This is a genomic window from Actinomadura sp. NPDC049753 (assembly GCF_040674655.1).
GTDB classification, from domain to species: domain Bacteria; phylum Actinomycetota; class Actinomycetes; order Streptosporangiales; family Streptosporangiaceae; genus Spirillospora; species Spirillospora verrucosospora.
In genome coordinates this window covers 1-57,047 of sequence record NZ_JBFARL010000030.1, presented here as the reverse complement: position 1 = coordinate 57,047, position 57,047 = coordinate 1, and the positions used below count along the sequence as shown (strand labels likewise).

General features: G+C 72.3%; 49 protein-coding genes and 1 riboswitch. Of the genes, 21 read left to right on the top strand and 28 right to left on the bottom strand.

Features of this window, described 5'->3' with window-relative positions:
- Positions 1–93: 93 nt before the first annotated feature.
- Positions 94–1,245, bottom strand: a complete 1,152-nt coding sequence (locus tag AB0K37_RS11430; protein WP_363978389.1) for an epoxide hydrolase family protein — start codon at positions 1,243–1,245, stop codon at positions 94–96.
- A 62-nt stretch (positions 1,246–1,307) separates the two neighbouring features.
- Between AB0K37_RS11430 and AB0K37_RS11425 the strand changes: the two genes are divergently transcribed.
- The gene (locus tag AB0K37_RS11425; protein WP_363978386.1) at positions 1,308–2,378 is read left to right on the top strand and encodes a WYL domain-containing protein; all 1,071 of its coding nucleotides are present in this window, start codon (positions 1,308–1,310) and stop codon (positions 2,376–2,378) included.
- A gap of 82 nt (positions 2,379–2,460) precedes the next feature.
- Here AB0K37_RS11425 and msrA read toward each other — a convergent pair whose 3' ends face one another.
- Entirely contained in the window at positions 2,461–2,970 is a 510-nt protein-coding gene (msrA, locus tag AB0K37_RS11420; RefSeq protein WP_363978383.1) for a peptide-methionine (S)-S-oxide reductase MsrA, read from the bottom strand.
- A 73-nt stretch (positions 2,971–3,043) separates the two neighbouring features.
- A complete protein-coding gene (locus AB0K37_RS11415; RefSeq protein ID WP_363978381.1) occupies positions 3,044–3,787 on the bottom strand; it encodes an NAD(P)H-binding protein in 744 nt (247 codons plus the stop codon).
- Between the two features lie 96 nt (positions 3,788–3,883).
- Between AB0K37_RS11415 and AB0K37_RS11410 the strand changes: the two genes are divergently transcribed.
- From AB0K37_RS11410 to AB0K37_RS11400, 3 genes are read left to right on the top strand one after another with little or no spacing between them, the layout of a single operon-like run.
- Positions 3,884–4,357 carry an Rrf2 family transcriptional regulator gene (locus AB0K37_RS11410; RefSeq protein ID WP_363978378.1) on the top strand — a complete coding sequence of 158 codons (474 nt, stop codon included), beginning with the start codon at positions 3,884–3,886 and terminating at the stop codon, positions 4,355–4,357.
- 60 nt (positions 4,358–4,417) lie between these two features.
- Positions 4,418–5,707, top strand: coding sequence for a VWA domain-containing protein (locus AB0K37_RS11405; RefSeq protein ID WP_363978375.1), 1,290 nt, complete (start codon positions 4,418–4,420; stop codon positions 5,705–5,707).
- A gap of 2 nt (positions 5,708–5,709) precedes the next feature.
- Complete coding sequence (locus AB0K37_RS11400) at positions 5,710–6,513, top strand: hypothetical protein (RefSeq protein WP_363978372.1); 804 nt, start codon at positions 5,710–5,712, stop codon at positions 6,511–6,513.
- Between the two features lie 50 nt (positions 6,514–6,563).
- Here the strand turns inward: AB0K37_RS11400 and AB0K37_RS11395 are convergent, their stop codons facing one another.
- Complete coding sequence (locus AB0K37_RS11395; RefSeq protein WP_363978369.1) at positions 6,564–6,707, bottom strand: hypothetical protein; 144 nt, start codon at positions 6,705–6,707, stop codon at positions 6,564–6,566.
- A gap of 130 nt (positions 6,708–6,837) precedes the next feature.
- On the opposite strand from AB0K37_RS11395, the gene AB0K37_RS11390 reads away from it, so the two are divergent.
- The 4 genes from AB0K37_RS11390 to AB0K37_RS11375 all read left to right on the top strand — a co-directional run bounded on the left by AB0K37_RS11390 (position 6,838) and on the right by AB0K37_RS11375 (position 9,797).
- Entirely contained in the window at positions 6,838–7,359 is a 522-nt protein-coding gene (locus AB0K37_RS11390) for a zinc-binding dehydrogenase (RefSeq protein WP_363978366.1), read from the top strand.
- A 138-nt stretch (positions 7,360–7,497) separates the two neighbouring features.
- Entirely contained in the window at positions 7,498–8,184 is a 687-nt protein-coding gene (locus tag AB0K37_RS11385; RefSeq protein ID WP_363978363.1) for an alpha/beta fold hydrolase, read from the top strand.
- Positions 8,185–8,215: 31 nt separating this feature from the next.
- Entirely contained in the window at positions 8,216–9,148 is a 933-nt protein-coding gene (locus AB0K37_RS11380; RefSeq protein ID WP_363978360.1) for an LLM class flavin-dependent oxidoreductase, read from the top strand.
- Between the two features lie 10 nt (positions 9,149–9,158).
- Positions 9,159–9,797: a helix-turn-helix domain-containing protein gene (locus AB0K37_RS11375; RefSeq protein ID WP_363978357.1), complete on the top strand. Its 639-nt coding sequence runs from the start codon at positions 9,159–9,161 to the stop codon at positions 9,795–9,797.
- A gap of 22 nt (positions 9,798–9,819) precedes the next feature.
- On the opposite strand, the gene AB0K37_RS11370 is transcribed toward AB0K37_RS11375, so the two are convergent.
- The 7 genes from AB0K37_RS11370 to blaOXA form a co-directional block, all read right to left on the bottom strand.
- A complete protein-coding gene (locus AB0K37_RS11370) occupies positions 9,820–11,055 on the bottom strand; it encodes an epoxide hydrolase (protein ID WP_363978354.1) in 1,236 nt (411 codons plus the stop codon).
- Between the two features lie 42 nt (positions 11,056–11,097).
- Positions 11,098–14,070, bottom strand: a complete 2,973-nt coding sequence (locus AB0K37_RS11365; RefSeq protein WP_363978351.1) for an AAA family ATPase — start codon at positions 14,068–14,070, stop codon at positions 11,098–11,100.
- A 171-nt stretch (positions 14,071–14,241) separates the two neighbouring features.
- Positions 14,242–15,018, bottom strand: a complete 777-nt coding sequence (locus AB0K37_RS11360; RefSeq protein ID WP_363978348.1) for a MerR family transcriptional regulator — start codon at positions 15,016–15,018, stop codon at positions 14,242–14,244.
- A gap of 12 nt (positions 15,019–15,030) precedes the next feature.
- On the bottom strand, positions 15,031–15,894 hold the full coding sequence (locus AB0K37_RS11355; RefSeq protein ID WP_363978345.1) for an alpha/beta hydrolase: 864 nt from the start codon (positions 15,892–15,894) through the stop codon (positions 15,031–15,033).
- A gap of 60 nt (positions 15,895–15,954) precedes the next feature.
- A complete protein-coding gene (locus AB0K37_RS11350; protein WP_363978342.1) occupies positions 15,955–16,485 on the bottom strand; it encodes an isoprenylcysteine carboxylmethyltransferase family protein in 531 nt (176 codons plus the stop codon).
- Positions 16,486–16,489: 4 nt separating this feature from the next.
- Complete coding sequence (locus AB0K37_RS11345) at positions 16,490–17,551, bottom strand: 3-oxoacyl-[acyl-carrier-protein] synthase III C-terminal domain-containing protein (protein ID WP_363978340.1); 1,062 nt, start codon at positions 17,549–17,551, stop codon at positions 16,490–16,492.
- Positions 17,552–17,654: 103 nt separating this feature from the next.
- Entirely contained in the window at positions 17,655–18,542 is an 888-nt protein-coding gene (blaOXA, locus tag AB0K37_RS11340) for a class D beta-lactamase (protein ID WP_363978337.1), read from the bottom strand.
- 557 nt (positions 18,543–19,099) lie between these two features.
- On the opposite strand from blaOXA, the gene AB0K37_RS11335 reads away from it, so the two are divergent.
- The 5 genes from AB0K37_RS11335 to AB0K37_RS11315 all read left to right on the top strand — a co-directional run bounded on the left by AB0K37_RS11335 (position 19,100) and on the right by AB0K37_RS11315 (position 25,363).
- Positions 19,100–19,948 carry a hypothetical protein gene (locus AB0K37_RS11335; protein ID WP_363978334.1) on the top strand — a complete coding sequence of 283 codons (849 nt, stop codon included), beginning with the start codon at positions 19,100–19,102 and terminating at the stop codon, positions 19,946–19,948.
- Between the two features lie 299 nt (positions 19,949–20,247).
- The gene (locus AB0K37_RS11330; RefSeq protein WP_363978331.1) at positions 20,248–21,363 is read left to right on the top strand and encodes a glycoside hydrolase family 25 protein; all 1,116 of its coding nucleotides are present in this window, start codon (positions 20,248–20,250) and stop codon (positions 21,361–21,363) included.
- 83 nt (positions 21,364–21,446) lie between these two features.
- Positions 21,447–21,608: a hypothetical protein gene (locus AB0K37_RS11325; protein ID WP_363978328.1), complete on the top strand. Its 162-nt coding sequence runs from the start codon at positions 21,447–21,449 to the stop codon at positions 21,606–21,608.
- A complete protein-coding gene (locus AB0K37_RS11320; RefSeq protein WP_363978325.1) occupies positions 21,605–22,321 on the top strand; it encodes a CHAP domain-containing protein in 717 nt (238 codons plus the stop codon). The genes AB0K37_RS11325 and AB0K37_RS11320 overlap by 4 nt, the downstream gene beginning before the upstream one ends.
- 141 nt (positions 22,322–22,462) lie before the next feature.
- Positions 22,463–25,363: a hypothetical protein gene (locus AB0K37_RS11315; protein ID WP_363978322.1), complete on the top strand. Its 2,901-nt coding sequence runs from the start codon at positions 22,463–22,465 to the stop codon at positions 25,361–25,363.
- Between the two features lie 36 nt (positions 25,364–25,399).
- Here AB0K37_RS11315 and AB0K37_RS11310 read toward each other — a convergent pair whose 3' ends face one another.
- From AB0K37_RS11310 to AB0K37_RS11290, 5 genes are all read right to left on the bottom strand, one after another.
- Entirely contained in the window at positions 25,400–26,965 is a 1,566-nt protein-coding gene (locus AB0K37_RS11310) for an MFS transporter (RefSeq protein ID WP_363978319.1), read from the bottom strand.
- Between the two features lie 23 nt (positions 26,966–26,988).
- Positions 26,989–28,296: an MBL fold metallo-hydrolase gene (locus AB0K37_RS11305; protein WP_363978316.1), complete on the bottom strand. Its 1,308-nt coding sequence runs from the start codon at positions 28,294–28,296 to the stop codon at positions 26,989–26,991.
- A gap of 27 nt (positions 28,297–28,323) precedes the next feature.
- Positions 28,324–29,142, bottom strand: coding sequence for an NAD(P)H-binding protein (locus tag AB0K37_RS11300; protein WP_363978313.1), 819 nt, complete (start codon positions 29,140–29,142; stop codon positions 28,324–28,326).
- Positions 29,139–30,026: an alpha/beta fold hydrolase gene (locus AB0K37_RS11295; RefSeq protein ID WP_363978310.1), complete on the bottom strand. Its 888-nt coding sequence runs from the start codon at positions 30,024–30,026 to the stop codon at positions 29,139–29,141. Before AB0K37_RS11295 ends, AB0K37_RS11300 begins: the two co-directional genes overlap by 4 nt.
- An 85-nt stretch (positions 30,027–30,111) precedes the next feature.
- Positions 30,112–30,606 (bottom strand): nuclear transport factor 2 family protein, encoded by a 495-nt coding sequence (locus tag AB0K37_RS11290; protein ID WP_363978307.1) that lies wholly within the window; start codon positions 30,604–30,606, stop codon positions 30,112–30,114.
- 216 nt (positions 30,607–30,822) lie between these two features.
- Between AB0K37_RS11290 and AB0K37_RS11285 the strand changes: the two genes are divergently transcribed.
- Positions 30,823–31,740 carry a LysR family transcriptional regulator gene (locus AB0K37_RS11285; RefSeq protein ID WP_363978305.1) on the top strand — a complete coding sequence of 306 codons (918 nt, stop codon included), beginning with the start codon at positions 30,823–30,825 and terminating at the stop codon, positions 31,738–31,740.
- 41 nt (positions 31,741–31,781) lie between these two features.
- Here AB0K37_RS11285 and AB0K37_RS11280 read toward each other — a convergent pair whose 3' ends face one another.
- From AB0K37_RS11280 to AB0K37_RS11250, 7 genes are all read right to left on the bottom strand, one after another.
- A complete protein-coding gene (locus AB0K37_RS11280) occupies positions 31,782–32,372 on the bottom strand; it encodes a TetR/AcrR family transcriptional regulator (protein ID WP_363978302.1) in 591 nt (196 codons plus the stop codon).
- An 85-nt stretch (positions 32,373–32,457) separates the two neighbouring features.
- Complete coding sequence (locus tag AB0K37_RS11275) at positions 32,458–34,605, bottom strand: hypothetical protein (RefSeq protein WP_363978300.1); 2,148 nt, start codon at positions 34,603–34,605, stop codon at positions 32,458–32,460.
- A 1-nt stretch (position 34,606) separates the two neighbouring features.
- A complete protein-coding gene (locus AB0K37_RS11270; protein WP_363978297.1) occupies positions 34,607–36,922 on the bottom strand; it encodes an AAA family ATPase in 2,316 nt (771 codons plus the stop codon).
- A 40-nt stretch (positions 36,923–36,962) separates the two neighbouring features.
- Positions 36,963–38,504: a hypothetical protein gene (locus AB0K37_RS11265; RefSeq protein ID WP_363978294.1), complete on the bottom strand. Its 1,542-nt coding sequence runs from the start codon at positions 38,502–38,504 to the stop codon at positions 36,963–36,965.
- Entirely contained in the window at positions 38,482–41,955 is a 3,474-nt protein-coding gene (locus tag AB0K37_RS11260; protein ID WP_363978292.1) for an AAA domain-containing protein, read from the bottom strand. Before AB0K37_RS11260 ends, AB0K37_RS11265 begins: the two co-directional genes overlap by 23 nt.
- The gene (locus AB0K37_RS11255; protein WP_363978289.1) at positions 41,952–43,301 is read right to left on the bottom strand and encodes a hypothetical protein; all 1,350 of its coding nucleotides are present in this window, start codon (positions 43,299–43,301) and stop codon (positions 41,952–41,954) included. Before AB0K37_RS11255 ends, AB0K37_RS11260 begins: the two co-directional genes overlap by 4 nt.
- Positions 43,302–43,323: 22 nt before the next feature.
- Positions 43,324–44,001, bottom strand: a complete 678-nt coding sequence (locus tag AB0K37_RS11250) for a VWA domain-containing protein (RefSeq protein WP_363978286.1) — start codon at positions 43,999–44,001, stop codon at positions 43,324–43,326.
- 258 nt (positions 44,002–44,259) lie between these two features.
- Between AB0K37_RS11250 and AB0K37_RS11245 the strand changes: the two genes are divergently transcribed.
- The 5 genes from AB0K37_RS11245 to AB0K37_RS11225 all read left to right on the top strand — a co-directional run bounded on the left by AB0K37_RS11245 (position 44,260) and on the right by AB0K37_RS11225 (position 50,493).
- A complete protein-coding gene (locus AB0K37_RS11245) occupies positions 44,260–46,668 on the top strand; it encodes a molybdopterin-dependent oxidoreductase (protein ID WP_363978283.1) in 2,409 nt (802 codons plus the stop codon).
- Positions 46,665–47,150: a hypothetical protein gene (locus tag AB0K37_RS11240; protein WP_363978281.1), complete on the top strand. Its 486-nt coding sequence runs from the start codon at positions 46,665–46,667 to the stop codon at positions 47,148–47,150. The genes AB0K37_RS11245 and AB0K37_RS11240 overlap by 4 nt, the downstream gene beginning before the upstream one ends.
- An 87-nt stretch (positions 47,151–47,237) precedes the next feature.
- Positions 47,238–48,185, top strand: coding sequence for a LysR family transcriptional regulator (locus AB0K37_RS11235; protein WP_363978278.1), 948 nt, complete (start codon positions 47,238–47,240; stop codon positions 48,183–48,185).
- Positions 48,186–48,227: 42 nt separating this feature from the next.
- A complete protein-coding gene (locus AB0K37_RS11230; RefSeq protein ID WP_363978275.1) occupies positions 48,228–48,770 on the top strand; it encodes a DapH/DapD/GlmU-related protein in 543 nt (180 codons plus the stop codon).
- A 307-nt stretch (positions 48,771–49,077) separates the two neighbouring features.
- Positions 49,078–50,493 carry an NAD(P)/FAD-dependent oxidoreductase gene (locus AB0K37_RS11225; protein ID WP_363978272.1) on the top strand — a complete coding sequence of 472 codons (1,416 nt, stop codon included), beginning with the start codon at positions 49,078–49,080 and terminating at the stop codon, positions 50,491–50,493.
- On the opposite strand, the gene AB0K37_RS11220 is transcribed toward AB0K37_RS11225, so the two are convergent.
- Both AB0K37_RS11220 and AB0K37_RS11215 read right to left on the bottom strand, forming a co-directional pair.
- On the bottom strand, positions 50,481–51,176 hold the full coding sequence (locus AB0K37_RS11220; protein WP_363978269.1) for an ABC transporter ATP-binding protein: 696 nt from the start codon (positions 51,174–51,176) through the stop codon (positions 50,481–50,483). The genes AB0K37_RS11225 and AB0K37_RS11220 overlap by 13 nt on opposite strands.
- The gene (locus AB0K37_RS11215; RefSeq protein WP_363978267.1) at positions 51,173–52,228 is read right to left on the bottom strand and encodes an FtsX-like permease family protein; all 1,056 of its coding nucleotides are present in this window, start codon (positions 52,226–52,228) and stop codon (positions 51,173–51,175) included. The genes AB0K37_RS11220 and AB0K37_RS11215 overlap by 4 nt, the downstream gene beginning before the upstream one ends.
- A 170-nt stretch (positions 52,229–52,398) precedes the next feature.
- On the opposite strand from AB0K37_RS11215, the gene AB0K37_RS11210 reads away from it, so the two are divergent.
- Together AB0K37_RS11210 and AB0K37_RS11205 are read left to right on the top strand one after the other, a co-directional pair.
- Positions 52,399–53,604 (top strand): sensor histidine kinase, encoded by a 1,206-nt coding sequence (locus AB0K37_RS11210; RefSeq protein ID WP_363978264.1) that lies wholly within the window; start codon positions 52,399–52,401, stop codon positions 53,602–53,604.
- Entirely contained in the window at positions 53,601–54,239 is a 639-nt protein-coding gene (locus AB0K37_RS11205) for a response regulator transcription factor (RefSeq protein ID WP_363978261.1), read from the top strand. The genes AB0K37_RS11210 and AB0K37_RS11205 overlap by 4 nt, the downstream gene beginning before the upstream one ends.
- 108 nt (positions 54,240–54,347) lie before the next feature.
- Here AB0K37_RS11205 and AB0K37_RS11200 read toward each other — a convergent pair whose 3' ends face one another.
- The 3 genes from AB0K37_RS11200 to AB0K37_RS11190 form a co-directional block, all read right to left on the bottom strand.
- Positions 54,348–55,007: a DUF305 domain-containing protein gene (locus AB0K37_RS11200; RefSeq protein WP_363978258.1), complete on the bottom strand. Its 660-nt coding sequence runs from the start codon at positions 55,005–55,007 to the stop codon at positions 54,348–54,350.
- 76 nt (positions 55,008–55,083) lie between these two features.
- Positions 55,084–55,575, bottom strand: a complete 492-nt coding sequence (locus AB0K37_RS11195) for a DUF6153 family protein (RefSeq protein WP_363978255.1) — start codon at positions 55,573–55,575, stop codon at positions 55,084–55,086.
- Between the two features lie 71 nt (positions 55,576–55,646).
- Positions 55,647–56,705: an NlpC/P60 family protein gene (locus AB0K37_RS11190; RefSeq protein WP_363978252.1), complete on the bottom strand. Its 1,059-nt coding sequence runs from the start codon at positions 56,703–56,705 to the stop codon at positions 55,647–55,649.
- Between the two features lie 3 nt (positions 56,706–56,708).
- Positions 56,709–56,853, bottom strand: a riboswitch (cyclic di-AMP (ydaO/yuaA leader).
- Positions 56,854–57,047 lie beyond the last annotated feature (194 nt).

Sequence of the window (57,047 nt, the reverse complement as noted above, 5' to 3'; positions counted from 1 at the left end):
CGAATCAGCCCAGGTCGTCAAGAGACGGCAGCAGCGGCGACAGGATCGACCCGCCGTCAGCGGGCAGTGCCCGCTCCCGCCGCGGCCGGAGGTTCAGCCCTTTCGTAGCGCCGCGAAGAAGGTGCGCAGGTCGGCGGTCACCGCTTCGGGGACCTCCAGGGAGGCGAAGTGGCCGCCGGTGGGGAACTCGCTCCAGTGCACGATGTTGGTGTTGTCGCGTTCGGCGAGCGAGCGGATGGTCTGGAAGTCGTCGGCGAAGACCGCGACGCCGGTCGGCGCGGTGTTGATGGCCGGTTCGGCGCCGGAGTGCGCCTCGGCGTAGTGGTAGCGGCCCGCGGTGGCCTGGGTGTTGGTGAGCCAGTACAGCGTGACCTGGGTGAGGATCTGGTCGCGGGTCACCAGGCTCGTGCCGTTGCCGAAGGAGTTGAACAGCTCGCTCCAGGCCAGCTGGCCGACGGGCGAGTCCGCGATGCCGACCGCGACGGTCTGCGGCCGTGAGGCGTTGATCGCGTTGTAGCCGCCGACCGACTGGAACCACTGCATGTGCTCCAGCGCCGCGTACTCCTTGGGCCCGAAGCCGGCGAACTCGTCCGGGTCGCCCGAGGGGAAGGAGAACAGCTGCAGGACGTGCATGCCGAGGTATCCGGGCGGCTTCAGCAGCCCGAGCTCCCGGGAGATCATGGTGCCGGCGTCGCTGCCGTGCGAGCCGTAGGTCTCGTAGCCGAGCCGGCGCATGAGGGCGTCCAGGGTGCGGGCGACCCGCGCCATCGTCCAGTCCCCGCCGGACAGCGGGGTGCTGAAGCCGAAGCCGGGGATCGAGGGGACGACCACGGAGAACGCGTCCTCGGCCCGTCCGCCGTGCGCGACGGGGTCGGTGAGCGGGCCGATCATGTCGAGGAAGTCCACGAACGAGCCGGGGTAGGTGTGGATGAGCAGCAGGGGGGTGGCGTCCGGCTCGGCGGAGGGGACGTGGATGAAGTGGACCTCCTGGCCGTCGATCTCGGTGAGGTAGTGCGGGAACTCGTTCATCCGCGCCTCCTGCTCCCGCCAGTCGAACCCGTCGCGCCAGTACTCGACGGTCTCCCGCAGGTAGCTGTTCGGCGTGCCGAGGTCCCAGTTGTCGACCGCGGCGGGGCGGGGCAGCCGGGTGTTGGCCAGCCGCAGGGCGAGGTCGTCGAGCTCGGCCTGCGGGATCTCCACGCGGAAGGGGCGGATCTCGGCGGAAGCGGTCTTCGTCGTCGTCATGGCTTCACAGTAGAACCCATATAGGAAGACTTGATTCCTAGTGGTGCGGCATCATGCAGATCATGCTGGAAACTTCCGCGAGACTCCTCGCCCTGCTCTCCCTTCTGCAGTCACGACCGTCCTGGCCGGGCTCCGAGCTGGCCGAACGTCTCGGCGTGAGCGGCCGCACGATCCGCAACGACATCGGGCGGCTGCGCGAGCTCGGCTATCCCGTGGACGCCACCCGCGGCACGACCGGCTCCTACAGCCTCGGCGCCGGCACGAAGCTGCCGCCGCTGCTGCTGGACGACGAGGAGGCCGTCGCCATCGCGATCGGGCTGCGCGCCGGAACCGGCATCAGCGGCATCCAGGAGAGCAGTGCCCGCGCCCTGGCCAAGCTTGAGCAGGTGCTGCCGCACCGGCTGCGCCGCCAGGTCGCGGCGATCCACGAGTCCACCTCCCATGGACCCCAGAACACCGGCTCCAACGTCGAGGACCCCGAGGTCGACGCGGCGGTCCTGGCGCAGATCGCGACGGCCGTCCGCGACCACGAATGGTTCCGCTTCGACTACACCACCGGGCCCGACGACCGGGCGGGCGAACTGCCCTCGGGCACGGCGGCGACGTCGGGGCCCAAGCTCGTGGAGCCCTACCGGCTCGTCAGCTGGACGCGCCGCTGGTACCTGGTCGGACGCGATCCGCAGGCCGGCACCTGGGCGACGTTCCGGGTCGACTGGATCACCCCGCGCATGCCCACCCGCCGCGTGTTCACCCCCACCCCCTTGCCGGGACTCGACTACACCAGCTTCGTCCTGCGCGACGTCGCCTCGACGGGCTGGAAGGTGCACGCCCGGATCACCGTGTTCGCCCCCGCGCAGGAGGTGCTCTCGCGCATCAACGCCGCCGTCGGCGTGGTCGAGTCGGTCAGCGACGAGAAGTGCGTGCTCGTGACGGGGGCCGACAGCCTTGAGACCATCGCGGTGTACATCGGCATGCTCGGACTCGACTTCGAGGTCACCGGACCGCCCGGCCTCGTCGACCACCTCGCGGTCCTGGGCGAACGCTACCTACGCTCGATCGGCCGGATGAACAGGAGCCGCGAGAACGAGGGCGGCGGTGATGCGAGCTCGGTTCAGCGAGGTGAGCCGCCGTAGGACAGGTCGAGGCATCATCTGACCTGTGGCGTCACATCCGCGCCGGGACGGCGCGCGCGGATGCCCGCGCCGTCCCAGGGCATCAGGCCTCGGCGGTGCGCTTGGGGAGTTTCCAGCCGGGGCGGGGGAAGTGGCAGGTGTAGCCGTTCGGGTACTTCTGCAGGTAGTCCTGGTGCTCCGGCTCGGCTTCCCAGAAATCGCCCGCGGGTGTCACCTCGGTGACGACCTTGCCCGGCCACAGGCCGGAGGCGTCGACGTCGGCGATGGTGTCCTCGGCGACCGTCCGCTGCTCGTCCGAGGTGTAGAAGATAGCGGAGCGGTAGCTCGTGCCGATGTCGTTGCCCTGCCGGTTCACGGTCGTGGGGTCGTGGATCTGGAAGAAGAACTCCAGCAGCGCCCGGAAGTCGGTCCGGTCGGGGTCGTAGACGACCTCGATGGTCTCGGCGTGGGACCCGTGGTCGCGGTAGGTGGCGTTGGGGACGTCGCCGCCGCTGTAGCCGACCCGCGTGGAGACCACTCCGGGCTGCCGGCGGAAAAGCTCTTCCATGCCCCAGAAACAGCCGCCCGCGAGCAGTGCCCTCTCGGTTGCCATGTTCTCTTCCCCCTCGTGTCCTTCGTCGCTGACTACAGCGGGCGGCGCGGGAGCGTTATTCCTTGGACCGCCCCTACCGCTGCTCGGCGAGCCACTGGTCGAACGTGGTCGGCATGATGCGGGCGTCCGGGCCGGGCAGCAGCACGTTGCCCGCCGTCTCCGGGCTGAATATTCCCGACCACGTCGGCACGAGCTTCACCGTGCGGCCGCGCGCCTGGTCGGTGCGCCGGGCCATGTCGACCAGGTCCTGCGGTTCGGGCCCGGCGACGTCGCGGTAACGCCCCTGCGGCCGGCCCGTCGCGATCTCGGCGAGCACGGCCGCCACGTCCGCGGGCGCGATCGGCTGCACCAGCAGCGGCGCGATCGTGGCGACGCCGTCCCGCTCGGTCCAGCTCGCCACCATCGCGGCGAAGTCGTGGAACTGCGTGGCCGGGACGATCGTCCACGGCACCGGACCGGCGGCCACCAGGCGCTCCTGCTCTCGCTTGCCGGCGTAGTGCGCGTTGCCCTCGATGCGGTCGACCCCCACGATCGACAGCAGCACGTGGTGGCCGACGCCGGCCCGCTCCTCGGCGGCGAGCAGGTTCCGCGTGACGGCGCCGAAGTAGGCCACCGTCTCGGCCGGGTCGGCCGCGGTGCTGTTGGTGGCGTCGACGACCGCGTCGACGCCGGCCAGCACGTCGTCGAGCCCCTCGCCGGTCGTCAGGTCCACGCCGAGCGAGCGGCTGATGCCCACCACCTCGTGGCCGTCCCGCTGGAGAGCGGCGGCGGTGAGGGTTCCGATGTTCCCGGTCGCGCCGGCGACGGCGATCCGCATGGTGTCCTCCCATGTCCTGGCGGTCCTTGTCCTGGCGGTCGAGCGGAGACTATCACGGATAAAATAGATCCACGATATCTGCGATAAGCTTTCGGGGTGAAACTGCCTGTTAGCACCGAATGGGTCCTGCACTGCGCGACCACGCTGGCCCAGCTGGATCCGGGAGTCAGCGCGTCGACGGCTCAGCTGGCGCAGTACTACGACCTTCCGGCGCCCTATCTCGCCAAGCAGCTGAAGGCCCTCGTCAAGGCCGGCCTGCTCACCGCGACCGCGGGCCCGCGCGGAGGGTTCCGCCTCGCGCGGCCAGGCTCCGAGATCACGCTCCTGCAGATCGTCGAGGCCGTCGACGGCACGTCCTCGCCGTACGAGTGCCGCGAGATCCGCCGGCAGGGCCGGGGGGCGCTGCCGGCCGCCGAGTGCCGGAGCACCTGCGTCCTCGCCGCGAAGATGGCGGACGCGCACCAGGCCTGGCGGGACAGCCTCTCCGGCGTCACCCTGGCCGACGTCCTCGACACCCTCCCGCCGTCGGCGCCCGCCCGCACCCGAGCGCGCCTGGCGGAGATCACATAGCCCGGAGGAGGCTTTTCGATCTTCGCCTCGGGGGGCTCCGGGCGTCATTAGGATCCCCTGGTGCTCTTCAAACGATCTTTCGCGGGCGGCGGTCTGCTCGCCCTGCTCGCCCCCCTGGCACTGGTCGGCGCACCCCCCGTCTCCGCCGATGACGGCGAGCCCGCGGAGCCGCCCAAGGTCGAGCTGGTGCTCGACGTCAGCGGCTCCATGCGCGCCCGCGACATCGACGGGCTCAGCCGGATGGCGGTCGCCCAGCACTCCTTCGGCGCGGTGGTCGACTCCCTCCCCGAAGGGACGCAACTCGGCATCCGCGTGCTCGGCGCGCGGTACCGGTTCCCCGGCAGCTCCAAGGCCGTCGGATGCACCGACACCCAGCAGCTCTCCCCGGTCGGCCCGGTGGACAAGGCGCGGGCGAAGGCGGCGATCGCGACGCTGCGCCCCACCGGCTGGACGCCGATCGGGCTCGCGCTCCGCGCGGCGACCCGGGACCTCGGCACCGGGGAGACGACGCGAAGGATCATCCTCATCACCGACGGCGAGGACACCTGCTCGCCCCCCGACCCCTGCGAGGTGGCCCGGCAGCTCGCCTCCCAGGGCACGCACCTCGTCGTCGACACCCTCGGGCTGACCCTCAGCGACAAGGTCCGGCAGCAGCTCACCTGCATCGCCGACGCGACCGGCGGGACCTACACCGCCGTCCAGCACCAGGAGGAGCTGACCGGCCGCCTCAACCAGCTCGTCCAGCGCGCCAGGACCACCTACAAGAGAACTCCGGAGAAGGTCTCCGGGACCGCCGGATGCGCCGACGCGCCCACGCTCGCGCCCGGCGTGTACACCGACCGGGAGCGGTTCAGCGAGCACCGCTGGTACCGGGTGTCGGTGGCTCCGGGCCAGGAGCTGCGCGCCTCCGTCAGCGTCTCGCTCGACCGGACCCTGAACCCCGACCACGGCGTTCTGCTGCGCGCGGTGTCCGGGGCCGGGCAGGAACTCGTCCGCGGCACGGACGCGGGCAGCGGACGCACCGACGTGCAGTCCACCGGCCTGCGCTGGTCGGACCAGCGGACCGGGGCGGACGCCTCCGCCTCGCCGTCGCCGGACGGCGGTTCCGGCGGCACGCCGGTCTGCCTGGTGGTGAGCAACTCCTTCTCCGCCCCGGCCTCGGTGCGGACGGCGCCCGGCATGCCGCTGGAGCTGACCGTCGACCTCGTGCCGTCCTCGGACACCCCGGGCGAACCGGACCTCGGCCGCGGCTGGCTGCTGCTGATCGTGCTCGCCGGGACGGGCCTGGTCGCCGGCCTGGCCACCGGTTGGCTCGCCCGGTGGCGGGTGGCCGTCTGGAAGGAGAACTGACCATGCGCGCCTCCCTCCTCCTCGCGTCCGCGGCCGCCTGCGCCGTCCTGCCGGCGACCGCCGTGCCGGCCGCGGCTGACCCCTCCCCGAGCCCGCGACCGACGATCGGCACCGCGGGAACGTCCTTCCTGACCGCGACCACCGTGGAACCCGGGCAGCCGGTCCGCGTGCCCGCCTCGACCGGCGACTACCTGTACTGGTCGTTCGCCGCCGCGGCCGGGCAGACCGAGCGGATCGCGGTGACGGTCGCGCTGCCCCCCGCGGCGAGCCGCCACGGCGCCGCGACGTACACCATCGACGTCTTCGACGGGCTGCGCCGCCGCCAGGCGTGCACGGCCGGTCCGCAGAACGCGACGGCGGCGGCCGGGGCCGGGGCCGTCAGGCTCCGCTGCACGCTGCGGCGGGTCCGGGCGTGGGCCGAGCCGTGGTCCGACGACCCGCTGCCCGGCACCTACTACCTGCGGCTCGCGGCGAGCGGCCTGCCCGAGCAGGACCTCGGCCTGCCGATCCGGGCCGACGTGCGGATCAGCGCGAGGGACGGGGACGCCCGGCCCGCGGGCGCGAAGCTGAAGGCGCCGCTGTCCCCGGCCGTCGACCCCGGGACCACGCTCGCCCCGGGCGCCGCGCCGTCGGCGGGCCCCGTGGACTCGGCGCCGAAACCGGCGGAGCGGGTCAAGGGCTGGTTCTCGTGGCCGTCCAGCCGGTGGTGGTGGACGATCGGCGGCGGCGTCCTCGCCGCCGTCATGGCCGTCGCGGGCTACAGCCTGACCCGGCATCCGCGCCGCTGGTTCTCTACCCCGCGCTGACCACCCCGCCCTCGGCGGCAGGGAGCTCACAGCGGCCAGGGGCTCGCCGTTCAGAGGACGTCGGAGCTGATCTCGTGCAGCTTTCCGTCCGGCCCCAGGCGGAGGCGCCGAGGCGGGCCCATCCTCGGTGGCGCGGCCAGCGCTGACGGGATGTCGCCGTCCGTGAACGCCAGCAGCGCCGTGTTCGCTCCCATGCCGCTCCTCAGGTGTGTGCAGGTGGGCGCCCTCGATGAGCGAGGACTCCACGGACCGGGGCCGCCACCTCCTATTTACATACATGCGGTATGTATGTACATTCCTGAGTGATCTTCCAGAGGAGCGCGCATGCGGGCGACACAGCAGTCGGCGTGGGGAGGCACCGGGACCATGGCGCTGGTCGAGGTGGCGGAACCAGTGCCGGTCTTCGGCGAGGTGCTCGTCAGGGTCATGGCGGCCGGGGTCAATCCGGTGGACGTCTACACGCGCCGCGGGCGGGCGTACAACCAGGTGCTCGATCTGCCGTTCGTCAACGGCTGGGACGTCGCCGGGGAGGAGATGTTCGGGGGCCGTGCGGGGCTGGAGGCGCTGGAATGCCTGCGGCCGGGCGGCGTCCTGGTCAGCGGCCAGGCGGCCTGGACCCCGGGGCTGCACGAGCGCGCCGCCGACCTCGGCGTGCGCGCCGTGGACTACCTCGTCGACCCCGACGGGGCGGGGCTCGGCGCACTGGCGGAACTCGTCGCCGACGGGCGTCTCAAGGTGCACGTCGACGCGGTGTTCCCGCTGGCGGAGGCGGCCGCGGCACACGACCGCGTCGCCGAAGGCCACACCACCGGAAAGGTCGTGCTCGCCGTCGGCGAGCACGCGTGAGAGGAGGGAGACGGGGATGCCCGACGAGCAGATGACGCCGACCGAGGTCGTCCGAGCCTACGCACGGGCGAAGAGCCGCGCCGACATCCCGGCGGCGAGGTTCGCCGCTTGGCGCGAGCGTACGGAAGGGGCGGCGCGATGACGACGTACGTGCTGGTTCATGGTGCCTGGCACGGCGGCTGGTGCTGGCGCCACGTGGCCGCGCGGTTGCGGGAGGCCGGGCATGAGGTCCACACCCCGACGCTGACCGGTCTCGGTGAGCGCGCCCACCTGGCGGGCCCCGGGATCGGCCTGCGGACGCACGCGGACGACCTCCTGGGCCTGCTGAGGTACGAGGATCTCCGGGACGTCGTGCTCGTCGGGCACAGCTACGCCGGTTTCGTCGTCCGCGAGGCCGCCGACCGCATGCCGGACCGCGTCGCCCGCATCACCATGGTCGACGCCTGGGCGGGCCGGGACGGTGAGTCGCTGGACGACCTCGCCCCCGCCTTCTTCCGCGACTGGGTCGAAGGGGTCACCGTCGACGGCCTGGTCCCGCCCGGCCCCGCGGCCGCCGTCGGCGTGACGGAACCGGACCAGGTCGCGTGGCTGGAGTCCAGGCTGACGCCCCACCCGCGGCGGACGTTCTCCGAGCCGGCCCGGTTGTCCGGGGCCGTCGACGCGATCCCGTGCCGCGCGGTGCTCTGCACGCCCGACGGCCCCATGCCGTTCGCCCGGCTCGCCGACGAGCACGGCTGGGCGGCCACGGTCCTGGACGTCGGCCACGACGCCATGGTCACCGCGCCGCGCGCCCTGGCGGACGTCCTCCTGGACGAGATCCCGTGAAGCGGGGCGCCTACCTGGAGCGGGGTGCCGCGTGGCCGAGGTGAAGATCGGTTATCTGCTGCCGACCCGCGACCGGGCCGCGGGCGGTGACGACGACCTCGGCCGGCTGATCGAGCAGGCCCGGCACGCCGACGCCCTCGGGTTCGACTCCGTCTGGACCGGGGACAGCCCCCTCACCCGGCCCCGCGCCGATCCCCTGCTCCTGCTGTCCGCCGTCGCCGTCGCCGCACCGCGGCTCACGCTCGGCACCGCGATGATGCTGCCCGCGCTGCGGCATCCGATCCTGGTGGCGCACCAGCTCGCCACGCTGGACCGGCTCACCGGCGGGCGGCTGATCGTCGGGATGGGCGCCGGCTTCCCCACCGCCGGCACCGAGGCGCAGTTCGACGCGCTCGGCGTGCCCTTCCTGACCCGCTTCAGCCGCCTGGAGGAGTCGATCGAGGTGATGCGGCGGTTGTGGAGCGGCAAGGACGTGTCGTTCACCGGCCGGCACTTCGACTTCCGCGGGGCCACCCTCGCGCCCGCTCCGGCCCGTCCGGGAGGGCCGCCGATCTGGCTGGCGGGAAGCGGCGAACGGTCCCTGCGGCGGGTGGCCCGCCTGGGCGACGGCTGGTTGCCCTACCCGCCCGACGTCGCCGACTACGCGCGCGAGCGGGCTGCCGTCCACCGGCTGGCGGCCCGTCCGGTCACCGCCGCCCTGTACGCGACGCTCTGCCTCGACGACGATCCACAGCAGGCGCGCGTGCTCCTGCGCGAGAGCATCGAGCGCTACTACAACGCACCGTTGGAGCGGGTGGAGAAGATCCAGGCCATGTTCGCCGGGCCTCCGGTGGACGCCGCCGCCTGGCTGAACCGCTACATCGGGGCGGGAGCCCGGCACGTCGTCATCCGCCTGGCGGCCGGCGACCACCATGCGGAGCTGGAGCGGTTCGCCTCCCGTGTCCTGCCGCTGCTCGACGTGTGAGGATACGCGGGTGGCAACGAACACCAGTGCGCGCCGGAGCCAGCAGGAACGCACCCGGGCGACCACGGGCGCCCTGGTCGCGGCGGCTCGCGAGCTCTTCGTCGACGACGGCTTCTCCGCCACCTCCCTGGACGCGATCTGCGCCAGGGCCAAGGTGACGCGCGGCGCTTTCTACCACCATTTCAGCAACAAGGAGCACATCTTCCGCGAGGTCTACGCGGCCGAGCAGAAGAAGCTCGCCGTGACCGTCCGGCAGGCGTTCCGTGCCGAGCGGGATCCGTGGGACGGGATGTTCGCGGGCTGCCGCGCCATGCTGGAGGCGTCGCTGGAACCCGCCGTCCGCCGGATCACCCTGGTCGAGGCGCCGGGTGCGCTCGGCTGGTCCGCCATGCGCGACATCCAGGCGGGGTGCAAGGACCAGATGCGGCGCGGGCTGGCCATCGCGGTCGAGGCCGGGTGCATCTCCGAACGGCCGCTGGATCCCGCCACCTCGCTGCTGTACGGCGGGATCTGCGAGAGCGCCCTGGACATCGCGCGCGCCACGGACCAGCACGCCGCGGTGGAAGGTTCGCTGGCGGAGCTCCGCCGGGTGCTCGCCGGCGTCGCCGGCCGTTCGGCCGCGGGCTGCGCCCACAAGGAGGCTTCCTGAGCCTGGACGCAGCCCGGGTCGTTCAGGGCCTGCGGCCGTGGAAGGTGCGGCGCAGGTCGCTCACCCAGGCGTCGGGGTTCTCCCAAGGGATGAAGTGGCCGCCGTGGTCGTGGGCGTTGACGTTGACGTGGTTGAACCAGGCGCTCTGCGGGCCCGTCTTGAACGCTCGGACCCGCTCTTCGGCGGTGTGGACGCCGGGCGGGTTCTCGTACGTGACGAAGGTGAGGCCGACCGGGGCCTGCACGACCGGCGTGCGGTCGTGGGAGGGGGTCCAGGGGTAGCGGTTGGCGTTGGCGTAGTACCGCATCGACGTGGCGATGGAGTTGTTCACCCAGTAGATCGTGGCGTGGGTGAGCAGGTCGTCCTTGGTGAAGACGGACTCGACGTCACCGCCGCTGTCGCTCCAGGCGTTCCAGCGCTCCAGCAGCCAGGCGAGCAGTCCGGCGGGCGAGTCGCTCAGGCCGTGGGCCAGGGTGGCGCCGTCGAGCATGTGCACGGTGAGGTGGGACGCCGAGCGGCGGTCCATCTCGATGATGCGGGCGCGGACCTCGGCGGGCTGGTCGTCGGTGAGGGGCCGGTTCCGGGCGAAGTCCCAGGCGCGGGGGCCGTTGAAGAAGTCGAGCGGCAGCCCGGAGCCGATGTGGATGCCGTACAGCTCGTCGGCGTACTTGTGGCCGAGCTGGCTGGTGACGATCCCGCCGATGTCGCAGCCCCCGGCCGCGTACTTCTCGTACCCCAGAATCTCCGTCATCAGCGTGTGCCAGAGGTCGGAGACCTTCCAGAAGTTGACGTCCGGAAAGCCGGTGAGCGGGCCGGGGAAACCGAAGCCGGGCAGGGACGGCACGATGACGTCGAACGCGTCGCCGGGGTCGCCGCCGAACGCGGCCGGGTCGGCGAGCGGGTCGATCACCTTCGACCAGTGCCAGAACGTCCACGGCCAGCCGTGGGTGAGGATCAGCGGGATCGGACGGGGGCCGCGGCCCGGCTTGCGCATGAAGTGCACCGGTACACCGGAGACGCTCACCTGGTAGTGCTCGTAGGCGTTGATGGCGGCCTCGGCCTTGCGCCAGTCGTAGCCGTCCCGCCAGTAGGCGACCAGCCCGCGGAGGTAGCCGTCCGGGACGCCGTAGGACCAGTCCTCGTTCCCCTCGTCCAGCGGCGGACGGGTCAATGCGAGACGAGCGCGCAAGTCGTCGAGGGCCTCGTCGGGCACATGGATCGCCGTCGGTTCCAAAGGGAAGGCGTTCGAGGTGGTCATAGCGAGCTGTCCCCTTCCTCGCCGTCGAGAATCCTCGGAGGACTAGGTGATGTCTTCGGGGAGGAGGGTGGCGAGTTGTTCGGTGGTGAGTTCGATGCCGCTGTTGGCGAGTTGTTCGGTGCGGCGGGCGTGGGCGGTGATGGCGGACCGGACCAGCTTGTCGACTTCGCGGCCGTTGCCTTCACGGAACCGGTCCCGGTTCGCGGTCAGATAACCGGTCAGGGCCTCGCGAGTGGCATCAGGAACGCGGTAGTCGGCTGCTTCGGCCTTCTTGACGAAGATGGACGCCAGACCCTCGACGGGGTAGGGCTGGAAGGTCAGCGTGCGCGCGAACCGGGACGCCAGACCCGGGTTGGTGGCCAGGAACCCCTGCATCTCGTCGGTGTACCCGGCCGCGATCACGATGACCTCGTCGCGGTGGTCCTCCATCAACTTGACCAGGGTGTCGATGGCCTCCTGCCCGAAATCGTGCCCCGACCCGCCCGGCCGCGACAACGTGTAGGCCTCGTCGATGAACAGCACCCCGCCCCGGGCGCGCTCGAACACCTCGGTGGTCTTGTGCGCGGTGTGCCCCACGTACTGCCCGACCAGATCGACGCGCGCCGCCTCCACCACCTGCCCCTGCGCCAGCACCCCAAGAGCCGTCAGCAACTCCCCGTACAGGCGCGCCACGGTCGTCTTGCCCGTGCCCGGCGGACCGGCGAAGATCAGATGCCCGGTAAACGGCTCGGCCTCCAGCCCCGCAGCCCGGCGCCGCCGCGCCGAGGCAAGCAGGTCCAGCAAGTCCTTGATCTCCCGTTTGACCTCCTCCAGCCCCGTCATCGCCGAAAGCCGCGCCAGCACCTCGGTGACCTGCCCGGCGTCGCGGGCCTCCCCGAACCGCGCCGCCAGCCCCGCGTCTACATCCAGATCCTCGGCGACCAGCAGGCTCAGCTCCTCGCCGGACGGGAGCTCCTCCAGATCAGCCAGGCGCTGCGCCTGCCGCTCCACCGCGGCCTCGAACACCTGCCGCGCCGCCCGCCCGTTCCCGAACGTCGCGTCGCGGCGCTGCCCCGCGAAATGCGCCAGGATCGCCGCACGCGCGTCATCGGCCAGCCGATACCCGTCCCGCGCCGCGTTGGACTCGACGATCTGGACGAGTTCGGCCGGGCTGTAGTTCTCGAACTCCACCGTCCGGGAGAACCGCGACTTCAACCCCGGATTGGCGGCCAGGAAGTCGCGCATCTCCGCCGAGTACCCCGCCGCGATCACCACGACCTCGTCGCGATGGTCCTCCATCAACTTGACCAGGGTGTCGATGGCCTCCTGCCCGAAATCGGTCCCCGTCGCCTTCCGCGACAACGTGTAGGCCTCATCGATGAACAACACCCCACCCCGGGCCCGCTGGAACACCTCCGACGTCCGCAGCGCCGTGCCGCCGACGTTCTCCGACACCAGATCAGCCCGGCTGACCTCCACCACCTGACCCTTCTCCACCACCCCCAACGCCGCCAGAATCCCCCCATACAACCGAGCCACCGTCGTCTTGCCCGTCCCCGGCGGACCCGCGAACACCATGTGCCGACCGATCATCGGACCCGGCGGCAACCCCGCAAGCCGCCGCTGCTCAGCCACCTTCTGAAGATTCGTCACCTTCCGGATCTCACGCTTCACCCCCGCAAGACCCACCATCGCCTCCAACCGGCCCAGCAGCGCATCCGCCGACCCGTCGACCGGCGCCTCCGCCACGGGCGGCGCGGTCTCGGGCTCGGCCGGCGCCTGGCTCCCGGGCTCGGCCGGCGCGTCCCCGACGGACTCGGCCTGCGCGCGCTTACTGGCCTGCGCGGCGGCCAGATCGAAGTCGAACAGGTCCGGCCTTCCATTGCGGACGCTCGTCAGATCCTCGATCCGCACGCTCGCCCCCAGGCAGGCGAGGATGCCCCGGCCGAGGTTGTCCGCCAACATGCAGCCGCGGGCGGCGAGCTCGCCGTCCGGTTCCACGCTCACGCCGGCGAGCTTGCTGCCGGTGACCGTCGTCCCTTCCATCCGGACGCGCGCGCCTCCGTCGATCTCGACGCCGACCCGCCCCGAGTCGGCGACCCGGCCCCGGACGATCGCGACGATCGAGTCCCGGGCGAGGAACATGGCGTTGCCGGGCGTGTCGACGACCTCGCAGTCCTCCAGGAGGGCGGTGCCCTTCTCGATGACCACGCCTGCCCGTTGCGGCGCCTCCATCCTGACCCGCCGCGCGGTCAGCGAGCCGCCGGTCGCCACCCACAGCGCGTCGGTCCCCGCGCCCGTGACCAGGCAGTCGTCCGCGGTGAGGCCGCCCTTGTCGACCACGGCGACGGCCGTTTTGCCGGTGCCGCGGATCACGCAGTCGCGGAGGACGACCTCCGCGCGCTCCTCGATCCGGAGCCCCGAGTCGACCGGATCGGTGACCGTGCACCGCTCGAGCACCGGCTTGGACCCCTCGGTCGCCCAGACGGCGTGCCCGCCCGCCTCGCTGATCTGGCACGACCGCATGGTCAGCGTGCTGCCGCTGCGGACCGCCACCGCGTTGCCGCCCGTCCCGGTGACCGAGGTGGCCTCCATGAGCCCGGACGAGGCGCTGTACACGACCGCGCCCTCCTGCACCTCGCAGTTGCGCAGGGTGAGGTTGGCGCCCCTCGACGCCCGCACGGCGATCCGGCCCCGGGTCATGAACTCGCACTGTTCGGCGACGATGGTGCCTTCAGCGACCTCCAGCGCGAGGCCCTTGTCGCTCCAGTTCCGGACGATGAGCCCCTGCAGCGTCACCTTTCCGGTGACCTCGACCGTGCCGACGGTGCGGCCGTCGAGCGTCACCGAGCCCAGCCCCTCGACGGCCGTCATCACGAAGTCGCTCTTGCTGCGGAAACCCGTGTTCGGGTACGAACCCGGCTCGATCAAGATGTGCCGTCCAGGCGGTGCGTTCGGCGGGAGCGGCGCCTTCAGCGCCTCCAGTACGGTTCGAAACGCCCCGGGGGAGGTCAGGGACACGACCAGACGATGCAACGAGACTCCTCACGAATCACCGTAATGGTGGCATGAGCAGACCCGTTCTCGCCTCGGTTGACCGCCTCGAAGTGGCCGACCGCCTCGAAGTGCGGAGACGGTGCCCCACCGCTTCGCCTTCCACCAAGCCCCGCCCGCGCCGCACCGCGTCAAGCCCTCGCGATGAAACGGTCACCGGTGAGGGGGTATGCGCTCAAGCTTGGTCCAGCCGGTCCAGCCTCTCCGCTTCAGCAGCTCGATCAGGCGGCGGGCTTGCGGCACGGTGTCGAACACCCGTGCGTCCATCAGCTCGACCAGCGGTGGATCGAGGTCGGTGTCGTCGACGTAGTCCTCGCCCTGTTCGTCGGCCATCTGCGTGATGTAGTCGGCCAATTCGTCGGTCGCCTCGACCAGCCGCATGTCGTCGCCGCTCTGGTCGAGGGCCTGGCCGAGCGAGCGGTAGAAGGCGACGAGCCGCGGGTCGTCGATCTGCCGGCGCTTGCGCGCCGCCCACTCCGCGACGCGCTCGGGTGAGTGCGCGGCCAGCAGGATCCAGCCGTCGCGCTCGACCCGGACGATCCGCTCGTCGATGCCGAGCGCCCGCAGCCGATCGAGATACCCGACCACCTCCGGCGGCAGCGCCAGGTGGTCTCCTGAGGCCAGCCGGGCGATCTGCGCGCGGTGGAGCCGTCGCTGCCGGATCTCGGCGCACAACCGCCTGTCGATGTCCGCGACCGCCGCGGCGAACTCTTCCTCGTCGGCCCGCAGGAGCTGCCGCACCCGTGCCAGCGGGACCCCCGCCCGGGCGAGCGTCCGGATCTTGATCAGCTCGATCACGGCGCCCGCGTCGTATCGGCGGTACCCGGAGCGGTCCCGCTCCGGCTCCGGCAGCAGTCCCCTGGCGTGGTAGTGCCGCACCGTGCGCACCGTCACTCCGGCGTAGGACGCCAGCTCGCCGATCGTCAGCATCCCATCAGTCTTCTACGGGATGGGCATCGAGCCGGCCCGGCCGGGCGTGCCCCGGATGATGCGGGCTATCTCCGGGGCATGGGTGAAGACCAGTCGGTGGTCGGCTTCGAGCCAGAAGGCGGGGATGTGCGGCTGCTCACGAACGAGCCGGTCGATTCCGGCACGCCAGTTCCGGTTGAGCCGGGGCGCATGGTCTCCCCCGCTCTCACCGGCCATCGAGCTCGACATGATCATTCGGACCGGCCGGTCGATCTTCCGGTAGCGGTCGAGGATCCCGGACCGGACCGCGTCGATCTCGACGTTCAGGTCGAGGATGTCCTGGCCGGTGAGCAGCACCTGGCGCGCGGTGCCCCGTGCGGCCTCCTGCCGAGCCGCCATGTCCTCCCACATCGCGCGGAGTTCCGGCAGGAGGGCCTCGGTGACGAAGGGTTCGGGCACCGGGTTCGCCCCGTCGACGAGGACGAGCTCGGCCACGGCGCCGGGATGCTCGGAGGCGAAGTGCACGGCCAGGTCCGCGCCCATCGAGTAGCCCACGAGCACGGGGGGCTCGTCCAGGCCGAGGCGGTCCGGCTCCGCCATCACGGCGGCCAGATCGCTCAGGAACGCCTCGAAGGAGTACCGGTCGGCGGCCGAAGCGAGGCCGTGGCCTCGCAGGTCGAAGGTCACCACGTCGTGGTCGCGCCGTAGCAGTCCGGCCAGCTCGTGCAGGTCGGCCTGCGTACAGTTCAGCCCGGGGCACAGGACCAGCGGCCGTCCCCTGCCGCCGCGGGACACCGGGATCGTGATGCCCCCATGCCGGATCGTGAAGTTCCGCGTCGTCCTGCCGCTGGGTTCAGCCCGTTCTCCGTGGTCCGGCGCACTGGTCGTCCTGTTCATGGCGACTATGCTGGGGGGTTGCCCCTGCGTCAGGGTCAACCGCCGCGGTGGTGTGGGTCGTCACGGGGGTGCGGGGGTGGTGTCGGCGGCGTGTTGCAGAGCGGCGTTCTCGATCCGGATGCGGGTTCTCAGGAGGCCCAGGTTCACGACGCTGAACAGCAGGGCGGTGAGCCAGCAGGTGTGCACCAGCGGCAGGGCGATGCCCTCCGCCACGACCGCGACGTAGTTGGGATGGCGCAGCCGGCGGTAGGGGCCCTCGGCCACCAGCGGCAGGTCCGGAACGATGATCACCCGGGTGTTCCACCGCACGCCGAGCGTGGCGATGCACCACCAGCGCAGCCCCTGGGCCAGGACGGCGAGACCCAGCATCGGCCAGCCCAGGGCCGGGACGAAGGGGCGGTCGAGGAGCCGCGCCTCCAGCAGCGCGCCGCCGAGCAGGCCGGCGTGGGCGGCGACGATCGCCGGGTAGTGCCCGCGTCCGTACTCGACGCCGCCCCTGCTCCGGGCCCAGGCCTGGTTGCGGCGGGCCACGATCAGCTCGGCGATCCGCTCGGCTCCGACGAGCCCGATGAGCAGCGTGAAGCCGATCACGGGTTCACCAGCGCAGCAGGAGCAGTTCGGCGGAGAACCCGGGCCCGAGTGCCATCAGGAGCCCGGGTTCCCCCTCCGGCGGGCGGCGTCGCTCGATCGTCTCCTGCAGCACGTTGAGCACCGAGACCGAGGAGAGGTTGCCGAACTTCCGCAGGGAGTCCCATGTCAGGTCGAGTTCGCCGTGGACGAGGGCGAAGGCCTCGGCGATCGTCTCGATCACCTTCGGCCCCCCGGGGTGGCAGACCCAGGAGGTCACCTCGCCGGGCGACAGCCCGTGCTCGCCGAGGAAGGCGGCGACGTCGCCCGCCAGCGTCGCCTCGACGTGGTCCACCAGGTCGGCGGCCAGGACGATCCGGAAGCCGTGCTCTCCGACGTCCCAGCCCATGAGCCTACCGGTGCCGGGGTAGAGCTTGCTGCGGGTCGCGACGACCCGGGGCCCCCAGCGGCTCGGCCCCCCGGCACCGGTGCTCCGGTCGCCTCCGACCGCCACGACGGCCGCGGCGCCGTCCCCGAACAGCCCGCTGGCCACCAGGTTGGCCAGCGACTCGTCGTCGCGCTGCGCCGTCAGCGAGCACAGCTCGACGCAGACCAGCGCCGCCACCTGGTCGGGCCACGCGCGAAGGTAGTCGTGCAGCCGCGACAGTCCCGCGGCGCCGGCCGCACACCCCAGGCCGAAGATCGGCACCCGCTTGATGTCGTCCCGCAGGCCCAGGCGCTGGGCCAGGGACGCGTCCAGCGAGGGGGTGGCGACTCCGGTCGAGGAGCAGAAGACGAGATGGTCGACCTCCGACGCGTCGACCCCGGACGTCTCCAGCGCCCCCCGGACGGCTCTCTCCCCGAGGGACAGCGCTGTGTCGACATAGGCGCCGTTCGCGGTGGTGAAACCGTCGAGATTCGCGTACTTCTCGATCGGCAGGGCCAGGTACCGGCCCGTCACCCGGGTGGCGGAGTGGAAACGCTCCACCACCCGCCGATCGGCCCCGGTCGCCCCGACGACGGCCTCGGTGATATCCCGCTGCTCGTAATGATGTTCCGGCAGGACGGTCTGCACACCCGCTACACGCACGACTCCCCCTAAGCCTCCCCCTGCCGCTTCCTTACCCATCCGCGCGGCTTGTACCGGTGGACGGGATCGGCGCGGCGGTCACCGTGGCCCTCGGGGGGAGCGCTCACGCAATGGGCAGCACGTTCAGCCGCTGCAGCAACTCACGCGTGACGGTGGCGCGCTTGCCCGCGTCGCCGTCCTTCACGATGTCGATGTTCAGCGCGAAGGTGGACACGCGCCCGCCGCGCTCGACCCACCCGACCCACCAGCCGGTGCCGGGGTCGGGGGCGTTCTGCCAGCCCGACTTGGCGTACAGCGTGTACCCGTCCTTCTCCTCCTGCTTGATGAGGTCGCGGACGGTGCGCTGGTTCGCACGCGAAGCGGGCAGGCGCTCGGCCGCGAGCCGCTCCATGAACCGGGTCTGCTCCACCGCCGAGATCTTCAGCGGGCCGTCCAGCCAGAACCGGTCCACCGTGGTCCCGGTCTGGCGGTTGCCGTACCCGAGCCGGTGCAGCCACTGCCTCTCCCGCTGGAGCCCGACACGACGGGCGATCACCTGGAACGCCGCGGCGTTGGAGATGCGGACGGCCTCCCGCATCGTCATGTCCTGCTCCCACTCGGGGAACGGCTGCGGCGTCCCGTCCCAGGGGATCACCTCGTCGGGGCTCTTGACCGCGCCGGTCTCCAGCGCGACCAGCGCGTGCGGGACCTTGAAGCTGGAAGCGGGCACCAGCGGCGTCTCGGCGAGGCGCCGGTCCACCACGGTCGTGGAGCGGGTCTTCACGTCCAGCAGGGCGAACGAGCCGTGCACGCCCGCCGCGTCGAAGACGGCCCGCAGATCGTCGCGCTCGACGACGCCGGGCCGGATCTGATCGGCCGCGGCGACGGCGGCGGCGCGCGGGGCGGTGTCGTGGGCGGTCGCGCCGCACGCGGAGGCGCCGAAGAGGGTGAGCGCGGCGAGCGCGGTGGCGCCCAGCCGGACGCGAGCGGTGCGGGAGGAAAGGTTGATCATGCGGCTTACTCGATCAGCAGACGACCCGGCTTGTCCAATATGGATATCAATCAGCGATTGATATTGAAATCCGTATCAGTGCAGCTCACCCTCGCCGACCAGCCAGGGATGTGACGCGGCGTGCCATACCGATCACCCTGGCGCGCCTCCCCGGTAAACCAAAGGCCCTATTTCCCTATAAAAGCGGATATTGCCCGATCTAATAGCCACCTCATTCGTCACGCCATCCCCTTCAGGGCAGCCCTTGAGAACGCTTCAGGTATTCCCCATGCCGCCGCCAGCGCACTCGACGTTCGACGCAGGATTCAATCGACACATATCCCTTGCTCGACAGGACGAAATACTCTCGGAATCATCTCTATTTCGTCTCGCCGACTGCTGCAAGAATTACGTTAGGGAACTACTAGGACGATCCCGGCCGCGGCGCTGAAGGTGGAGCACGCGAAGCCGTGGTGCGCCGCGCAGCATCGGGTTCCCCAGGCTCACCGGCGACCCCGGTGCGATCAACTCCCGGCCCGCTCGGCGGCGGGCCGACCGGTGAAGGCGGAGGCAGTCCAGTGGTGGAGAACCGTAACGCGATCCTGTGGGGGACGTGCCCCCAGAACTTGTCCGGCTCCGACTTCGCCGCGAAGGACGCCTCCTACGGGCCGCTGACCATTCGCCGCTCCTACCAGCCCGCTGCCTCGGGCATGCCCGCGTCCTGGGCGCAGAGCACCGGCGGCGTGGATGTGGGGAAGCGGGCCAGCTGCTGGAGTGGGAAACCGTCGATCACCGCGATGGCCGGCGGGAGCCTCGACGCGCAGACGCTGAGGTTCCTGCGGTCAATCCCCAAGAGCCACCTCGCGTTCGTGTCGATCTGGCATGAGGGCGACGGCAAGATTCGTAACGGCGCCTTCCGTCTCGCGACGTACACGGCGGCTCTGAAGCGCTTCTGCGAACGGGTGCGGCAGGTGCAGTCGGAGGGCTGGACGCACCTGCACACAATCCAGATCCTCACCGCCTGGTCGGGCACCTCCCCCAAGGCGGGCAGCACCTATGCCGACACCTGGCCAGGCGACGGGCTTGTGGACGTCCTCGGCGTGGACGGCTACTCCCATGTCGGCAGCGGCCGCACCCTGTGGGGGCCCGCCGTGAAGTTCGCCCGGTCCAAGGGAATCCCGTGGGCGGTGCCAGAGATCGGTTATGGCAGAACCGGCACGAAGAGCGTGACCTGGTTGAAGGACCAGGTCGCCTACCTGACGACGACGCCGGGCGGGGGCGAGCACACGAGGTGTGCGTTCGCATGCTGGTTCGACACGACCGGCCCCATCTCGTCCCCGACGCCCGGGAAAGTCTCGGCATGGATCGCGGCGGCCAAAGACACGTCGCAGACCTACTACAGCGATTACACCGACTTTGTACTCTGATCGAGAAGGGACGCTGATGCCGTCATCCACGCGCGGATTCCAGCGCCCACTACCGCAGCGCGCGACACCGTGCTTCTGCGTGGCGCTCGCAAGGGCGATCGGCATTTTACTCGAATCAGCGTCGGCCTGCGTATACGCGTGACTTCACCGGCCGGCGACCACGCATTCCTCGCTGAGGAGGCCGAACTCGCGGCCATCTCCACGTGCCGCGTCATGTAATCGAGCGCCCCCCATACTCCCGATTCGCACATGCCCGCGGGGCGGCGTCGGCATGCCGCCCGCCCAGAAAGGAGGCAGTGTTGCTGTACGGGGTCGATGTGGCCAGCTACCAGGGCACTCCGAATTGGCCGGTGGTGCACCGGTCAGGCATCCGCTTCGGATTCTCGAAGGTCACCGAGAACACCGACTACACCAACCCCACCTGGGGGCACAACCGAGCGGGAATGCTCGCCCTGGGCGCGGGCTTCGTGCCGGGGGCGTATCACTTCCTGCACGGGGAGAGGGGCGCCGCGCAGGCCCGCTACTTCCTCGCCAAGGCCGGCGATGTCGCCCGCTTCGCGGTCGCGCTCGACATCGAGGCGTCCGGCGCCAACGCGACCACGGCCAGGGACTGGGTGGCCGAGTTCAAGGACCGCACCGGCGGCCACCCCGTCATCGGCTACTTCCCGCGCTGGTACTGGGAGGCCCACGGCAGGCCCGACCTCAGCTTCTTCGACACGATCTGGCAGTCGCGGTACGTCTCCGGCTCCGGCACGCCGGCCGCCCTCTACAGGAAGGTCCCCTCCTCGTGGTGGGTCCAGTTCGGCGGGGAGCCCATCTCGATCCTGCAGTACTCGTCCAGCGCAGAGGTGCCGAGCATCCCGGGCCGCTGCGACGTCAACGCCTTCCGCGGCTCGCTCGCGGAACTGAGGAAGCTGGCCCTCGGGCCGCGCCAGGGGGACGAAGTGCCCATCCGCAGCAGCTACGGCAAATCCAGGCCCCAGAATCTCGCATGGGGGCGGTTCACCCGCCTCACCTGGGACATCACCCACGCCGACCCGGCCAAGTCCCATTCCGAACCCGACAAGGACCACCCCGACGGCTATCCCGGCTACGTCGCTCCCGCTTCGACATGGGCGGACATCGACACCGTCGTCCGCATCGGAGGCCTCGGCGAGGGCGACGAATACCGGCTGCGGTTCGAGGTGCACGACTGGAAGGACGGAAAGTCCGCCGGATCATGGACCGAGGTCCGCGCCGACGCCAAGGCGACCGGCGGCGACCAGTTCGCCACCGGCGCCATGCCCAAGGGGCTCCGCAAGGGCCAGCACGTGTACGTCTCGGTCGCGGCGTTCCCCGCAGGCGGAAACGCCGAGGACCGGCCCGCCCCGCGGGCGTTGTCAGGCCGATGGACGATCGCCCAGGACCGCACCTGACCCGGCCCGGCACCGGACGCCCGCTCTCCCCCGCGGAGCATGCGTTCCCCGCGAAGAAACCGCTCAACGGATGAGGGAGACCGATGGCTGAAGCCGACCGCATGGACGAGGTGGATGTGCACCCCGGCGTGCACAGGGCGACCGAGACCGACGAGACGCAGGTCCTGCGTGCGCTGTACGGCGAGCCCGACGCCGGCGGGATCTTCCGCGGGCCGGACGAGAACGGTGAGGAGGGCCGGGCATGAGCGCCGCGAAGATCATCACGGCGGCGCGCAGGTCACTGGGGATGTCGGGGCGCCCGAACCCCATCACGCGGGAGTACGCGGCCCGGAACGGGAAGGAGTACCTGCGCGCGGCCTGGTGCGACATGGCCGTCACCTACTGGGCCCGGCACTCCGGCAACGCCGCGGCGGTGCTGCCGGGCGGAGACCGCGCCTACACCGTGTGGCACGTCGACGACTTCAAGAAGGCCGGTCGATGGCGCGCCGGCACCCGCTCCGCGGTCGACCGGGCCAGGCCCGGCGACATCGTCTTCTTCGACTGGGGTGGAAGCGACCGCGGCGGCTCGGTCGACCATGTCGGCGTCGTGGAGAAGGTCCTCGGAGGGGGACGGCTCCAGACGATCGAGGCCAACACCGGCGACGCGGTGAGGCGCCGCGTCCGCGCGGCCGGCGTCATCGCCGGCTATGGACGGCCCGCTTACGCGAGCGGCTGGACGGAGGACGCCGTGAAGGACCTGCCCACGATCTCCAAGGGCGCGAAGGGCTCGAACGAGGCGGTGCAGACCGCGCGCGGCCTGCTTCTCGCGCGCAGCCATCCCGAGGTCGGGACCCGCATGGACCGCGACTTCGACGCCACCATGGACAGGGCCGTCCGCGCGGTCCAGAAATGGGCGAAGATCGAGACGGACGGGATCATCGGTCCCGACACCTGGAGCGTTCTCCTTCGCGTCCACTGATCCGAACGCGCCCGGCCGGGGCGGACCGCCGTGCGGGTCCTCCGCAGAGCGTGTGCCGTCTCGCGGCGCGCGGAACCGATCACGCGGGCTGATCGTCGCAGGGTTCGTGGTCGTTCAGGAGATCAGGGACGAAGGGACGAGATGACTCGGTTTCCGCAGCTGCCGGCACCGGCGGAGCTCGCCGCCGCCGGGCCCAAGGGCGCCAAGAAGATGCTGACCAAGGCCGCGGACCCGCTCCCCGCCGCCGAGCTGGCACCGTTCTTCGAGCACGCCTGCCGGGAGCTGGTGCGGGCGGGAGAGAGGGAGCTCGCGTTCTGGGCGTTCGGCCAGGCGCGCAAGGTCGAGAAGGACCATCCCGCGCTGATCGACCTCGACCGGGTCCACGCCGTCTTCCTCGAACTGGTGCCCGCGGGCGGCGTCGGGCCGGCCGCGCTGCGCGACTACGCCAAGACGCTGGCCGCCGAGTTGCCGGGAGAGGAGGCGCACGCCCGCTTCCGGGAGCTCGTCTGCGCGGGGTTCGACGCCGGGGTCATCCCGTACGCCCGGATCTTTCCCGACCTGCGCGCGCTGGCCCGCGGCGCGAAGATCAAGAAGCGGGACGAGGAGGAGTTCCTGGCCGAGCGGCTGCTGCGCGCCGGGCTCATGCCCATCGCGTCCCACCAGGTCTGGGCGGCCGCCCGTGAGCCGCTCGCCGCGGTGGCCGGGCGCGACGTCTCCCTGATGGAGCGGCTGATCGCCGCCGAACCCGACCTCGGCCACCACGAGGAGGAGAGCGGCGCAGAGGTCGCCGAGGAGATCCGGCAGATGTGGCTCGAATGCCTGGCCGAGAGCGGGGCGGGGGTGCATCTGTCGGCGCACTGGTTCGGCGACGAGGGACGGGGCTGCGCGGCCGCCGTCCTGTTGGAGCTCGCCGACCAGGCCGGGGATCGGCTGTTCCCGGAGGCCGAGGTGGTGTTCGGCGAGGAGACGGACCCGGCGCTTCCGCCTCCCGACCACCGGCACATCATTCCCCAGGCGGAGATGGGCACCGACTCGCCCCGCTGGTGGGGTCCGAACTTCGACGCCGGTGCGCACGCCGCGGACGCGGCGTCCGGGCCAGAAGGACGCGAGCGTTTCGCAAGCCTGCTGGACGCGTTCGTACGCGACATGGGGTACTACGGCAACGTCGACTACCCGGCCACCGTCAGGTCGCTCTGGGAGCTGCCGGAGACCCGGGAGGTGCTGCGCGAAGCCGTCGACGGCTGGAAGGCCGACGCGGGCCGCACGGACCTTCCCTTCCTGCACAACGCCTTGCACCGGCTGGTGCGGCTGACCGGCCGCGGTGGTTACCTCGATCTGGAGCCGACCCTCGCCGAGGGGATCGACCCCGCCGACCCCGTGGACGCCCTCCTGGCGGCCCTGCGCGGCGGCATTCCCGCCGAACTGGCCGTGCCGAGCACAGGAAAGCCACACAAGTCTCCGAAAGCAGGCCGGACGATCCTTCAGCACCTCGGCTACCTCACCATCACGGAACGGTCCTGGAACGCCTACGCGTCCGTCACCGGCGACGCCGGCCTGTCGCTGAGGCTCCCCCGACTGCCCGAAGGGCTGCTGCCCTGGTACGACGGCAAGACCGGCCTCCTGTCACGCCTCAAGGACGGCGTCTGGCAGACGTTCCGGGTCGAGGGGCAGACGGGCGACAGCGTCGCGTTGACCCTGGACCCAGGCACCGCCACCGCCCGGCCTCAGGCGCCGGGAACCGCCGTGGTGACGTTCCCGGGCGCCGCCGGGCCGAGCGATGTCCGGCTGAGCCGCGGTGCGATCACGGTCACCGCCCCCGACGGGACCCGGACGGCGCGGCTCCCCTTCTCGCCCGTCATGAGCACGAAGGGCGGGCTCGTTCCGCCGCCCGGCTGGTGGCCGCGGCGGGACCCGGTGGACCCGGACGGGTCGGCGGCGCTGCGGCGTCTCGACCGCGAGGGCGCGGCGCGGCTGCTGGAGGCGGCGCTGACCGGACCGCGCGCGGCCGCCGACGCCCTGGAGGCCGTGCTGCCCGAGGTGACGGCGCCGGCGCTGCGCGACGGCGTCCTCGAAGCGACCCGGGCGGCCGTCGAGTGCCTTCTCCTGGGCATCGAGTTGCGCGACCGTACGGGCCGTCCCCAGCCGGCGGCACTGCCCTCGCTGGTCTCGCCGGCCGCCGGTCTCCCCTTCAGGCGCACCACCGCGCAGACGAGGTGGCTCGTGCGCCACCGGCTTCTGGCCCGCGCGCTGGAGTCGGCGGCGATCGAGGAGCCGGCGGCCGACAAGCCCTACCTCGTGCGGGCGGTCTCCCTGCCACCCCGCGGTCACGTGGGCGCCGACCTCGACACCCTGGCGGGTTTCGCGCTCCCGGCCGTCCTGCCGTGGACGTCTGAGTCGCGCCGCGAAGGCGTGCTCGACGTCCTGCGCCTCTGGGCCAACGCTCCGATCGGCGACGGGACGGGAGCCTGCCGCGTGCTCCGCCTCACTCCGGCGGGTGGCGAAGAGCAGTCCAACGCCGAACGCCAGATGGTCGACAGGCGGCTGGAGACGGAGGCGCCCGGGGAGCTGTGGCGCACCCCGAACGGCGCCATGCTGATCTTGAGCTACTGGCGAGGCGACCGGATCGCGACGGCCGTGGAGTACGCGCCCGGCGGGACGTTCGACCCGGTCGACCCGCCCGGCTGGGAGGCGGCCCGGCCCCCCGCCCCCTGCTGGGGCGGCGCCGACCGCGTCGTCCGGCTCCTCCGGTCGCTGGACGATCGCGGCCCCGCGCCGGTCGACGCCTCCGCAACCGTTCGCGCTCTGGCGGAACGCGCGGGTTTCGGCCTGGCGGACGCCGTCGCGGTCTGCAGGTTCCCGGCGGACGTCCTGGACGACGACATTCCCATGACCGGCGCCACGCTTCCCTTCCCCATGCAGGACGCGGTGCGGGAGCGCCTGCTGCCCGACGACCCGGCCGACCTCTGGACCACCGGCCTGGCCGTGGACGCGGCCGCCGGGTGGTGGCGGGCCCACGGCGAGCCCGACCCCCCGAAACCGTGATGCCCGCCGGTGGCCGAGCCGGGCGAGGCCGAGGCGTCAGTCCAGGTCGCGGTGGGCGCCGTGCAACGCACCTCCGGGTCCTCGGGCGGCCGCGAACCGGCGCCGCGGTCGGCGCGTGCCGACCGCGGCGCCGACGCCGATCACGGCGGCGAGGAGCGCCAGGCCCCCGATGGCGCCGACCGCGGTGTGGAAGGTGTCCACGGAGGCCGCGGAGAGCGCTCGTCGCACGTGGTCTTGCTCGGAGGCGGGGACCCCCGCGGGAGGAGTGCTGACCAGAGGACGGTCCTGAGCCTGCCGGACGACGGCCGGCGGCAGGTCCCGGCCGTCCAGCGCCGCCGGAAAGGACGCGGAGACCATGATCCCCACCGCGACCGTCCCGAGGAGGCTCCCGATCCGCGCCACGGCGTTGTTCACGCCTGAGGCGGCGCCCGCGAGGCCGTCGGGGGCGGCGCTCAGGACGGTCGAGGTCAGCGGCGCGACCAGCATCGCCAGCCCCGCGCCGTGGACCAGCACCGACGGGAGGACGACGGTGAGGAGGTCGGCTTCGGCGTCCGTCCGCAGCATCAGCAGGATTCCGGCGGCGGCGACGAGCGCGCCCCCGGCGATGAACCATCGGGGTCCGTACCGGTCCGCCAGGGCGCCGAACCGGCGGGAGAGCGCCAGCAGAACCATGACCGGGACGGCCGCGGCCAGCCCCGCGGCCGCCGGCGGGTAGCCGGCGGTCTGCTGCAGGAACAGGACGGTGTAGAAGCCGGACGAGATGAGGGCGCCGTAGAGGATCAGCGTGATGACGTTGAGGGTCGAGAACGCCGGGACGCGCAGCAGGCGCACGGGCAGCAAGGGGTCGGGAGTCCGCCGTTCCCACCAGGCGAGACCGGCGATCGCCGCTCCGCCGGCGGCCAGGGCGCCGACGACCGCCGGGCGGCCCCACCCGGTCTCGGGCCCCTGGATCAGGGCGAACACCGGGCCGCCCACTGCGGGGACGGCGAGGAGGGCGCCCTGCCAGTCGACGCGTCCCCCCTTGCTCTCCCGGGCTCCGCGCGGTGTCGCGCGGAGGATGAAGAGCAGGGTGACGGCGGCCATCGGCACCAGTGCGCCATAGACGGCCCGCCACGACACCGCGTCCACGAGCACCCCGCCGACGAGCGGCCCCGCGACCACGGAGAGGCCGCTCCACGCGGTCCACGAACCGATCGCCCGGGACCGCTCGTCCCCCTCGAAGGTCGTGGTGATCACGGCCAGCGCGCCGGGGACCACCAGGGCCGCGGCGGCGCCCTGCAGGAGCCGGCCGCCGACCAGGAGCGGCGCGGAGGGCGCCAGCGCCACCAGCAGGGCGGACGCGCCGAAGGCCGCGGTGCCCGCCGCGAAGATCCGCCATCGGTCGAAGACGTCGCCCAGCGCGCCGCCGACCAGGAGCAGGCTGCCGAGGGCGAGCAGGAAGGCGGCGACCACCCACTGCTGCACCGCGAGCCCGGCGTTCAGGTCGTCGGCGATGTCGGGCAGGGCGACCGGGGTCATCATGCCGTCCATCCCCACCAGCGATGACGACAGAATGCAGGCGACCAGCGCGTGTCTCTGGCCTGAGCGGCGCCTTGCGGTCACGGAAGTCAATGGGGGTCGCCCGATCAGTTGGCGTAGGTGAGTTCGGCCTTGGTGATGAACGGGCCATCGACGGTGAAGGCGTAGTAGGCGTCGAATCCGCCGGTGCCGCCGGGGGCGAAGTGCACGAGGAGGCGCTGGTATCCGGGCCGGTTCTCCACGATCTTGGTCACGGTCAGTTTCCCGCCGATGACCTCGTCCTCGGCCCAGGCGCGGATCGCGGCGCGGCCCTGGATGCGCCGCCCGACGTCGACGACTTCCGCGTCCGGGGCGAACGCTCCCGCCAGCGCGTCGAGGTCCCCGCCGTCGACCGCGCCGACGTAGGTGCTCGCCGGCGCCGGCAAGGTGCCTTCCCGCGGCTTGTCCGAGCAGGCGGCGGGAGTCTTCGCGGGGTCTTCGGCGGAGAGTTCTCGCGCTACGGCTTTGATGTTCTCCTGCACGATGGTCGGAAGGTCCGCGACCGGTGGCCGGCCGGGGTAGGTGCGGTCCATCTCGGTGGTGATCGTTTTCTGTTCGCCGGGGGTGACCGTTGTGCCCTCGGGCGAGTTCGGGGCGACGGCGGGGCGGACGAGGCCGCGGATCCGCTGGAGGTACCGGCGCTGCTCGTCGATGAGTGTCGTGGTCGGGCCGGGGGCTCCGTGCCCGGGGTAGATCGTCTTGGCGGCGGGGAAGCGCTTGCCCAGCTGGTCGAGGATCTGGAGCCAGCCGCAGCTGTTGCCTTCGATCAGTGCGGGGGTGACTTTGCCGGTGGCCAGGTCGCCGGAGAACAGGGCGCCGGTGTCGGGGCGGTAGTAGACGGTCGCGGTGTCGGACTCGCCCTCGGCGAAGGTGGCGGTTTCGAAGCGGAGGCCGCCGACCTGCAACGGTGAGCCGTCCGGGAAGGTCCGGTCGGCGTAGGCGACCTTGGCGGGAAAGGCGGGGTTCGCCGAACGGGCCAGGGGGTAGAAGCCGCGCCTGTCCTCCCGCATCGCCTTGTCGGTCGCCGCGGACGCGTGGACAGGGGCCTTGGGGAAGGCCTCGTGGAATGCGCCCGCGCCGCCTACATGGTCGGGGTGGGAGTGGGTCAGCAGAATGGCCGCGACGGGCTTGCCGGTCTTTTTGATCTCTGCGATCGCCTTGCGGGCGTCGGCCGGCGTGCGCAGGGTGTCGACCAGGACCAGGCCCTCAGGTGCCTGGATCCAGTAGGTGTTGACGGAGCCGGGGTTGGGGGACGCGAAACGCCCCGGCTGCGCCTGCGGTGCTTTGGGTTTGTCGTCGTTCGAGCAGCCCGCCGACCATGCGATCGCGCATACGGCGGAGCTTGCGGCGAGAAGGCGCCGCAGTCTCTGGTTCATCTGGAGCTTTCGTAAGGGGGAAGGATTTCAGCGGAAGTCGTCCGCGTGGGCGTCTGCCCATTGTTTGAAGGTGCGGGGAGGATGCCCGGTCACCTTTTCCACGGTGGGGTAGATCTGGGATTCGTCCAGGGTTCCGTCGCTGTAGAAGCTGAAGAACGCGTGGATGTACTCCTCCGGAATGCGTCCGGCCATGTCGGCGCGCGCTTCTTCGTCCGTCAGGGCGTGGAACCGCAGGTCGCGGTCGAGCACCTCGGCCAGGACGGCCAGGCGCTCGGCGGGCAGGAGCCGTTCCGGGCCGCTCAGCGGGTAGGCCTGCCCCTCGTGGCCGGGGTCGAGCAGCGCGCGGACGGCCACGGCGGCGATGTCGTACGGGTCGGTGGACGCGAGCGGCACGTCGCCGAAGGCGTCCTTGACGACGTCGCCTTCGCGCAGCTGGGGGAGCCAGCGCAGGGCGTTGGACATGAACGCGTTGGGGCGCAGGAACGTCCAGGCGAGCCCGGACTCGCGGACCGCCGTCTCGGAGTCGATCATGAACTCGGAGACGGCGTTGCGGGTGTCGGTGGCGATGGTCGCCAGGCTGGAAAGCAGCACCACCCGTTCCACCCCCGCCCGCCTCATCGAGGTGAGCAGGCCCGCCATGTCGCGGTAGCCGGGCAGCAGGAACACCCCGCGGACGCCGTCGAGGGCGGGGGCGAGCGAGCCGGGGTCGTTCAGGTCGCCGACGGCCTGCTCGACCGCCAGGCCGGCGGGTTCGCGCACCAGCGCGCGGACCGGCTGCCCGGCACGGACGAGTGCCTGGACGACCTCGCCGCCGACGTTCCCGGTGGCTCCGGTGACGAGGATCATCGCAGGGTCCTTCCGAAGTGGGCGGCGACGGTGTCGCTGGCGAGCGTGACCTGCGGGTCCTGGTCGTAGAAGTCGAACTGAGTGCCCTCCGCCCACAGGATGTCCTTGGGGCCGGCGAGCCCGGCGTGGAAGCGGCGGGCGCCGTCGGGGATGGCGGCGTCCTCGCTGTGGACGAGCAGGGTGGGCCGGCTGATCCGCGGCGCCAGCGCGATGGAGTCGTAGGTGAGCCAGTCCTCCCAGGCCATCACGGCGAAGCGGTTGGGCCAGGCGGGGATGCCGCCCCGGGCGGGGTTGAGGTAGAAGTCGATGTCGTAGGGCATGGCCGCGCTCGGGTCGGTGGCGCTGACCACCGGGACGTACTCGATCTCGCCGGTCTCCGCGAACCGCGCGCGGGCCTCCCGGGCCATCTTGATCTTCTGGGCGACCGCGTCCGCGCCCCCGTAGGCGGCCTCGCAGATGGCGGCGTCATGGAGCCACGGCGCGACCAGGGCGAGGGAGCCGACGCGGGAGTCGTGGGCGGTGTTGTCGGCCATGTACATCGCGGCGGCACAGATCCCCAGAGCGCCCAGCCTGGCACCGTCGATCGCCGGGTGGGCCGCGAGGAACGTCACCGCGTGGTGGATGTCGCGGACCTTGCGCGCCGGGTCCTCCACGTCGCGCGGTTCGCCTCCGGACTCGCCGAATCCTGTGAAGTCGAACGACAGTGCGGCGTATCCGCGGTCGGCCAGCCGTTCGGCGTACCGGTCGGCCATCAGTTCCTTGACGCTGGTCCAGGTCCCGGCCACCACGATGCCCGGAGCCGGGCCGTCGGTGTCGGGCAGGAACAGGTTGCCGGTCAGGGCGGCGTCACCGCTGGGGAAGGTGACCTTCTGCTGGGTCGTCACGAACGGTCCTTTTCTTGATCGGTGTTCGGCGTGGAAGGGGGGAGTGCGGCTGGACGATCCGGCGGGACGGAGCCGCGCCCCGGGCTCATCCGGCCGCCTTCGCCGCCAGGGCCATCAGCTCCCTGTTGCCGTCCGCCCAGGTCGCCGTCATCACGACTCCGCAGATCTTCCATCCGCCGTCGGCGCGGACCAGGTCGAACCGGTAGGCGCCGCCGAGCGTCCACAGCGGCGCACCGAACGGGTTCGCCAGCCGGTGGGTGGCCTGGAAGGACGCGGTGCACACCGCGGTGTCGTCCTCGATCGACACCTGGTGGCCGGCGACCAGGTGCTGCGTGGCGTCGAACCCGCCCAGCACCTGGGACCAGGCATCCGCGATCTGCTGGGGCGACAGCACGGCCGGTTCGCCGCCGTTCAGGCTCGTGTAGTCCAGACGCACCTCGTCGGCGAACACGCCTTTCAGCGCTTCCCACTCGCGTCGGTCGGCGTGCCACGCCATGCGCGTGCACACCTCGACCACGGCCTGGCCGTCGATGAGACGAAGCATCTCCGCTTCGAGGCCGGGACGGCCGATCGTGCTCACTCGTGCTCCCTGTCATCTCGTTGAACTCGGTCCGGCGGTTTCCGTCCGAAGGCGCGACCGCGTCGGCGATCGCCCGTCGGACCGCCTGCGTCCCGCGACGTCCGCGCGGTGGGCGTTCCGGCCGCCGGTGCGAGTCTGGACGCCGCAGTCCCGCCGGGGAAACAACGATGTGTTGTGGCGGGCACAGCGCGCACTGTGCCCGCTATCTTGGGCGTCGTGGGCGACATCGATCTCCGGCATCTGCGTTCGTTCCTGGCCGTGGCCCGGGAGCGGTCCATGACCGGCGCGGGAGCGGCGCTCCACCTGACGCAGCAGGCGGTGTCCACGCACGTGCGCAACTTGGAACGTTCCCTCGGCGTGGTCCTGCTGGTGCGGACCTCGCGAGGCGTTCTGCTCACCCCCGCCGGGGAGGAACTCGCGGCGGGGGGCGCGGCCGTCGTCCACGACGTCGACAGCCTGGCCGAACGGGTACGCGCCGTGGCCGGCTCCCAGGCCGGGACCCTCCGCCTCGCCTGCTGCCCCGCCGCCACCTCACTGTTCGCCGTCGATACGGCCGAGGCCCTTGAGGAGGCGGTTCCCGGCCTGCGAGTGACGCTGAAAGGCGCGCGGCACCCGAGACACGAGCTCGAACTCCTCGACGACGGGCAGGCCGACGCGGCCTTCATGTGGCTGCCGGTCGGTGACGTCGGGCTGCACCACGCCGTCGTGCGCAGCGATCCCCGGGCCGTGGTGCTGTCCGACCGCCACCCCCTGGCGGACCGCTCGACCGTGACCCTCGCCGACCTGGCAGACGATCCTGTCGTGCGTCCAGATGTCCTCACGTCTCCGGAAGCCGAACGGTTCTGGATCATGGATCCCCGCCCCGGCGGCGGTCCCGCGCCACGCGGCCCGATGGTGCCCAGCGTGGAGGACTGCCTCCTGGAGGTCGCCCGCCGCCGCGGCATCTGGCTCCCCCCGCGACCGCTGGAGACGCTGCTGCCCGCCGGCGGCCTGCGGTGGATACCGGTCACCGACGGCGGGAACTTCGACCTCGCCGTGGTGTGGAACGACCGGGCGCCGCAGCCTCTCATCACGCGCCTGATCAGCGAAGTGCGCATCCTCACCGGCCACGACCAGCGGCTCCACGCCGCCTGAAGCCGCTACGGCGGCGAAGGACGCGCGAACGGTACCGGCTCTCAGAGGGCGCTGCGCTCCAGCATGTCGTGCATGTACTCGCGGAAGCGGCGGAGGGTCGGGGGGTGGTCCGCGAAGCGGCGGATCCCCTCCGCGTCGACGACGCCCACGTGGATGAACCCGTTCACGATCCAGATGATGTTCCAGAGGCCGAGTTCGAGGTCGTAGTCGGCACGGACCGCGCCCCGGAACATCTCGACCACGGCGGCGATCAACGGCCGGTACAGTTTCTCGACGTCCTGCACGTCGGCCGCGTCGTTGAGCCAGCGGTGCACCCACAGGGCCCGCAGCTCCGGATGGGCCACCGAGTAGTCCAGGTAGCCGTCCACCAGCGCCTGCAGACCGGAGACGTCGGGCGGGACGCGCGCCATCACGGCCCTCATGTGCGCGGACTCGGCGTTGGCGTACCGGGTCATCACCTCCAGGTAGACATGCCGCTTGTCCTGCGCCAGGCGGCTGACCTCCTGCGCGCTCATCCCGGCGACCTCGCCGATCATCTGCAGCGAGGTCCCGTCGTATCCGAGCTGCACGAAGAGCCTGCCCGCCGCCTCGACGACCAGCTCGTATTGCTCTGCGTCCTCCTGGGCAGCCACAGTCCCTCCCCGGAAACGCGCTCTCCCCCATCCTTCCCCGGCTCGTCCGGGGCATCCGGCAGGGCGGCACGGAATGACCCCGCATTTACCGACTGTCACCGACGCAGCGTTCGCATCGGAGGTTCTTGAGAGTTCTCGCCTCGCTGCATTCGCCGCAGTGCGGGCAGTAGGCCACCGTGGTTCTCACCCAGCAGTGGGCGCTGAGGGCCTCACTGCCGAATCTGTGGTCCATGGTGTCCCCGTCGGTTTCCAGGGTCGTCACATCGTCCCGGCCGTTGCCGTTCAGCACGGGGTAGCGGCGCTCGCACGAACCGCACCGCCTCAGTTCCCAGGTCGCCTTGCAGACGTCGCATGTGCTGCGGAACGTGGACCTGTCCCGCGCCTGGAAGGTTCGGGAGGGGTCGCTTGAGGCGTTCCGGCACAGGGGGCACCGGGCGAGTTCCGCCAGGCTCTCCGCGGCGGCCCTCACCTCATCCCGCAACCGGTCGACCAGTTCGGCGTTGTCACCGCGTTGCATGAACTGGGCGGTGCGATGACCGAGTGTCCCGATCCGGCGTAGCACCGCGGCGAGCTCATGGGGGGCGGGCGGTCTCACGATGGTGAGGCCGTTCGTGCCGGTGGCGATCCAGTCCGTCCCGTCCGCGATGGCGTCCGCATCGCGGCCGGGGCAGTCGATGCGGCTCGGATACCTCTCGAACAGGTGCTGGGCGAGAGCCCAGCGCAGGCTGCGGGCCAGCCGGGTCACGCTGTCGATCTCCAACGGCGACACCGGGAGGAGCGACAGCGCTCGACCGCCGCCGGAGGGAGCGGGCGCCTCGCAGCCCTGGAACGTCCTGAGCCGGATGGGGAGGGGCAGCTTCTCGCGCTTCTCCCGCTGCCCGGGGTAGACGATCAGCGTGCGCGGGTCGGTCGCGGCCGCGGCGGCGAGCGCGTCGATCTCCTGGGCCGTCCGGCCCGGCTGCTCCGAAGCGACGAGCGCGTGCGCCACCGGAACGACGCGCAGGACGGCCTCGCCTCCGCAGCGCAGCACGAAGGTTCCTGTCTGCTCCCATCGAAGGCTGACGGCCTCCCGGTGCCGGCCGGCGCACCGGACTTCTCCGCCGGGCTTGAACGGGCCCTCCGGAACCAGGTCCAACTGCGCCAACGCATGCGTGAGAAGGAGGCCGGTGTAGAGCGTGAATGATTCACACCACTCCTGGATCCGGTCGTTGGACGGCCCGGACGCCCCGTTCCCGCTCCTGTCGGCGACCCATGCCCGCCAGAGCTCCGCGGCCCGCCTGTACCTGTCGTCGTTCGTGAAGACGTTGGTGCTGCGCAGGACGGTGCCGACATCGGTGTGACGGTGGACCCCCGGCAGGATCGTCGGCCCGCGAAGTTCGACCAGTGCGTTGCGCAGCCTCTCCAGATCCTCACGCAGTTGCCTGGCCCTGGTGCGCCGGGTGCTGCTCTCGACGAGCCCCTCGATGAGGAGGAACATGTACTGGCTCACCCGCCACGGGCGGCCGCTCGCGTCCTCCGCGTAGGTGCTCACGTCGTCGAGCATGGCCTCGATCCGTTCGACCTCGGCCAGCCGTCCCTGCACGTGGTCCCAGAGACGGTCGACCAGCCTGGCGAGCACCCGGTTCTCGTAGAAGTCCAGATCCGTCTCGCGCGCGGGGTCGAGGAGGCGCGCAGGGCGGATGCCGTTGGGACGCAGCGCCGCCCAGTCCTCGCTGCGAGCGGTGAGCCGGGTGATGGCGGCGGGAGTGACGCGCCGTACCCGCGAGGCCGGAACCAGCCGGTTCACCGCCCGGAGTCTGGCCACGGGCAGATGGCACGCCGCGCGCAGGTGCGGGAGGCAGCGCTCGATCACCTCGTCGATCTCGCGGGGCCGCAGCCGCTCGTCCATGTCGGCCCCGCCCATCAGCGGAGTCTCCGACAGCCAGTCCTCAGCGGTGACGTCCCGCGCGACCAGCGAGCCGAGCCTCCTGCCGATGGCCGTGACGATGTAGGTCGTGATGTCGTCGGGCATGGCGTGGTGCCCGAAGTCGCCTTCGTCGCGGTGGCGCCGCGTCTCGTCCCACAGCGTCCACGTCCCGTTCGCGGCGAGATAGCGGCCCGGGCGCACCGCCGTCGCGTTCAGGAAGAGGAGGCGGTCGCCGGGCGCGAAGAACAGCCTGCCGAGGGGCATGCGCCCGCCGGGCGGCCGCTCCACCTCGCGTCCCAGCAGCCGGTCCCAGATCCGCGCCGGCATGTCAGACGCCTCTCCGCAGATGGATCTCCTCGTCGAGCCGTTCGAGTGACCTGGACGGGACGGTGCCGAACGGCTTCCAGAGGTCGGGCAGGTCGTCGCGGAGTGCCTGGATCAGGTCGAACGGGATCTCGAACCGGCCGCGGAGCTTGCGGAGGACGCGGGTCGCGAAGGCATGGTCGGCCGCCTGCCCCTGGCTGCCGCCCGCCGCGCACACGACCGGGACGAAGGCCTCCAGGTACTTCGCGGTGCGGGACCCCGACGAGATCCGGAAATCGCGGAAGAGGCGGTCCCGCAGCTCACCGTCCAGGAAGGCGGACACGCTCCGCGCGGCCTCCGCATGCGTCCGGCGGGCGCGCTCGAAGGCCGCTTCGAGGGCACCGAGCGCCAGCGGAGCCGGCAGCGGCGGGACCGGCTCGGGCTCGAACGTCCGGGGACGGGCGGGCAGTTCCAGCACGTGCGACCGGTCGTAGGTCTTGTCGGCGAAGGCCACCGTCGTCTCGTCATGGTTGGCCGTGCCGACGAACCACACGTTCGGCGGGATGACGAGCTTGCGGCCGTCCACGAGCCCGCGGGGGGCCGGCCGGACCTCGGTCGTCATCAGCTCCAGGCTGGGCGGGGCGCCGTCCGGCTTCCTCGTCTGCCCTATCTGGTACAGGACCTCGCTGAAGTACTGCTCCGGGTGCGACAGGTTCATCTCGTCCAGCACGACGAAGAACGGACGGTCGGCGTGGGCGGGGCATCCTGCCTGGTAGAGCGCCTGGGTGAAGGGCGACTCGTAGAACCTGCGCTCGAAGGCGTTGAAGTACCCGACGAGATCCTGCGGGGTGCGCCAGTCGGCGCTCACAGGGACGAGGGCGGTCTCCGCCTGGAGGGCCTTGGCGAAGACGATCGGAAGCTGCGTCTTGCCGATGCCGCTGATCCCCTGGAGGAGGTGCAGCCGCGACGCGGCCAGCCCTCCGAGGAAGAGGACCAGGTCCTCCTCGGCGTAGAACATGCGGTACTGCTGGGCGACGAAGTTCCGGAGCCAGTAGACGAAGTTGTCCAGTGGCGGGACCCGGCCCAGAAGGTCGTCGCGCTTCTCGTTGTACCGCGTGTCCATCGCGTGGCATTCGGGGAAGGGCGACTCGCCCTCCTTCCGGGCCGTCAGGCTCTGGATGTCCTGGTGCAGTTCCTGGACGCGGACGCGGTAGGCGTCGACCGAGGCCTCCATGGCCTCCTTGGTGACCTTGAGCCGTTCGAGTTCCAGGGCGGTGATCTGATGGCCGGTGAGCTGCCGCCGCAACCGCTCGTTGTCGGCGATGAGGACCGCGCGCTCCTCGCGCCAGCCGCGCTCGGCCTCCTGGAGCCTGGCGAGCCGTTCCATCACGTCTTCGGGCACCTGGCGCTGGAGGCGGAGCTCGGAGTTCTGGGCGCGCAGCTCCTGCAGTTCCTTCAGCACCTCGTCGGGCGACCGGTGGCCGAAGGCCCGGTCGACGCGGTTCCGCTCGTCGCGCTCCTTCTCCATGTCGGCGGCGTGTTCCTGGAGGGCCCTGCAGCGCTGCTCCAGTTCCCTGGAACGCAGCTCGGCCCGTTCCACGGCCGCGGCGACGGCGTGCTCCACGCGTTCGCCCAGCAGCGCACGCGCATCGGTCAGGTCCTCGTCGCGGGCGTTGAGCTCGACCTCGAACTCCCGGAGGCGCGCCCGTTCCTCGGTGAGTCTCTCCGTCCGCTCGGCCAGTTCCCGGCGCTGCGCCTCCAGTTCGGCGCTGAGCGCGGCCCGGGTGCGGGCGTGTTCCTCCGCCAGCTCCCGCTGCTGGGCCTCGACCTCCCGCCGGGTGCTCTCCAGCGCCTTCCTGGCTTCGGCGAGCGCGGTCTCCTTCGCGCGTTCCCGGGCGGCGACGAGCTCCCGCTCCTCGGCGATCAGCCGCTCTTCCCGATCGTCGAGTTCACCGCTCCGTTTCCGGACGAGGTCCCGTTGCGCCTTCAGATCCCGGGCATCCTCCTCGATGGCCGCGAGCCGCTCGGCCACTTCACCGGTCTTGCGGTCCAGGGCCTGCCGCGTTTCGGCCACGCGCTCGGCGGCCTGCTCGAACAGCGCCACGGCCTCGGCCGCTTCCCGCCATCTGGCGGCGACGGCCTTGTCGTCGACCCCGCCGGCCGGAGGCTCGGCGGGCGCGGGCAGGGACTCCTCACCTCCGACGGCGGCCACCGCTTCGGTGCGGCGCGCTTCGACCTCCTCCTCGATCGCCTTCTGGTCCACCGGCTTGGCGGCGGCGGAGGGCCTGGTCCGGCGCTGGGGCGTCTGCCGACGCGCCTGGGCGGGGCGCTTCTTGGCCATCGTGGACTACTCGTCCTTCCTGGGGCGGAACGGATGCGTGTTACTGCAGGGCGATGAGTTCGGGGACGGCGAGGGCGGCCAGTTCACGGCACCACTTCGCGTCCTGCGCGGCGGAGGGGTCGCGCCCTCCGTGCGAGACGCGGTTGCGCATGGCGCCGAGCGCGGCGAGGGCGCTGAGCAGGTCGGGGCGCCGCGCCGCCAGCCGGTGCAAGGGATGCTCCGCGTTCCTGTGCGCCGCCACGAGAGCCAGGGCGCCGACCTCCTTCAAGGTCACGTTCTTGCCGGCCTCCACGTCCCTGGCGGCCTTGCAGAGATCCTGGACGAAGAGCCGGGGAACGGCCTGGAATCCGATGCCGTGTGCGGCCTCCTCGACGGCGGCCCGTCTGAGCGCCTGGGTCGAGGAGACGGCCCGGACGGAGCCGGCCGACACGGGATAGCCGCGCGCCAGGCGGCGGAAGAGCTCCTCGTACAGGCGGTGCGTCGCGTGCACGACGCGCTCCAGCGCGCCGGCCTGGTCGCCCAGCATGACGGCGAGGTCCACGTCGGTCATGAGGTCCAGCGCGTCCTCGTCGCCGCGGATGTCCGCGCCGAACTCGGTGACGAGCACGGATTCGACGTGGGCGCGCGCGGTCGCCTCCGCCTGGCGGTAGGTGCGCTCGGCGTTCTCCGCCCTGCTCCGGGCCACGCCGCGGATCCGCTCCGCGAGCGCGCCGCCGTCGTGCAGGCGCCGCTCCAGGAGTTCGCCGAACATGGCGCTGGTCCCCACCCCGAAGGGGTCGTGCGCCACCAGCTCCCCGCTTCCGTCGACCACGGCGAAGCCGACGACCAGGACGGGCTCGGGGGCGTCGATGAAGGCGATCCGGCTCAGGGCCGGCGGCCGGTCCCCGTCCGGCCCCGGCCGGGCGCCCGCCGCCTCGCCCGGCTGCGCCGCGGGCGCCAGGCCCTGGACGCGTTCGAACTCGCGCACCCGCTGGGCCTCCCGCGCGTCCCGGTCCAGCCGGGCGACCTCGACGACCTGTTCCGGGCCGGGCCGGCCGGGGACGGCGGCTCCCGGCCCCGCGTCGGCGACCTCGACGATCGCGGCCTCGATGTGGTCCGGGTGTCCCGTGGTGCCGAGCTGGAGCCCGGCCCTGCCCGGCGCCCGCCAGGTGACGTGCGCGTCGACGAGCCGCTCGGCGGTGCGGGGCCACAGGTCCCCGCCGGCCTCGGGTGACTGGAAGACGTAGCGCACCGACCAGGACGTCTCCTCGGCGACGCTGCCCGTGCGGAGCGCCAGCCTCCCCTGCTCGGTCAGCTCCCCCTGCCGGTCGAGCAGGCCCTGGCGGACGGCCTGGTCGATGATGTGGGCGCACAGCCGCACATGCAGGTTGATCCGGGCGGCGATCAGGTCGGGTTCGCGGATGCCGGCGTGGCAGAGCCCCAGCACGACGCGTTCGAACAGGTCGAGCCCCCTGCGGGGCAGGATCGGGGCGGTCACGCGATGCGCCCACGCCGGGAAGGCGACGCAGATCCGCTCGTCGCGCCGTGGCGGCGCCGGGCACAGCTGGACGATCCTCGCGCTACGGGGAAAGGACGGCGCCATGGCCACCTCCCGACCGGCACAGCCGGAGGAACTCGGCCAGCGGCTCCACCTGCGCGGGGACCGCGGCCCCTTCGAACATCGCCGAGTCGCCCACGGTCACGAGCAGGCGCTTCTGCCGGCTCATCGCCACGCACAGCCGGTTGCGCAGTGTGAGGTGGCCGTAGCGGCGCCGCACCCAGCGGTCGTGGGCGGCAGTGCCCGCGGCCGGGGGGTCGGCCGGTGGCGACGACCTCGTCGTGGACAGGAACACCACATCGAACTCCTTGCCCTGGAAGGCGTCGACGCTCCCGACGTGCAGGCGGTCCAGGCGGCGGCCGCCCGCGTCGTACTGGAGCCCCTTGACCAGCTCGTAGCCCTGGTCGGTGCGGCGGGCGAGCTCGCGCGCCACCAGCTCCCGCCAGATCTCGTCCACCTGGTCGGAGTAGAACGAGATGACGCCGAAGGTGAGGTCCGGCGCCGAGGGCAGCAGTCGCTCCAGCTGGTCGGCGACGGCGCGCGCCTCGGCCCGCCGCCGTTTGCTGCGCCTGCCGGACTCGGCGCCCCGGGCGTTCGGGACGTCGATCCACGCCGCGTGCACGCCCTCGTAGCCGGGCAGAGCGTGCGCGAACTCCGCGTCCGGACGCGGCGATTCGAGGATTCCGCCGTAGAAGCAGCGGCTGACGAACTCCCCGAGCGTCCGGTGCATCCGGAACTGGGCGTTGAGGGTGACGACCCGGTCCACCGAGGCGCCCGGAGCCTTCAGGTTCTCGAACAGGCGCTGGAACAGGCTCTCGCGCAGCCTTCCCCGTGCGCCCGCGTCGAGCTGCTCCACCTGCCGCTCGACCTCCGGCTCCAGCATGTGCGGCAGCTGGTTGTGGTCGCCGACCAGGATGATGCGCCGGCCCGCGTGGATCAGCGGGATCATGAGGTCGAGCGGGTTGGCGCGGGCCGCCTCGTCGATGATCACGGTGTCGAAGACGACGTCCTCGATCCGCGCCTCCTGCTTGGCCCCCGCGACCGTGGGGGACGCGGCCTGCTGGCAGGTGGCCGCGTAGGAGGCGGTGTAGGCGCGCAGCGTCCACTCGACGGCGGCCGGGTCGCCCCGCAGCCCTTCGAGATAGTCCAGCATGGCGAGCTGGGGACCGCTCTCGCCGGAGTCGCGCACCCGCTCTTCGAGGTCTTCGGCGATCTCGGCGAGCAGGTTCTCCACCTCGGGGTCCGCGGCGACGGGGGCCAGGGGCCCGCTCGCCGGCCGGAGCGCCTCCAGCAGCCGGTCCCGCGCCTCCGCGAGTTCGGCCAGGAACGGGACGGGCTCGTCGACGTCCCAGGAGGCCGCCCTGGCCAGCAGGTCCAGGTCGGCCGCGCGCTCCGCGTCCCGCCCGTCCAGCGCGCGGACCCGGCGCAGCGCCTTCGCCGCCGCCGCGGGTCCGTCGTCGGCGAACGACTCGGCGAGGGTCCGCACGCCGCGCAGCGCCCGGATCGTCAGCTCGCGGTCGTCGTCGAGGTCGAACGGGACGGGCCCGGACGGGGTCCGCGCCCGCAGGCGCGTGCGGTGCAGCCGGTCGGCGAGGTCGGCCGGGAGGAGTTCGCCCGCGAGCTCCTCGATCTCTTCGAGCAGGCGCGCGGTCTCCTCCGGCGGGGTCGGCGTGAGCAGATAGGCGGCCGCGCGGGCGGTCACCGTCCGCAGCAGGCCGAGCGCCCGCCCGAAGGAGTCGGCGTTGATCTCCTCGGTGAGCCAGTCGACCGTCTCCTGGAGCCACCGGTCCGTCTGGACGGTCGTGCCGCGGCCGGCGCGGTCCACCTTGCTGGCCGGGAGGCCGAACACCCTCGAACGCTCCACCAGTTCGTCCACCGCGGCGTGCTGGAAGCTGGTGAGCAGGATGCTGCCGCGCAGCCGCGCGTAACCGCGCCCCTCCTCGGCGAGGCGCGTCTGCAGGGCGGTGATCACCTGGGTCTTGCCGGTGCCCGGCGGGCCCTGGATCACCGCGATGTCGGGCGTGTTCAGGGCCACCTCCAGCGCCCGCTCCTGCATCGGGGTGGGCTCGCCGCCCCGGAAGCAGTCGCGGACCGCGTCCGAGATCGGCCTGGTCCTTCTCCTGGGGGGCTCCGCGCTGACCGTCTTGCCCTCGAACAGCGCCAGCAGGTTCGGGATCCTCGTCCCGTCCGCGAGGATCCGGTCGAAGGCGTCCTTGCGCCTCTGCATCTGGCGCCGGTCGCCGCGGAACGAGCGGTAGAGGAACCCCTGGGGCGGAGGGGCGACCGTCCGGTCCCGCCCCACCCCGGAGACCCGCCGCCGTCCGAGGTCCACGAGCCTCAGGTCGATCGTGCCCGCCGCGACGTCGGCCGCGACGACGGTGCCGCTGACCACGTCCTTGCCGAGCCGGTCGCCGATCAGCGCCCATGCCGAGGCGTCCTCCTCGTCCGCCGCGGCCAGGGCGACGGGAAGGGTCTGCGCGGCCTCCAGCTCCAGGGTCTCGCGCGCGTCGAGGTTGCGCCGTGCGCGTTCCGTCAGCGTCAGCTCCTGGTCGTCGACGTGGGACGCCCCGTCGAGCCGGAACCGGTACACGCCGTCGCCGAGCGGTTCGCGCTCGGTGTAGCGCCCGAATCCGATGTCGCGCACCTGCCGGCGGACGAAGCGGGTTTCGAGCCGGTTGTACTCGTGCCACATGGCGAGGAAGCCCTGACCGGTGGCCAGCCGGTTGAGCTGGTGCTTCATCTCGGCGCGCAGTTCGCTCGCCCGCGAGACGTCGGTGAAGGCCAGGCGGCACTCGGTCAGCCGCAACGGCCCCTGCCCGTCCTCGTCGCCGGTGCGCCGCAAGCGATGCAGCACCAGCCGGCCGCCCTCCGTCCGGACGTCCCCGGTCACGCCCCGCCCGTGGATGCGGTAGCCGGTCGGCGCGCTCGGGTCGCTCAGGCCGATGGACACCACCAGACGATGGGGCGCATCGGTCGCCGTGCCCGCCCTCGGGGGGATCAGCAGGCGCTCGGTGAGCCACCGGAGGATCTCCTCCGGCCGGTCCCGGAGCTTCCTGTCCCACTTGCCGACCGTGTCCATGACGCGGTCGCCCACACCGACGGACTGCGGTTCCAGCGGATCCGCCTGTTCGTAGGTGTAGAGGTCCAGGCCGAGCCGGAGGCGGCGCCGCCCGCCCTCGTTCTCCACCTTGTGCGTCGACAGGACCGCTATACGGGCCCGGTTGGAGATGGCCCGTGCCAGGCGTTCGCGGTCCTGCTGCCCCTCGGGTCTGACCCCGCCTCGGACGATCCCGTCGACGCCGGCGACCACCTGGCCGCTCGGCAGCTTGGCCAGGGTCACCTCGTGCCAGCCGTCGCCGAGATTCCGGAGAGCGTCGGGGGCTCCGTCCCAGAGCAGCCAGACGAAGTCCGAACGTCCGGGCAGGGGTTCGTTGACGGTGCTGGACGCTCCCCTGGGCGCGGGTGCACGGCCGCCACGGCCGCCCGGCGCGCTCATGCCCGGCCCGTTCCGAGCAGACGGAACCGCAGCACCCGGTGGAGCTGCGACCGGTGCCCGAAGTGAACGCTCCACTCCGGAACCTCCTCGTACACCGGAACCGTCAGCTCGCCGTTCGGCTCCACGACGCGCGGCGAACCACCGGTGCGGCGGCTGAGCCACAGCGGTTCGCGGCCCCTGTTCCGCACGGCCAGGCTGCTGCCCGGCTCCCACCACAGCCAGGCGACGGGACGGTCCTGGTCGGCGTCGGGCGCCAGCTGCGCGGTGCGGGCGGTCACGCACAGCCATTCGCGCGGCGGAACCGCGAGGCCGTCGCGGGGCGCGGTGTACGTGTCCTCACCGGGGACGGCGAGGTGCATCAGGCCCATCAGCTGCCGAGGCGTTCCGGCTCCGCACCACGGGCACGCGGCGGCTCCGACGATGAACGTCTGCGGGCAGCGCGCGCACGTGAGCGTGAGATCCGCGGCGGTCTGGAGCTTCGTGCGCCATTCGGCGACCGTCGCCCGCTCGACCGGACGCGACCGCCCGGCGCCGAAGGTCCGCTCCGCCAGCGCCAGGAGGCCGGGAGTGAGGACGGCCCGCCTCGGCAGCCCGTAGCTCGACCGGTTGCGATCGTCGCCGGGATCGTCGATCCAGGGCAGCTCCCCCGCGAACGCCCGCTCCTCGTCCTCGGGCTCGCCGTCCTGGACGTCGTCGCCGAGGAAGGGGTGCACGAGCGCGAGCAGCTCGAAGGCGATGACCGCGAACGCGTAGGCGTCGCTGAGGCTGGAGATGCCCATGCGGCCCGCGACCACCTCGGGCGCGCCGTAGCCGGGTGTCGTGAACGACTCGTCGGGGACGACCGACTCGACCTCCAGGTTGTCGGCGTCCACCAGCCAGACCTGGGAGTGCTCGGCGGATGCCGAGGCCATCATGTTCCCGGGAGAGGGGTCGCCGTAGACGATGCCCCGGGCGTGCAGCGCCGCCAGGACGTCCGCGGCCCTCGCCAGCAGCCGGAGCCGGCGCCGCAGCCCGCCCGTCTCCCCGTACCAGTCCACGAGATCCGTCCGCGGAGGCGGATTGGCGAGGACGCGCAGAGCGGTCATGTCGCCGAGCAGTTCCATCGTGTAGCCCACGTCCGGCTCCGCGAGCATGGCCAGCGGACGGGATATGGCGAGCCCGTCGAGGTCGAGCCTTTTCACGGTTCGGAGCCGCTGCCGCAGCCGCTCCCCGGACCGCCGCGTCCGGACTCGGAGCACCTTGACGGCGACACGGTCGCCGGCCGCCCAGACCTCGCCCTGCCCACCGGTTCCCAGCAGGCGCGTCAGTTGGAGCGGACGTCCGTGCTCGTCCTTTACCACGCGCATTTCGCCGACGTCTCCGTCCGTCTCAGCCCAGCAGATCCTCAAGCTCGTCGAAGGACATATGAGACGTGTCGTTCGGGCGGGTGCTGCGCGCTCTCGCGGTGACGCTCATGGTCACCCAGGAGAAGTACCGGGACAGCAGGTGCGCCTCGTCGGCGCGGACGGGCTGGATCACGGGATCGTCGATGAAGGCCCGCAGGACGTCGAAGGCCTCCTCGTCCATGTCCTGGCCGACACCGACGGCCAGCCGCACGGCCCTGCCTCCGCGCGGCGAGGCCAGCAGCCGCTCCAGCGCGCCCCGCCAGTCGTCGTTCGGCAGTCCGTCGGAGACCAGGACCAGGGTCGGCGTGAAGGCCCGCCGGGAGATGACGTTCTCGTCCGCCAGGAGCCCGTTCACCAGGTCGAGGGCCTCGCCCAGCGGTGTGCGCCCGCGGGGCAGCATGTCCTCCCAGACGACCTCGGCGGCCGGGGCCGGGGCCTGGTGGAGCGCCGCGCCCCCGCCTCCGAAGGTCACCACGCCCACCGTGATCTCACCGCGGACGGTGTCCTCGGCGGCGAACGACCTGATCATCGTGGCGATGCTGCGGTTGAGCACGTCGATCTTCCCCGCCTCCGCCATGCTCCCGCTGACGTCGGCGAGGACGAGCACGGGGAGGGGACGGGGCGGGGGCGCGGACGGCCGCGCCATGAGGGGGTCGGGCATGGCGGTTCCCTTCTGGTGTCCGGATAGCGAAACATTCCAGAATGGGAGGCACCACACCTTCCGTCAAGGCGTTTCCGAAAAAGGGATAGCCGTGGCCATTAATCGGTCCGACCAAAATCCTTTCTAGGACTATACGGACGAAAACGAACAATCGGCGGCGCGACGGGCGGCTCCCGGCGCCGCCGGACCTGGTGAGGGCCGATGTTTGGCGTCGGCGGGCAGTGGGATGAGTCCTTCTCCAGAGGTTGGGAGGCCTGGATGGCGCGGATCGATCGGATCGCCGAGCCATGGGGGACGAGGACGCCCTACGGCCCGGGTGAGGAGTGGCCCGTCAGGGTGGACACCTTCCTGGAGGAGGGCGTCTCGGCCCAGGACGTGGACCGGTGGGTGCCGACCGCGTCGATCCTGCATTCCAACGGGGACGGGATGGACATCGCCGTCAAGGACGGCCGGATGGTCGGTGTCCGCGGCGCGGCCGGAGACAGGATCAACCGGGGGCGCCTCGACCCCAAGGATCTGTACGGCTGGCAGTCGGGCGCGTCGCCGGACCGGTTGACCCGTCCGCTGGTCCGCCGGGACGGCAGGCTCGTGGAGACCGATTGGGACACCGCGATGGACGAGGTCGTCCGCCGGAGCCGTGAGCTGCTGGACGAGCAGGGCAGCGGCGCGTTCGGCTTCTACACCACCGGGCAGCTCTTCCTTGAGGAGTACTACACGCTGGCGACCATCGCCCGCGCCGGGATCGGCACCAACCACCTGGACGGCAACACCCGCCTGTGCACCGCGACGGCGGCTGCGGCGCTGAAGGAGTCGTTCGGGTGCGACGGGCAGCCCGGAACGTACGCCGACATCGACCACGCCGACGTCATCGCGCTGTTCGGGCACAACGTGGCAGAGACGCAGACCGTGCTGTGGATGCGGATGCTCGACCGGCTGGCCGGTCCGAACCCGCCGCAGGTGATCTGCGTGGACCCCCGGCCGACGCCGGTGGCGCGGAGCGCGGCCGTGCACCTGGCGCCGCGTCCGGGCACCAACGTGGCGCTGATGAACGGCCTGCTGCACGAGATCATCGCGGCCGGGAAGATCGATCGCGACTACGTCGACGCCCACGCGGTGGGGTACGAGGAACTGGAGCAGCGCGTCAAGGAGTATCCGCCCGACCGCGTCGCGGAGATCTGCGACGTGCCCGAGGAGCGGATCCGCCGGGCCGCGGGCCTGCTCGGCGACGCCGAACGGCTGGTGTCGACCGTCCTGCAGGGGTTCTACCAGTCGCATCAGGCCACCGCCGCCGCCGTGCAGGTCAACAACCTGCACCTGATCCGGGGGATGCTCGGCCGCCCCGGCTGCGGGGTCCTGCAGATGAACGGGCAGCCCACCGCCCAGAACACCCGCGAATGCGGCGCCGACGGAGACCTCCCGGGCTTCCGGAACTGGGCCAACGACGACCACGTCGCCGACCTGGCCCGGATCTGGAACGTCGAGCCCGAGCGCATCCCGCACTACGCGCCCCCGACCCACGCCATGCAGATCTTCCGGTTCGCCGAGCAGGGGTCGATCCGCTTCCTGTGGGTCAGCGGGACGAACCCGGCCGTGTCGATGCCCGAGCTGGCGAGGATCCGGACCATCCTGGCGCAGGAGCGGCTGTTCCTGGTGGTGCAGGACATCTTCCCGACCGAGACCACCGAGCTGGCCGACGTGGTCCTGCCGGCGGCGACCTGGGGCGAGAAGACCGGCGCCTTCACCAACGCCGACCGGACCGTCCATCTCTCGGAGAAGGCCGTCGAGCCGCCCGGCGAGGCGCGCCCGGACCTGGACATCTTCCTGGACTACGCCGGGCGGATGGGCTTCACCGGCAAGGACGGCACTCCCCTCGTCGGATGGACCGGCCCCGAGTCGGCGTTCCGCGCCTGGCAGGAGTGCAGCCGCGGACGCCCCTGCGACTACACCGGCCTCAGCTACGAGAGGCTCCGCGCCGCCGGGGGCGTCCAATGGCCCTGCGACCAGGAGCATCCCGGCGGCACCGAACGCCTGTACTCCGACGGCCGTTTCTGGGCCGCGCCCGAGTACTGCGAGAGCTTCGGCCGCGATCTGGTCACCGGCACCCCCGTCGAGGAGGTGGAGTACCGGTCCCTCAACCCGTCCGGCAAGGCCGTCATCAAGTCGGCCGGCTACCTGCCGCCGCACGAGGTCCCGGACGAGCTCCGACCCTTCCACGTGATCAACGGCCGCACCGTCCACCACTTCCACACCCGGACCAAGACCGCCCGCGCGCCGCAGCTGCGGGACGCCGCCCCGGACGTGTGGGTGGAGATGAGCGCCGACGACGCCGCGGCCCACGACATGCGGGAGGGCGACCTCGCCGAGATCTCCAGCCCGCGCGGCGTCGTGCATGCCAAGGTGCGCGTCACCGGCATACGCTCCGGCGTCCTGTTCCTGCCCTTCCACTACGGCTACTGGGACCGGCCGGAGGGCGCCGGCAGGACGCGCGCGGCCAACGAACTGACGGTCACCGACTGGGACCCCGCCTCCAAGCAGCCGCTGTTCAAGACCGGCGTGGCCACGCTCCGGCTGCTGGAGCGCGGCGACGGACCCGCCCCCGCCGATCGGGCCTCCGAGGCCGGGCCGGCTCGGAGCCGAACGGCGATGGCCGACGAGGAAACGCGATGAACAGGATCGGTCTCGCCCTGCGTGCCCTGCACCACGGCGAACGCGGTCTCGCCCAGGATCTGCTGCGCGTCTCCGAACGCCACGCCGGCGAGCACGAGATCCACCACGTGGCCCGAGACCTGTCCGCCTGGTCCCAGCGGCATCTGCGCGAACTCGCCGAGATCGGCGGCCGGTACGGCGTCCGCCTGGGCACCGGGCACGCCCTGGAGACCGGGCTGGGCGCGCTGCTCCGGGAGAAGGGCGGCGAACTGGTCAAGCACCGCAGCGCGCCCGGCATGCTGCTCCTGCACGACCTGCGCCACATCCACGTCCAGGCCGCCGGCGTCTCCCTCGACTGGGAGATGATCGCGCAGGCCGCGCAGGGGAGCCGCGACACCACGCTGCTGCGGCTGACCGAACGCTGCCACCCCGACACCCTCCGGCAGATGCGCTGGGCCAACGCCCACCTCAAGCAGCTCAGCGCCCAGGTGCTGAACAGCTGAACCCGGCCGCCGGCCCGCCGGAGCGTGGCCGGACAACCGGCCGGCGGCGCGCCACAACCGCAGGTTGTGCGCGCCTAGGGTGATCCGGTGGACACCGAGGCGCTGCGATCGTTCGTCCGGGCGGCCGAGCTCGGGCAGCTGGGGCATGCGGCCGACGAGCTGGGCGTGACGCAGCAGGCGGTCTCCAAGCGGATCGCCGCCCTGGAGCGCGACCTGGAGGTCCGCCTCTTCACGAGGACCGCCCGAGGAGTCGAGCTGACGCTCGACGGCCAGGCGTTCCTCCCCCACGCGCGGAGCGTCGTCGCGGGCGTCGATCGCGCCGTCGCCGCGGTCAGGCCGGGTTCCCGGGCCCTGCGGATCGACGTCCTCGGCTTCCGGAGCGCCCAGGCCGTCGTCCTCCACGAGTACTGGCGGTCGCGCCCCGGGGCCGACCTCGACCTGGTGACCCTGAGGGTCGACGACCCGCGCGCGGCGGTCGCCGCCGTCGAGGCAGGCGATGTCGACGCCTCGTTCCGCACCGTCACCGACCCGGCCGTCCTGCCTTCCGGCGTGCGGATGGTCCGCGCGTTCGACTCCCCGCTGGAACTCCTCGTCGGCCCGAGGCATCCGCTCGCCTCCGCGCGGAAACTGACGCCGCCGCAGTTGCGCGGGCACCGGATATGGGTGCCGGGCATCGCGCCGCGGAGCGAATGGGGAGAGTTCTACGACCAGCTCGCCACCGAGTTCGACCTGCGCATCGACGCGGCGGGCCCGCATTTCGGAGACGACGTGCTCCTCGACGTCCTCGCCGACTCCGCGGAGGTGGCCACGCTCGTCGGGGCACGCGACCGGTACGTCTGGCCCGCGACCCACGATCTGCGCCGCATCCCCATCGTGGATCCGGTCCTCGCGTACCCGGTCTCGCTGATACTGCCGAGCGGCAATCCGCATCCGGGGCTCCGTGCGATCACTACTTACCTCGGAAGCCTGCCACGGCTTCCTGAGACGGTCTGGCTCCCGTCCTGGGCGAGGACGCGGGTAACGAACGCCGACTGACCGGATCGACCAGTACACCGTTTCACCAGAAAGGATCGCGGCATGCCCGGCGACCGTCTCATGCGCATCCACAGCGCCGAGTTCCAGTCCATGGCCGAGAGGGTCCTGCGGACCACCGAGCTCACGTCCCGCCTGAACGTCCTGCCCTTCGAGGACGAGGCGGGCAGGGCCGGCCTGTTCGAGCAGATCCTCGGCAGGCCGCTGCCTGCGAGGGTCACGATCTATCCGCCCTTCTACACCGACCACGGCCTCCGCCTGGACCTCGCGGAGCGCGTGTTCATCAACCAGAACTGCACGTTCCTGGACTATGCCGGCATCCGGCTCGGCGAGCGCGTGATGATCGGGCCGAAGGCCACGTTCATCACCGTCGGCCACCCGGTCGATCCCGGGGAGCGGCGGGAGTGGCTGACCGGCGGGCCCATCGACGTGGCCGAGAACGTGTGGATCGGCGCCGGCGCCACGATCCTTCCGGGCGTCAGCATCGGCCGCGACTCCGTGGTCGCCGCCGGCGCGGTCGTGGCCGACGACGTTCCGCCCGCGACCCTGGTGACCGGCGGGAAGGCGACCGCGAACCGGCGGTGGTGACGGGTTCCGCGTCGGGCGGTCCGCCGGGATGCCCAACGCGCCCGGGCACCACCCGGTCGTCCCCGCCCAGCGCCCCTTCGGGACGTGCGCCGCCGCGGACGGGGCCAGCGTCGCCGCGTGGTTCACGGCCGCGAACAGGTCCACGGCGGTCTTCGCGGCCACACTCGCGGCAGGACGGCGGGGCCCCGGGATGACCGCTTCCCCGATTTGCGATCATTGACGCCGGCGGGGGCGTCCTGCCGAACGCCGCGGTGTCCGGCAGGATCCAGGTGGACGAGACTGCGGCCGATCGGAAGGGCTGGGGGGCATGGACGAGTTCGATGTCGTGGTGGTGGGGGCCGGGCCGACGGGTGAGAACCTGGCCGAGCGGGCGCACGCCGGCGGGCTCAGCGTGGCAGTCGTGGAGAGCGAACTGGTGGGCGGGGAGTGCTCGTACTGGGCCTGCATGCCCAGCAAGGCACTGCTGCGCCCGGCCGCCGCGCTGGCGGAGGCGCGGCGGCTGGCCGGCGCCCGCGAGGCGGTGACCGGGCCGCTGGACGCCGAGGCGGTCCTCAGGCGCCGGGACGAGTTCACCTCGCACTGGAAGGACGACGGCCAGGTCGAGTGGCTGGAGGGGGCCGGGCTCGTCCTGGTCCGCGGCCGCGGCCGGCTGGACGGGCCCAAGCGCGTCGTGGTGCAGACCCCCGACGGGGGGCGGCGGGTCCTGACCGCCCGTCACGCGGTCGCGGTGTGCACCGGCACCCGCGCGGCCCTGCCCGGCCTGCCGGGCCTGGCCGAGGCGCGTCCCTGGACCAGCCGCGAGGCGACCTCCTCCGAGCGGGTGCCGCCGCGGCTCGCCGTCATCGGCGGCGGCGTGGTGGCCTGCGAGATGGCCACCGCCTGGCGGGCGCTCGGCAGCGAGGTGGTGCAGCTGGTGCGCGGGTCGCGCCTGCTGCCGCGCATGGAGCCGTTCGCCGGCGAGTCCGTGGCCGAGGGCCTGCGCGCGGCCGGCGTCGACCTGCGTTTCGGGACGTCGGTCACCGGTGTCCGCCGCGACGGACCGGTGACGCTCACCCTGGACGGCGGCGGCACCGTCACCGCCGACGAGGTCCTGTTCGCCACCGGCCGCACGCCCGCCACCGACGACCTCGGGCTGGACACGGTCGGGCTGACCCCGGGCCGGCCGATCCAGGTCGACTCCACCGGGCTCGCGGCCGGCGTGCCCGGCGAGTGGCTGTACGCGGCCGGGGACGTCAACGGCCGCGCGCTGCTGACCCACCAGGGCAAGTACCAGGGCCGGATCTTCGGCACGGTGATCGCCGACCGCGCCGCCGGGCGCCCCCTCGACACCGCCGCCTGGGGACGCAGCGTCGCCACCGCCGACGAGCGGGCGGTCCCGCAGGTCGTCTTCACCGACCCCGAGGTCGCGGCCGTCGGCCCCACCCTGGAGGAGGCGACCCGGGAGGGGCGCCGGGTGCGGGCGGTCGACTACGAGCTCGGCCACGTCTCCGGGGCCTCGCTGTACGCCGACGGCTACGAGGGCCGCGCCCGCGCGGTGGTCGACCTGGACCGCGAGACGCTCCTCGGCGTCACCTTCGTCGGGGCGGGCGTGGCCGAACTCCTCCACTCCGCCACCATCGCGGTCACCGCCGAGGTCCCCATCTCCCGCCTCTGGCACGCCGTCCCCTCGTACCCCACCATCAGCGAGATCTGGCTCCGCCTCCTGGAGGCCTACCGCGGCTGACCGGCGGCGGGGGCGCTCCCGGACAGGCGGCCGTCGGTCATGGAGTACACGCGGTCGGCGGCGGCGAGCCTGGCCAGGTCGTGGGTGACCATGACCGTGGCCAGCCCCCGGTCGCGGGTGAGGCGGTCGAGCAGCTCGACGACCTGCTCGCCGCGGACGTGGTCCAGGGCGCTGGTGGGCTCGTCCACGAGCAGCACCTCCGGGCCGTTCATCAGGGCGCGGGCGATGTTGACCCGCTGGCGCTCGCCGCCCGACATCTGGTGCGGCCGCTTGTGCTCCAGGCCCGCGAGGCCGACGGCGGCCAGCAGGTCGCGGGCCCGGCCGGCGGCCCGCCGCGGCGACCGGCCCGCCATGTGCGCCATCACCGTCAGCTGGTCGAGGGCCGTCAGCGAGGCCGGCAGGTTGGGCTGCTGGAAGACGATGCCGATGTGGTCGCGGCGAAGCCGGGTCCGTTCGGCGGGGCGCAGCCCGGCGGTCTCCCGGCCCGCCACGGCCACCGTCCCGGAGTCGGGGGAGACGAGCGTCGCGGCGACGGCCAGCAGGCTCGACTTGCCGGATCCGGAGGGGCCGACGACCGCGGCGAACTCGCCGGGCCCGACCGCCAGGCCCACCCGGTCGAGCGCGGTCAGGGTGCGGTCGCCGTCGGGATAGGTCAGGACGACGTCGGTGAGGGCCAGGCTCATCGTGCGGCTCCCAGCGCGGTCAGCGGATCGACGGAGGTGATCTTGCGGATGGCCAGCGCGGCGCCGGCCGCCCCGAGCACGACCATCACCGCGACGGGCAGGGCGGTGGTGGCGGCCGAGACCACGAACGGGACACCGTCCCCGATCGCGAGCCCCGCCAGCCCGCCGGCGGCGCCGCCGAGCCCGGCCCCGGCCAGCAGGACCAGCACGGCCTGGGCGAGCGCGTCGCGCAGCAGATAGCCGGTGCTCGCGCCGAGCGCCTTCAGCACGGCGACGTCACCGCGGCGCTGGATCGTCCAGACCGTGAAGAACGCGCCGATGACCAGGGCCGAGATCGCGAACAGGAACCCTCGCATGAGCTGCAGCGACCCGTTCTCGGAGGAGAACGACGGGATCGCGGACCTGGCGTCCCCCCGGGCGAGGGTGGTGGTGCCGAGCCGCCGGTCGGCCGCGTCCAGGTCGGGACGCCCGGTCTCCCGCAGCAGCAGGACGGTCGCGGCGGGGCCGCCGCCCGACGGCTCCAGGGCGCGCCAGTCCTCGATTCCGAGCCAGGCGACCGGCGTGTGGCTGTAGGACGACGCGGCGCCCGTGCCGGCCACGGTGAGCCGGTGCCCGAGGACGTCGACCCTGTCGCCCGCCGCCAGCCCGGTGCCCTCGGCCAGTTCCGCCGACAGCACGATCTGCCCGGACGCGGGCGGGTGCGCCCGGTCGCCGGGAGCGACGCCGAAGAGCGCGGCCGGCGCTCCGCGCGCCCCGGACGGGCCGAAGGCCATCCGGCTCATCGATATGCCGAGCGGCTCGGCCCTCACTCCCGCGACGTCCTGCCAGGCCCGCGCCGTCGCCTCGCTGATCCGGCTCCCCGCGAAGGACGTCTCCCCGCCGAACACGACATGGTCGGCGGGGAGGTCCTCGATGGCCGAGGCGCTGTCGCGCGCCAGCCCGGCCGTCAGGCCGGACAGCAGGGTCACCAGCAGCGTGATGAGCAGCACGACCGACCCCATGAGCGCGAACCGCCCCTTGGCGAACCGCAGGTCTCGCAGTGCCACGAACACCGTGGGCCCCCGTTCCCGTCATCACCCGAACCGACGCCTCCCAGTGTGCGCCGCGGGCCCGTCCCGGCGCATCGTGCGGCGGGACCGGCGGACCGCCTCCTTCCGGACGCCGGGGCATCAACCTTTCGATCGATGCGGCCCGGGCGTCCGTCGCCTACTGTGAGTGAGAAATGCCGAACGATCTGTTCTCGCCCGCGATGCGGTTGCTCGGCTGGGCCGTGCACGGCACCTTCCTGGTGCTGCTCACGATCGCCCTGGTCCGCACGCTGCACGACGCGCGGGCGGGAATCGCCGCGGGCGGCCTCGCTCTCGGGGCCCTCTACGCCGGCGGGGTGGTCTGGGCCCGGCACGAACGGCGCCCTCGCCCGCTCCCGGCACGGCTGTGGCTCGCGCTTCTCACCGCGGCCTGGGCGGGGCTGGCCCTGTCCTCCCCCGACTTCGTCTGGCTGGCCTTCCCGCTGTTCTTCCTCTACCTGCACCTGCTGCCGCTGCCCGCCGCGCTGCCCGGTGTGGCGCTGCTGACGGCCGCGGCGATCGGGGCCGTGGCCTGGCACGGCGGCGGGGTCACGCTGGCGGAGGTGCTGGGCCCGAGCGTCGGCGCGTCCGTCGCCACCCTCATGGCCCTCGCCTACCGGGCGCTCTACCGGGAGAGCGAGCAGCGCCGCCTGCTCATCGAGGACCTGGTCAGGACCCGCGAGAGGCTCCTGCGCGCGGAGGCCGGCGCGGCGCGGCTCACCGAGCGCGAGCGCCTGGCCCGGGAGATCCACGACACGCTCGCCCAGGGGATGTCCAGCATCATCCTGCTGCTGCGCGCCGCCCGCCGCGACCTCGACACCGACCGCGACGCCGCGGTGGGACGGCTGGCGGAGGCCGAGCAGGCCGCCGCGGAGAACCTGGAGGAGGCCCGCAACTTCGTGCGCGAGCTGGCCCCGCCCGCCCTGCAGCGGTCCTCCCTGCCGGACGCGCTGCGCCGGATCACCGAGTCGGCGGACGCCCGTTCGACCGCCCGGATACGTTTCCAGGTGTCCGGGTCCCCCGCCGATCTCCCGGTCGACCACGAGGTCGCGCTGCTGCGCATCGCCCAGGGCGCCCTCGGGAACGCCGCCGGCCACTCCGGCGCCGAGAACGTCGGGGTCACCCTGACCTATCTTGACGACATGGTGGTGCTGGACGTCTTCGACGACGGCCGCGGCTTCGATCCCGCGGCGGTCGGCGGTCGCCCGCCGGAGAGCGGAGCGGGCACCGGCTACGGGCTGCGGGCGATGCGCGACCGCGCCCGCGCGCTGGGCGGCGCGCTCACCGTCGAGTCGGCTCCGCGGGAGGGGACGGCCGTGGTGGCGACCCTGCCGCTGCCCGGCGGCGAGGAGCGGCGGTGAGCGGGCCGATCCGCATCCTGCTGGTGGACGACCATCCCGTGGTGCGCTCCGGGATCCGCGCCATGCTCGCCGACCAGCCCGGCTTCGCGCTGGTCGGGGAGGCGGCGACGGGGCGGGAGGGCGTCGAGGAGGCGCGCCGCCTCTCCCCCGACGTCGTGCTGATGGACCTGCAGCTCGGCGCCGGGATGCACGGCAGCGAGGCCACCCGCGAGATCACCGCCGCGGGGGCGGACGCGCCGCGCGTCCTCGTGCTGACCACGTTCGACACCGACTCCGACATCCTCGCCGCCATCGAGGCCGGCGCCACCGGCTACCTGCTCAAGGACGCGCCCCCGGACAGGCTGTTCGCCGCGATCCGGTCGGCCGCCGCCGGGGACAGCGCGCTCGCGCCGAGCGTCGCCTCGCGCCTCCTCGGCCGGATGCGCTCGCCCACCGCGACGCCGACCGCGCGCGAGCTGGAGGTGCTGCGCCTGGTCGCCGAGGGCCTCTCGAACCGGCAGATCAGCAAGCGGCTGTTCCTCAGCGAGACCACGATCAAGACGCATCTGGTGCACCTCTACGCCAAGCTCGGCGTCGACTCCCGCACGGCCGCGGTCGCCGCCGCCTCCCGGCGCGGCCTGATCCGCCCACCCTGACCCGCCGCCCGCGAGCGGGACGTGGACGCGCGGCTGGAGCCACGCGGGGCGCCTCCGGCCCGGAGGCGGGCGGGACCGTGGCCCCGCCCGCCTCGTGCCCGGCGGTCCTTACTGCTTCAGCAGGGACCTCATCTTGGCGATCTCGGCGGTCTGCGAGGAGACGATGTTCGCCGCCATCTGCTTGGCGGGCGGGAACTGTCCGGAGGACTGCTCGGCCTTGGCCATCGCCACGGCGCCCTCGTGATGCTCGATCATCATCTCCAGGAACGCCTTGTCGAACGCCGCGCCCTTGGCCGCCTCCAGTTCCTTCATGTCCTTCTCGCTCATCATTCCGTCCATGCCGTCCGTGCCGCCGTGGTGCATGCCGCCCATGCCGGTCGTGCCGGGCGAGGGGACCGGGGTGCCCCAGCTCTTCAGCCACGCGCCGAGCTGCTGGATCTCCGGTCCCTGCGCCTTCTTGATGTCGGCGGCCAGGGTCTTGACCTCCGCCGACGAGGCCCGGGTGGCGGCGAGGTCGGCCATCTCGATCGCCTGCCGGTGATGCGGGATCATCATCTGCGCGAACATGACGTCCTGGCCGTTGTGCGGTCCGGCCTGGGCGCCGCCGGCAGGTGCCGAGTGGGCGGGCATGGAGTGCGCGGGCATGGAGTGCGCCGGCATGGAGTGGGCGGGCATCGAGTGGCCCGTCGAGCCGCCGTCGCCGTCGCCGCACGCCGCCAGGGCGATCGCCAGGGCCGGGACGGTGATGAGCGCGAACGCTCGCTTCATGGTGGTGGGCCTTCCGTGTCGAGTGCTGTGATCGGTGGTCGGCGGCGGCGCCCGTTTCCGGGCGCCGCTGGACCTGTCACAGCCTCAGCACGCTCAACCTGTGCAGGGACGGTCTCGGCGGCGGCCGTCCGACCAGCAGGATCCGCACCCGCGGCGGCCTCGACACGGCCACCGGCGGCGACCGCCGCAGGCGCAGGGCCAGAAGGGCCGCGACGAGCGCGAGCGCGAGCAGGGTCAGCATGGCCAGGCAGACCTGGCCGCCGGGGTGGTCAGGGTGGCGGTCGGAGTGATGGCCGCCGGGGCGGTCGTCCTGGGGCGGACGGTGCCCCGTCGCCGCTTCGGCGGCGGGGGCGGCGTGCCCGGCGGCCATGGACGTCAGCGGAACGCCGCTCATCTCCGCCGGGCTCGCCGTGGACTGGAAGCCGTGCATTGCCAGCAGCCCGAGGAGCACGAGCAGGCCGGACGCCAGCCGGAGGACGTCCGGGCGCACGGGGCGCCTCGGCCGTCCCACCGGCCGTTCCGCGTTCGCGCCGTCCCGTGCGGGGAGGCCGCCGACGTGCGTTCTCATCTCGGGGACCAGGGTAGCGAGGGGTGATCGGCGGTCACCGATCGGTCACCGGGCCGGGCGCCGTCGAGGGGTCAGGCGACACGGACCCCGCCGGCGAACGGGCGGCCGGCGATGGGGGCGATCTTGACGACGTCGCCGGTCTGCGGCGCGTGGACCATGTTGCCGTTGCCGATGTACATGCCCATGTGGTGCAGGTCGCTGTGGAAGAACACCAGGTCGCCGGGCTTGAGCTGGCTCATGCTCACGTGGGTCCCGGCGTTGTACTGGCTGCCGGTGTAGTGGCCGAGCGTGATGCCGACCTGCGCGTAGGCGTACAGGGTCAGGCCGGAGCAGTCGAAGCCCTTGATGTTGGCGCCCTGCGCGGTGCCGTAGCTCGGGCCGGACGCGTTGCCGCCGCCCCACGAGTAGGGCACGCCCTGCTGGGCGAGGGCGGCCCGGACGGCCGTCATGGCCTTGGCCGAGGCCCCGCCGGAGTTGATGTTGGGGATGGAGCCGGGCCGGGTGCCCGCGGTCCTGAAGGTGCCGAGCTGCTTCTCGACCTTCTTGAGCTTGATCTGGAGTTCCCGGCGCTTCTTCTTCGCCTCGTCGGTGAGCGCGCGCACCTGGGCGGCGCGCTGCTCGGCGGCCTTGCGGGACCGGTCGGCGCCCTGCATCACCTGGAGCATCTGCGTGATGCGGACGTCGTTCTGCTTGGCGAAGTAGTTGAGGGTGGCCGACTGGTCCAGGACGGCCTGCGGGTCGGAGGACGAGGCGAACGTGATGGCCGGGTCCGCGGGGCCGTTCTTGTAGCTGTCGGCGGCGATCTTCGCCATGCGTTCGCGCGCTTCGTCCAGCGCCTTCTGCTGGCGCAGGGCGCTGCTCTTGGCGAGCTTCGCGGCGTGCTCGGCCTGCTTGAGGCGTTCGCGCAGGCCGTTGTACTGCTCGCTGAGCTTCTCGGCCTCGTCGGCGAGCTTCTCCTGCTGCGCGGTCAGTTGCTTGCGCGTCGGCTTCGGCTCGGCGTGGGCGGGCGCGGGCGCGAGAAGCCCGGCGGACAGCGCGAGGGCGGCCGTCCATGCCGTGACATCGCCGAGCCGGCCGGTGCGGATCCTGCGGCGGGCTGTCGTTCGGGTGCCGGCAGCTCGTCGCTGCATGCGGTGTCCTCTCCTGTACCGCCTACCGGGTCAGCTGACGGGTTCGGGCCGGAGTCGCCCTACCGTCCCGCGGGACGGATTCACCCCTGAAGATCGGGTCCCCGGTTCCCCGGACGGAGCCGTCCGCGGGATTCGGCGCGGTCGCCGGCCGTCCCCGGCGGGGACGTCGGACCGTGACCTCCTACGGAGCGTAGGAGGTTTACGGTCGGTTCGCCACCGAAGCGGCAGATTTCCCCAAATGCCACATTCCGGCTCAGCAGCTCGCGGTGCCCGCGGACCAGGCGATGGACTGGTAGGCGCTGTTGCCGATGGCGTCGCCCATCAGCAGGCCGCGCAGGGTCT

What these genes read in the sequence shown, in the direction of transcription:
- AB0K37_RS11430 (WP_363978389.1), bottom strand. Translation starts at nt 1,245, where the DNA reads ATGACGACGACGAAGACCGCTTCCGCCGAGATCCGCCCCTTCCGCGTG.
- AB0K37_RS11425 (WP_363978386.1), top strand. Translation starts at nt 1,308, where the DNA reads ATGCTGGAAACTTCCGCGAGACTCCTCGCCCTGCTCTCCCTTCTGCAG.
- msrA (WP_363978383.1), bottom strand. Translation starts at nt 2,970, where the DNA reads ATGGCAACCGAGAGGGCACTGCTCGCGGGCGGCTGTTTCTGGGGCATG.
- AB0K37_RS11415 (WP_363978381.1), bottom strand. Translation starts at nt 3,787, where the DNA reads ATGCGGATCGCCGTCGCCGGCGCGACCGGGAACATCGGAACCCTCACC.
- AB0K37_RS11400 (WP_363978372.1), top strand. Translation starts at nt 5,710, where the DNA reads ATGCGCGCCTCCCTCCTCCTCGCGTCCGCGGCCGCCTGCGCCGTCCTG.
- AB0K37_RS11395 (WP_363978369.1), bottom strand. Translation starts at nt 6,707, where the DNA reads ATGGGAGCGAACACGGCGCTGCTGGCGTTCACGGACGGCGACATCCCG.
- AB0K37_RS11390 (WP_363978366.1), top strand. Translation starts at nt 6,838, where the DNA reads ATGCGGGCGACACAGCAGTCGGCGTGGGGAGGCACCGGGACCATGGCG.
- AB0K37_RS11385 (WP_363978363.1), top strand. Translation starts at nt 7,498, where the DNA reads ATGACGACGTACGTGCTGGTTCATGGTGCCTGGCACGGCGGCTGGTGC.
- AB0K37_RS11370 (WP_363978354.1), bottom strand. Translation starts at nt 11,055, where the DNA reads ATGACCACCTCGAACGCCTTCCCTTTGGAACCGACGGCGATCCATGTG.
- AB0K37_RS11360 (WP_363978348.1), bottom strand. Translation starts at nt 15,018, where the DNA reads ATGCTGACGATCGGCGAGCTGGCGTCCTACGCCGGAGTGACGGTGCGC.
- AB0K37_RS11355 (WP_363978345.1), bottom strand. Translation starts at nt 15,894, where the DNA reads ATGAACAGGACGACCAGTGCGCCGGACCACGGAGAACGGGCTGAACCC.
- blaOXA (WP_363978337.1), bottom strand. Translation starts at nt 18,542, where the DNA reads ATGATCAACCTTTCCTCCCGCACCGCTCGCGTCCGGCTGGGCGCCACC.
- AB0K37_RS11325 (WP_363978328.1), top strand. Translation starts at nt 21,447, where the DNA reads ATGGCTGAAGCCGACCGCATGGACGAGGTGGATGTGCACCCCGGCGTG.
- AB0K37_RS11320 (WP_363978325.1), top strand. Translation starts at nt 21,605, where the DNA reads ATGAGCGCCGCGAAGATCATCACGGCGGCGCGCAGGTCACTGGGGATG.
- AB0K37_RS11315 (WP_363978322.1), top strand. Translation starts at nt 22,463, where the DNA reads ATGACTCGGTTTCCGCAGCTGCCGGCACCGGCGGAGCTCGCCGCCGCC.
- AB0K37_RS11305 (WP_363978316.1), bottom strand. Translation starts at nt 28,296, where the DNA reads ATGAACCAGAGACTGCGGCGCCTTCTCGCCGCAAGCTCCGCCGTATGC.
- AB0K37_RS11300 (WP_363978313.1), bottom strand. Translation starts at nt 29,142, where the DNA reads ATGATCCTCGTCACCGGAGCCACCGGGAACGTCGGCGGCGAGGTCGTC.
- AB0K37_RS11275 (WP_363978300.1), bottom strand. Translation starts at nt 34,605, where the DNA reads ATGCCGGCGCGGATCTGGGACCGGCTGCTGGGACGCGAGGTGGAGCGG.
- AB0K37_RS11270 (WP_363978297.1), bottom strand. Translation starts at nt 36,922, where the DNA reads ATGGCCAAGAAGCGCCCCGCCCAGGCGCGTCGGCAGACGCCCCAGCGC.
- AB0K37_RS11265 (WP_363978294.1), bottom strand. Translation starts at nt 38,504, where the DNA reads ATGGCGCCGTCCTTTCCCCGTAGCGCGAGGATCGTCCAGCTGTGCCCG.
- AB0K37_RS11260 (WP_363978292.1), bottom strand. Translation starts at nt 41,955, where the DNA reads ATGAGCGCGCCGGGCGGCCGTGGCGGCCGTGCACCCGCGCCCAGGGGA.
- AB0K37_RS11255 (WP_363978289.1), bottom strand. Translation starts at nt 43,301, where the DNA reads ATGCGCGTGGTAAAGGACGAGCACGGACGTCCGCTCCAACTGACGCGC.
- AB0K37_RS11250 (WP_363978286.1), bottom strand. Translation starts at nt 44,001, where the DNA reads ATGCCCGACCCCCTCATGGCGCGGCCGTCCGCGCCCCCGCCCCGTCCC.
- AB0K37_RS11245 (WP_363978283.1), top strand. Translation starts at nt 44,260, where the DNA reads ATGGCGCGGATCGATCGGATCGCCGAGCCATGGGGGACGAGGACGCCC.
- AB0K37_RS11240 (WP_363978281.1), top strand. Translation starts at nt 46,665, where the DNA reads ATGAACAGGATCGGTCTCGCCCTGCGTGCCCTGCACCACGGCGAACGC.
- AB0K37_RS11230 (WP_363978275.1), top strand. Translation starts at nt 48,228, where the DNA reads ATGCCCGGCGACCGTCTCATGCGCATCCACAGCGCCGAGTTCCAGTCC.
- AB0K37_RS11225 (WP_363978272.1), top strand. Translation starts at nt 49,078, where the DNA reads ATGGACGAGTTCGATGTCGTGGTGGTGGGGGCCGGGCCGACGGGTGAG.
- AB0K37_RS11220 (WP_363978269.1), bottom strand. Translation starts at nt 51,176, where the DNA reads ATGAGCCTGGCCCTCACCGACGTCGTCCTGACCTATCCCGACGGCGAC.
- AB0K37_RS11210 (WP_363978264.1), top strand. Translation starts at nt 52,399, where the DNA reads ATGCCGAACGATCTGTTCTCGCCCGCGATGCGGTTGCTCGGCTGGGCC.
- AB0K37_RS11200 (WP_363978258.1), bottom strand. Translation starts at nt 55,007, where the DNA reads ATGAAGCGAGCGTTCGCGCTCATCACCGTCCCGGCCCTGGCGATCGCC.
- AB0K37_RS11195 (WP_363978255.1), bottom strand. Translation starts at nt 55,575, where the DNA reads ATGAGAACGCACGTCGGCGGCCTCCCCGCACGGGACGGCGCGAACGCG.
- AB0K37_RS11190 (WP_363978252.1), bottom strand. Translation starts at nt 56,705, where the DNA reads ATGCAGCGACGAGCTGCCGGCACCCGAACGACAGCCCGCCGCAGGATC.